This is a genomic window from Gordonia sp. NPDC003376, assembly GCF_053589235.1.
On sequence record NZ_JBSFRM010000005.1, the window covers coordinates 1 to 57,545 of the forward strand.

A 57,545-nucleotide genomic window follows, 5' to 3' on the forward strand; every position below is an offset into this window, starting at 1 on the left:
ACACACGCGTCCACGCTCGGTCGGTATCGTGGTCAAGGGCCTCAACATCATTCATCTGACCGCCGAAACCCGATCGGTGGATTCAGGCTCAACCATCGTGGGGCCGTTGCTGATTGGGTCGGGACCGAGCCGGAAGGGTGAGGACCCGTGTCGAGATCTTCGCGGGTTGTGTGGTCGGCCGTCGGCTCAACCATCCTGGGGCAGTAGCTGATCGAGTGGTGACTACTATGAGTCGGCTCAACCATCACCCCGGCGACGACGCGAATGGGTGAACCCGGATCAAGGCCTGATATCCCCCGACGACGTCTGTGGCACGGTGCAGACCCAACTGCTGGAGTGATGCCGCGGCCAGGCTCGAGGTGTATCCCTGCGAACACAGGATGATCCAGCGGACGTCGTGGTCGACGGCCTCGGACACCCGGGCGTCGCTCGCCGGGTCGCAGCGCCACTCCAGCACGTTGCGTTCCAGGACGAGCGCCGCCGACAGCTCGCCCTCGGCGGCGCGCTGGGCCGTCGGACGGATGTCGACGAGGACCGCGCCGGCGGCGAGCTCGTCGCCCACCTGCTCGGGCTGTAGCCGCTGCAGTCCCTCGCGAGCACGGAAGAGCATGTCGTCGATCGTCATGGGCACCTGCCTGTTGCTCATTCGGGTTCGTCGGTGAGTTCGGTGCGGGTGCGCCGCAGCGAATGCTGGTCGGTGACCTCGTAGAACGACATGGCCGTCAGCGGAGGGGAGTAGGCGTGCACCGACAGCGTCGGGCCGGGCGCGGGATGCGCCGTGGCGAGATCGGGCGCGTTCAGTCCGGTGGGCGGCGGCGTGCTGCCGTGATGCTGGACGTCGTGCACCCAGCCGAGCGGGAATGCGGCTTGATCGCCGGCCGACAGGATGCGCACGGCCAGGTCGTTGCCGGTCCAGCGGTACTCGCGCAACGCGCCGGACAGCACGGTCAGCGCGCCGAGCGAGCCGGCGTGGTCGTGGAGATCGGTGGACCGGTCCGGGGTCCAGCTGATCAGCCAGAGATCGAGGTCGTCGTCGGATTCCAGTCGGGCCGACCATCGTTCCACCGGGTCCCAGGTGGGCGGCAACAGATGGTCGTAGTGGCCGTCGAGAACGTCGGCGACGCCCTGGTCGGTGATCCGCAGCAGGTCGGCGGGGCGCAGTCGGGTGGGCAGGTTGGCGGCCGTGTGTCGCAGGGCAGGGTCGGGGCGCGAGATGGTCGAGGTCATGGGTGGTGTCTCCTCACCGGTCGATGGTTGGCTGGGCGATCGCGGGGATGCAGGCGCATCGACAGTGCGGGATCGACCGGCGTCGCAGTGAGGTCACGCAGCCAGGGTGGCGGTCCGTCGGTGGCCTCGCCAGGGTTGTTGTCACCGTGAACGCAAGGCTCCCGGATGTGATCTGCATCTCTGGGGCAGCGGTCGGCGAGGGGCGGGTGTCGAATCCCGAGGGGCGGGGCGGATACTCTATGGGGTGCGTGTGCGCGGCGTGAACTGCGGGGATGTGTCGGCACGCGCATGACCGGCGCGACCAGCCCTCGCGCCCATTGTGCGTATCCGCTGCGATGCGCCGACCCGAGTGCTTGCAACGAAGGAGATAGTGGTGACGTACATCATCGCGGAGCCCTGCGTGGACGTGATGGACAAGGCATGTGTCGAGGAATGCCCTGTCGATTGCATCTACGAGGGGGGTCGCAGTCTCTACATCCAGCCGGATGAGTGCGTGGACTGCGGGGCCTGCGAACCGGTGTGCCCGGTGGAGGCGATCTTCTACGAGGACGACGTCCCCGACGAATGGGAGCCCTACGTGAGCGCCAACGCCGACTTCTTCGACGATCTCGGATCGCCGGGCGGCGCCGCCAAGGTCGGCAAGACCGATTTCGATCCGGCGTTCATCAAGGGTCTGCCCCCGATGAACGAGGGCGAGGACTGACCGTCCGGTGACTGTTGAGCGCACCGCAGGCCGTCGCCGTCTGAGCTCGGTCCTACCGGATTTCCCCTGGGATACCATCGCCGACGTCAAGGCGCTGGCCGCCTCGCATGCCGACGGCATCGTCGACCTGTCGGTGGGGACTCCGGTGGATCCGGTGGATCCGTTGATCCGCGACGCCCTCGCGGGCGCCTCGGAGTTCCCGGGCTATCCGCTGACCACCGGTACCGCGGAGTTGCGTGCGACCGCTGCCGCGGCCTTGCGCCGCCGCTATGGGGTGAGCGGACTCGGCCCGTCGGGCGTCCTGCCGGTGATCGGCACCAAGGAGGCGATCGCCTCGGTGTGTTCGACGTTCGGCATCGGTGCCGGGGACACCGTGGTGATCCCCGAGGTCGCCTACCCGACCTACGAGGTGGGCGCCCTGCTGGCCGGCGCCACGCCGGTGCGTGCCGACTCCGTGCTGCAGCTCGGTCCGGCGCGTCCGGCGCTGATGTTCGTGAACTCGCCGTCCAATCCGACCGGCAAGGTGCTCGGCGTCGACCACCTGCGCAAGGTGGTCGAGTGGGCTCGCGAACGCGGCACCATCGTCGTCTCCGACGAGTGTTACCTCGGGCTGGCCTGGGATACCGAGGCAATCTCGATCCTCGACCCGCGGGTGTCCGATGGCGACCACACCGGTCTGCTGGCGGTGCACTCGCTGTCGAAGATCTCCAACCTCGCGTCCTATCGCGCCGGGTTCTTCGCCGGCGACGAGGAGCTGGTCAGTGAGCTCCTCGCCGTTCGCAAGCACGCCGGGATGATCGTGCCCTTCCCGATCCAGGGCGCGATGACCGCAGCCCTCGACGACGACGTGCACGTCGATGCGCAGCGTGAACGCTACCGAGCGCGTCGTGAACGGCTGTTGGCGGCGGTGACCGGCGCCGGGTTCACCGTCGACCATTCCGAGGCGGGCCTGTACCTGTGGGCCACCCGTGGGGAGGCCTGTCGCGACACCATCGGGTGGCTGGCCCAGCGCGGCATCCTCGCCGCACCCGGGGACTTCTACGGTCCGGCGGGTGTGCGCCACGTCCGGATGGCGCTGACCGCCACCGACGAACGCATCGACGCCGCTGTCGCACGCCTCGGCGCCTGACCGGTCCTGATCTCCGCCGCGTACACCTCCTGAACCCCTGACGAAGGCCGTCGACCCCGATGGTCGGCTCGCCGAGCCGATCACGGGGCCGACGGCGTTCGTCGGGGGAGGTCAGTTCTTGTGCAGCGCGGCGTTCAGGGCGATACCGTCACCCTTCCACGGCACCACCTCGACGGCGCCGGTCAGGCTGTTGCGACGGAACAGCAGATTCGACTGCCCCGACAGCTCACGTGCCTTGATGCTGGTGCCGTCGGGGCCGGTCACCTTGGTACCGGCGGTCACGTAGAGGCCGGCCTCGATCACGCAGTCGTCGCCGAGCGGGATACCGCACCCGGAGTTGGCGCCGAGCAGGCACCGCTTGCCCAGCACGATGCGCTCCTTGCCGCCGCCGGACAGGGTGCCCATGGTGGATGCGCCACCGCCGATGTCGGAGCCGTCGCCGACCACCACCCCGGCCGAGATACGACCTTCCACCATCGAGTCGCCCAGGGTGCCGGCGTTGAAGTTGATGAACCCCTCGTGCATCACGGTGGTGCCGGAGGCGAGGTGGGCGCCGAGGCGGACACGGTCGGCGTCGCCGATCCGCACGCCGGTCGGGGCGACGTAATCGACCATCCGCGGGAACTTGTCGATGCTGTAGACGGTCACCGCGCCGCGGGCCTTCAGGCCGGCGCGCGTGGTCTCGAAACCGTCGACGGCACACGGGCCGTGGTTGGTCCACACGACGTTGGCGAGCAGCCCGAAGATGCCGTCGAGGTTGATCGTGTTGGGTGCGACCAGCCGATGCGACAGCAGGTGCAGACGCAGGTAGACGTCGTGGGCGTCGACCGGGGCGTCGGACAGGTCGGCGATGGAGGTCTCGACGGCGACCGTCCTGACCCGCCGCACGTCGTCGGCACCGACGAGCTCGCGCAGCGGTGCGGGAGTCGCGTCGGCGGCGAGTTCGGTGGTCCCGGCCGCGGTGTCGGAGCCCAGCTCGGGTTCGGGGTACCAGACGTCGAGGACCACTCCGGTGTCGCCGGGCCCGTCGGTCACGGTGGCAATACCTACTGCATGCGCGCCATTGTTCGTCACGGGCGTCGAGTCTACAGAGGCCGCATGCGATCTCCGCGTGTCCTGTCGCAGCGGTGCGACGGCCCCGCGCCGCGACAACGACTGCCGTGTCCCGGGGTGCGGCTCAGTGCCGGTACATCTCCTTGTAGTGCTGCTCGTTGAGTGGTGTGTTGTCGGGCACCATCGGGAGGTGATGCAGCTTGCGGCCCATCACGGTCATCGTCGCCGCGGAGGTCGCGAATGCGACGACGGTGATGATCCCGAAGGCGATGGCTGCCGCGGTGTGTCCGCCGGCGATGGACACCACCCAGATGGCCAGAGAGGCAAATCCCACCAAGACCAGGAAGAATGCACCGAGGCCGACCGGATGCTCGCCGTGCGACACATGATGGGGCATGAAGTGAGCGGTCATGACGATCATCTCCTAGGTGTGAGATCCGCTACACCTGCGACCATACTCCGTTCACACGGTCGCGAAAGGGGTATGGCAGCACCGGCTGCAGCACGGTGGACGCATCATCCGAACAGTGGAAATGCCTGGTCGGTGCGAGGTCGCTTTCGTAGGGTCGGGGCATGTATCAGCCCGGTCCACCCCCGAACGCACCCGCCGGCCGGCCGTCGTCCCCACCACGCCGGAAGCGTCGCTGGCCGTGGATCGTGGGCGGGGTGGGTGTGGTGCTGGTGGTCGGCATCGTGGTCGGCGGGCTGGTGTTCCAGCCGTGGCTGCTGTTCGTCGACACCGAGATCGACGACGAGATCCCCAGCGCGATCGCCTCGGCGCCCTCGGGTACCGAACCCGTTGCGGTACCGGTCCTGCTGTCGCAAGGCGACTTCATCAGTCATGAACACGACACCAGCGGTGCCGTATCGGTAATCGAGAAGGACGACGGCACAAGGGTTCTCGCCATCAAGAACCTCGACACCACCACCGGGCCCGACGTCCACGTGTGGCTGTCGGCGGGCGAGGTGATCCCGGGCCGGGACGGGTGGCACACCGCAGGTGACGCCGCGCGGGTCGATCTCGGCAAGATCAAGGGCAACCGCGGTGATCAGGTCTATGCGATCCCCGCCGACACCGATCTCGCCGAGTACCCGGCGGTCGTGTTGTGGTGCGTGCGGTTCAACGTGTCCTTCGGTGCGGCGGAACTGCATCCGGCGGCCTGAAGCGGGCATCGGCCCGTGGCGGCGGTCCTCAGGGCTGCAGCAGGGTCTTGACGGCGCGTCGGGAATCCATCGCGGCGTACCCCTCGGCCACCTCCGACAACGGCAGGGTGAGGTCGAAGACCTTCCCGGGGTTGATCTTCCGGTCGAGGATCAGCTCGATCAGGTGGGGCAGAAAGCGCCGGACAGGGGCCGGGCCGCCATGCAGGTGCACCAGTCGGCGGAACAGCTTGTCGCCGGAGATCTCCACACCGTGTGCGACGCCGAGGAAGCCGACGTGCCCACCGGCACGGGTCGCGTCGATCGCCTGGGTCATCGACTCGTCGGTGCCGACCGCCTCGACGACCGAGTGTGCGCCGAGCCCGCCGGTGAGTTCCTTGATCGCCGCCACCCCGTCGGCACCACGCTCGGCGACGACGTCGGTGGCACCGAAGCGGCGCGCCAGTGCGGCCCGCGAGTCGTGGCGGCTCATCGCGATGATCCGTTCGGCGCCGAGCTCTGTGGCGGCCAGGATGGCGAGCAGGCCCACCGCGCCGTCACCGACCACCACGACGGTCTTTCCCGGCCCGACGTTCGCGGCCGTCGCACCGAACCAGCCGGTGCCGAGCACATCCGACGCCGCGAGCAGGTCCGGGACGAGGTCGGCGTCGGGCAGCTCCGGTGTGGCCACCAGGGTGCCGTCGGCCAGTGGGACGCGCAGAAGCTCCGCCTGCGCCCCACGGACGGGTTGCAGGTGCTCACACCCGGACTGGTAACCGGCGCGGCAGATCTCACAGGTGTTGTCGGAGGCGATGAACGATCCCACCACGAACTGGCCGGGGCGCACCGAGGTCACCTCCGATCCCACCTCCTCGACCACGCCGGCGTACTCGTGGCCGATGGCGAACGGTGTGGAGATCTTGTTGACACCGCGGTAGTTCCAGAGATCCGAACCGCAGACACACGTCGCCGACAACCGGATGATCGCATCGGTCGGATGGGTGATCGTCGGATCCGGGACGTTTTCGAGACGGATGTCGCCCGGGGCGTGGATGATGGTTGCGCGCATGCGGTTCGGCCCTTTCGACGGCGGTCAGCCCCCGTGGTCGACCATACGTCCCGGCCCCTGCCCGGTGAGAGCGGCCCACACGGCACGTTGTCGGCTCCGCGCCGCCGGGCGATACGGTGGGACGGTGACCGACGCACCCTCGCTCGACCTGCACGCCGACCCCGTCGAGTTGACCGCGGCGCTGGTCGACATCCCCAGTGAATCCCGCGACGAGATCGCGATCGCCGATGCCGTGGAGGCCGCGCTGCGCGCGCAGACCTCTGGATTCGAGATCGTCCGCCACGGCAACCGGGTGCTCGCCCGCACCGATCGCGGGTTGCCGAGCCGGGTGATCCTGGCCGGGCACCTCGACACCGTGCCGATAGCCGACAACGTGCCGCATCGCCGCACCGTCGACGATGTGGAGGGTGAGGTGCTGCACGGCTGCGGCACCGTCGACATGAAGGCCGGTGACGCGGTGTTCCTGCATCTTGCGGGCACCATCGACGAACCGGCACACGATCTCACGCTGATCTTCTACGACTGCGAGGAGATCGCGGCGGAGTTCAACGGGCTCGGCGCGATCGAACGCGACCTGCCCGACTGGTTGCACGGCGACGTCGCGATCCTCGGCGAGCCCACCGCCGGGCAGATCGAGGCCGGCTGCCAGGGCACCCTGCGGGTCCGGTTGTCGGCGAGCGGTGTCCGGGCGCACTCAGCGCGATCATGGATGGGCGACAACGCGATCCACAAACTGGCACCCGTGCTGGCGATCCTCGCCGCGCACACCCCGCGTCACGTCGACATCGACGGATGCGAGTACCGCGAGGGGTTGTCGGCGGTGGGCGTCGACGGTGGTGTGGCCGGCAACGTGGTGCCCGACGCCGCCGCGGTGACCGTCAACTTCCGGTTCGCCCCCGACCGCAGCATCACCTCGGCGCTGGAATACGTCCGCGAGGTGTTCGCCGGACCGCTGGCCTCCGGTGAGATCACGATGGAACTCACCGACGCCGCCGCCGGGGCGCTGCCCGGGCTGTCACACCCGGCCGCCGCGGAGTTGGTCGCCGCGGCGTCGGGTCGGTTCCGCGCGAAGTACGGCTGGACCGACGTGTCGCGGTTCTCCGCACTCGGCGTGCCCGCGGTCAACCTCGGTCCGGGGGACCCGAGCCTGGCGCACCGCAGGGACGAGCGGGTGCCGGTGTCGCAGATCCGTGAGGTCACCGACCTGCTTCGCGGCTACCTGTCCTGACCCGACCGCCCTGTCTCGATGCACCGCATCGCCCGGGACACGACCCGACACGCGGACACGCGCGGGTGACGCGGTGAGGTGATCGGTGTCCGCCGCGGGCACTAGCGTTGCGGGCATGGACACCCCGCACGCCGAGCAACCCGAACCGATCCCCGACGACGAGAGCGGCACCAGCTACATCGGTCCGATGCGGGTGCGGCGCAGCGAGACCGACACCGCCCGCACCACCGACCGGCGGCTGCTCGAGTGGGTCGATCCCCGCGACGACCAGCGCCGGGCCGAGCGGACGATGCGCGATTCCTGGCGGGTGCTGCGAATCCAGTCGGAGTTCGTCGCCGGGTTCGACGCGATGAGCAATGTCGCCGAGGCGGTCACCGTGTTCGGTTCGGCGCGCATCCGCCCCGACTCGCGGGAGTACGACCTCGCCGTGCGCCTCGGCCGGGCACTGGGTTCGGCGGGGTACGCGGTGATCACCGGTGGCGGACCGGGCGCGATGGAGGCCGCCAACCGCGGGGCCTACGAGACCCAGTCACGCTCGATCGGACTCAACATCGAGCTGCCGTTCGAGCAGCACCTGAACCCGTGGGTCGACGTCGGCATGAACTTCCGCTACTTCTTCGTCCGCAAGACGATGTTCGTGAAGTACGCGCAGGCCTTCGTCTGTCTTCCGGGTGGTTTCGGCACCCTCGACGAGCTGTTCGAGGCGCTGACCCTGGTGCAGACCAAGAAGGTGGTGCGCTTCCCGATCGTGTTGCTCGGCCGGGCGCACTGGGCCGGACTGCTCGACTGGATGCGCGAGACCCTGCTGTCGACGACCATGATCTCCGAGGCCGACCTGGACCTGCTGCACGTCGTGGACGAGCCGGAGGAGGCCGTGGAGATCATCGCGGCCGCGGCCGCCACCCGGGGTCGAGCCGACGCCGGGGCCGATGTCGAACGGGAGCAGCCGTGAGCGCGATCTGTGTGTACTGCGCGTCGGGGCGCAACGTGCCCGAGGAGTACCTCGACCTCGCCACCCGGCTCGGCACCGCGATCGGGGAGGGCGGACACCGCCTGGTGTCCGGAGGCGGCAACGTGTCGATGATGGGTGCGGTGGCGTCGGCGACCCGCGCCGCCGGCGGGCACACCCTCGGCATCATCCCGCGGGCGCTGATGGAACGGGAGGTGGCAGACCTCGACGCCGACGAGCTCGTCGTCACCGAGACCATGCGGGAACGCAAGGGGCTCATGGATTCTCGGGCTGATGCCTTCATCACGCTGCCGGGCGGGATCGGCACCCTCGAGGAACTGTTCGAGACGTGGACCGGCGGCTACCTCGGGATGCACGCCAAGCCGGTGGTGCTGCTCGATCCCGACGGTTTCTACGCGCCGCTGCTGAGTTGGCTGCGTGATCTCGTCGAGCGGGGATTCGTCACCGCGGAGTCGCTCGATCGACTGCAGGTGGCGGCCACGGTGGAGGAGGCGATCCAGTTCACTACCGGCGGGTAAGGAGATCTGCCTACCGGTGGGTAAGGTGGCGGTGACCATCATCACCTCACACACGTTGTCGTCGTCGCGACGGAGAGCGAGAAACGCGATGTCCACCCACGACACCCAGTCGGTCGTCGGAATCACCGACCTGATCAAGGGCGTTCTGAAGATGGCGCCGCAGGCGCCGCTGATGCTGCGGCACGCGCCCGGCCTGATCCGGCGACCGGCCGCTGCGCAACGGACCATCGGATCGATCTTCCAGAAGCACGCGGCATCGCATCCGGACCGGCCGTTCCTCCGGTTCGAGGGCAGGACCACCACCTACGGCGAGGCCAACCGCACCGTCAACCGGTACGCCGCGGTCCTGGCCGCCGACGGTGTCCGCACCGGCGACGTCGTGGCGATCCTGTCGAAGAACTGCCCGACCGACCTGTTCCTGATGCTCGCGACCGTCAAACTCGGTGCGATCGCCGGCATGCTCAACTACAACCAGCGTGGCGACGTCATCGAACACAGCGTCCGCCTGCTCGGTGCGCGGGTGCTGGTGCACGACCCCGAATGCCGGGAGGCCTTCGAGTCGATCCCCGCCGCCGCGCTCCCCGACACCGTGTACGACTTCGCCGCTATCGACGCCGCGGCCACCGGCCGCCCCGAGACCGATCCCGACGTGACCGCAACGTTGCCCGCGTCGACCGAGGCGTTCTACATCTTCACCTCCGGCACCACCGGTATGCCCAAGGCGAGCGTGATGAGCCACAACCGCTGGCTGGCGAGCCTGTCGGGGATCGGTGGCCTGGCCGTGCGGTTGCGCCCCAGCGACACCATGTACGTCCCGCTTCCGCTGTACCACAACAACGCGCTGTCGGTGTCGCTGTCGTCGGTGCTGGCATCCGGGGCGTGTATCGCGATCGGCAGGCAGTTCTCCGCATCACGATTCTGGGACGAGGTGATCCTCAACCGGGCCACCGCGTTCTGTTATATCGGTGAACTGTGCCGCTATCTGCTGGCCCAGCCGGCCAGGTCCACCGACCGCGCCCACAGCGTCCGGCTCGTCGTCGGCAACGGCATGCGCCCGGACATCTGGGACGAGTTCAAGGACCGCTTCGGGATCGACCGGATCGTCGAGTTCTACGGCGCCAGCGAACTCAACCTGGTCTTCATCAACGTCTTCAGTGCCGACCACACCGCCGGATTCTGCCCGTTGCCGTACGCGATCGTCGAGTACGACGAGGAGGGCAGACCCGCCCGCGACGCCACCGGACGACTCACCCGGGTCCGGCGAGGGGGCACCGGACTGCTGCTGACCGGGATCAACGACAGGGTGCCCATCGACGGCTACACCGATCCGGCCGAGACCGAGAAGAAGGTGCTGCGCGACGCCTTCAAGGATGGCGACGCCTGGTTCAACTCCGGTGACCTCGTCCGCGACCAGGGCTTCAGTCACATCGCCTTCGTCGACCGACTCGGAGACACCTTCCGCTGGAAGGGCGAGAACGTGGCCACCACCGAGGTGGAGGCCGGGCTCGACGCCTTCACCGGGATCTCGCAGTCGGTGGTCTTCGGCGTCGCGGTACCCGGCACCGACGGCAAGGCCGGAATGGGGGCGGTCACCGTCCGCGACGGCGCACCCCTCGACGGTGCCGCACTCGCCGCCCATCTGTACGAGGTGTTGCCGTCGTACGCGATCCCGCTCATCATCCGGGTCGTCGACCACCTCGAGGCGACCTCCACCTTCAAGAATCGCAAGGTGGAACTTCGTGAGGAGGCGTACTCCGAGACCGGTGGTGACCCGCTGTACGTGCTCGCCGGTCGCACCGACGGCTACGTGAAGGCCTACGACACCTACGTCGACGACGTCGCGGCGGGACGCGCACCGAAGGGCTGAGCCGCGCCTCCGTAGTCTGGTCGCATGAACGTCGCGGCAGGTCGGGAGTCGGCCCCGAACAGATCGGCCCCGAACAGATCGGCCCCGGACAGATCTGCACCGAACGTGTTCGGGGGCGAGTCGGCGGACACCCGGCCGTCGACGCTGTGTGGTCGGCCGGTGGCCGGTGACCGCGCTCTGGTGATGGCCATCGTCAACCGTACCCCCGACTCCTTCTACGACCGCGGTGCCAGTTTTGCCGATGACGCGGCCCAGGCGCGGATCGCGCAGGTGGTTGCGGAGGGTGCCGACATCGTCGACATCGGCGGGGTGAAGGCCGGACCCGGCGACGAGGTCGACGCGGCCACCGAGGCGGCCCGCGTGGTCCCGATGATCCGCTGGATTCGCGACACCTACCCGGATCTGCTGATCAGCGTCGACACCTGGCGTGCCGACGTCGCCGACCGGGCGTGCGCGGCCGGCGCCGACCTGATCAACGACACCTGGGCGGGAGCTGATCCCGACCTGGTCGGGGTCGCGGCCGCGCGCGGGGCAGGGATCGTCTGCTCACACACCGGTGGGGCGCGGGTGCGTACCCGTCCCCATCGGGTCGCCTACGGCGACTCGGTGGACGCGGTGGTCCACGACGTGCTCGCCGCGGTGACCGCAGCGGCCGCCAAGGCCGAGGCCGCGGGCGTGGACCGTGACTCGATCGTGATCGATCCGACGCACGATTTCGGCAAGAACACTCACCACGGGCTGGCCTTGTTACGTCACGTGAAAGATCTTGTTAAGACCGGCTGGCCAGTGCTGATGGCGCTCAGCAACAAGGATTTCGTGGGGGAGACTCTGGGGGTGGATCTCGAACACCGGGTGGAGGGCACCCTCGCAGCAACCGCTCTGGCCGCGGAGCACGGTGCGCGGATCTTCCGCGTCCACGAGGTTGCCGCCACCCGGCGTGTGGTCGACATGGTCGCCGCGATAGCGGGCACACGGCCTCCAGCCAGAACAGTCAGGGGACTCGCATGACCAAGAAGGTTCGTGGAACCCAAACCCGTCGACAGGCGGCAGTCGTCGCCGGACGCAAGCCGTCCGCAGCCAACAACCGGGACAAGGCCAGCATGTGGCCCACCTCCGCCGACACCTCCGGAAACCGCGGGACGTGGTCGACGACGCACACCTGGGAGCAGCCGGACTGGACCGTCGACGAGCTCGTCGCGGCCAAGGACGGGCGCACCGTGTCCGTGGTCCTGCCCGCGCTCAACGAGGAAGAGACCGTCGCCGACGTGATCGCCACGATCCGTCCCCTGCTCGGCACCCTCGTCGACGAACTGATCGTTCTGGACTCCGGCTCCACCGACGCCACCGCCGAGCGTGCCCGCGCGGCCGGTGCCGAGGTGATCAGCCGCGAGGAGGCCGTCCCCGAGCTCGAACCGATCAAGGGCAAGGGCGAGGTGCTGTGGCGGTCGATCGCCGTCACCACCGGCGACATCATCGCCTTCGTCGACTCGGACCTGATCGACCCGGACCCGATGTTCGTGCCCAAGATGCTCGGCCCGCTGCTGATCAATCCGGAGATCCACCTGGTCAAGGGCTACTACCGTCGTCCGTTGCTCACCGGCGGCACCCAGGAGGCCAACGGCGGCGGCCGCGTCACCGAGCTCGTCGCCCGCCCGCTGCTCGCCTCGCAGAAGCCCGACCTGACGGCCGTGCTGCAGCCGCTCGGCGGCGAGTACGCCGGCACCCGCGAGATGCTGTCGTCGGTGCCGTTCGCGCCCGGCTACGGTGTGGAGATCGGTCTGTTGATCGACACCTACGACATGTTCGGACTCAACGGGATCGGCCAGGTGAACCTCGGCGTCCGTACCCACCGCAACCGTCCGCTCGTCGAGCTCGGCGTGATGAGCCGCCAGATCGTCGGCACCCTGATGCGCCGGTGCGGCATTGCCGACAGCGGCGTGGGTCTGACCCAGTTCACCGCGGAATCCGACGGCACCTTCACCCCGCACACCACCGAGGTGTACCTCGAGGACCGGCCGCCGATGAAGACCGTCAGCAGCTACCGGATCGACGTCGACGACGAGGAGATGGCCAGCTGAGACGCTGAGCGTCGCGGCCCGCACCCACGGTGCGGGCCGCACTAGACTCTGTCCCCATGCAGACCATCTTGCTGTACCTGCTGATCATGGCGGTCGTCGTGGCGGTGGTGTTCGCGCTGGTGTGGTTCGTCTTCGGGCGGGGGGAGGAGTTGCCGCCACTCGACGACGCGACCACCCTCACCCGGCTGCCCCGAAGCAGCATCTACGGGTACGACGTCCGGGCGCTGCGGTTCGCGTCCACCCTGCGCGGGTACAAGCAGAGCGAGGTCGACTGGGCGTTGTCCCGTCTGGCCGACGAGATCGACGATCTGCGTGCCCTTGTCCAGCAACTCCAGGACCGCGACGCGCTCCTCACCGCGACGGCGCCGGCGGGCGGTGTCGACGACACCGCCCAGATGGGACGGCACGAGGCACCGGAGAACTCACCGCAGGCCGGGGTCGACCGTCCCGCCGACGCCGGCTCTGCGCAGGCCGGTGACACCGGGGGTCCGACCGACGGCGGGGACGTGCCGCCGGGCGACACCCGGCCGGACGGGCCGTCCAGGACCGACCGTGACGCGTCAGACGACTGACCCGCGTGTCGGCGGCGGCTCTGCGGCCGCAACGCCACGTATCATTACTGTGGCGGCAACCACCGTGACCGGCCAGGAGGCCGGGGCCAGGTGTGCGTCACAGGGCGCCACCGACCGGTGGGGCCGCGCTGAGCACTCGGCGACTGAGAACTCTGAAGGGAGTTTGAGAATGGCGGCGATGAAGCCACGGACTGGCGATGGGCCCCTCGAAGCGGCCAAGGAGGGACGTGGGATCGTCGTGCGCATTCCGATCGAGGGTGGCGGACGCCTGGTGGTCGAGCTGACCGCCGACGAGGCCGCCGCACTCGGCGAAGAACTGCGCGGGGTCACCGGCTGACGGCGACCCCCCGGGCGTCGGCCCTGGCCGACGTCATCTGTGACCTGCGGTGTCCGGTGTGTACCGAACCGCTGGTCGGAGACCTCGAACACGGTGCCCTGCGGTGTCCGCGGGGCCACACCTTCGACCTCGCCCGGCAGGGCCATGTCGCGTTGCTCGACGGACGCTCCGGCGGCCTTCGTGCCGACACCGCGGACATGGTCGCCGCCCGGCTTCGGGTCCACGAGGCCGGTGTGCTCGACGCCGTCGTCGACGCGCTGGCCGATGCGCTCGACCGTGTTCTTCCCGACGATCCCGGAGACCGCCCCCTGATCCTGGATCTGGGGGGTGGTCCCGGCGTCTATCTGCGTGCCTGCCTGCGGCGCCGATCGTCGGCGCGGGGTCTGGTGATCGACCTCTCCAAGTTCTGTGCCCGGGCGGTGACCCGTGGCGACCCGGCGGCGGCCGCTGTCGTCGCCGACGCCTGGCGTGCGGTGCCCGTCCGATCCGGGGCCGCGGCGGTGGTGCTGTCGGTGTTCGCACCCCGCAACGTCGACGAGATCGCCCGCATGCTCGCCCCCGGCGGACACCTGCTGGTCGTGACGCCCCTGCCGTCGCACCTGACCGAACTCATCGAACCACTCGGCATGCTGTCGGTGACACCGGACAAAACCGAGCGTCTCGACGCGGCCATGGCGCCGGCCTTCGAGCTGATCGATCGGCGAGAGGTCACCGCGGCCGTCGACGTCGACGCCGCCACGATCGCCGATCTCGTCGCCATGGGGCCGTCGGCATTTCACCACGACCGTGCCGAGATCGACGCCGCCGCCAGACGGTTGGCCGAGGCCCACGACGGTCGGGTACCGGTCACCGTCGCCGTCACACTGACCGTGTCGCGCGTGGGGTCCGCAACCGCGGACTGACCCGCACCACACCGCGGGTCGTCGACTAACCGAGAGCCGTCCGGTACACCGCGACGGTCTGTTCGGCGATCGTCGCCCAGGAGAACTCGGCCGCGGCACGGGCCCGGCCCGCGACGCCCATCGCCGAGGCCGTGGCGACGTCACCGGCGACCGCGTTGACCGCCTCGGCCAGCGTACGTTCGAAGCTCGCCGCGTCATCCGGGGTGTAGGGCACCAGCGTGCCGGTCACACCGTCCTGGACGACCTCCGGGATCCCGCCGACCGCCGAAGCCACCACCGCGGTTCCGCACGCCATCGCCTCGAGGTTCACGATCCCCAGCGGCTCGTACACCGACGGGCACACGAACACCGTTGCAGCGGTGAGAATCTCGCGAATTCGGGGCAGGGGGAGCATCTCTCTCACCCAGAACACGCCGGGGCGGGCCGCCGACAGTTCGGCGACCGCAGCCTCCACCTCGGCGCCGATCTCCGGGGTGTCGGGCGCGCCCGCACACAGGATCAACTGCACATCGGGGGAGAAGTGGTGCGCCGCGGCGACCAGATGGGCGACGCCCTTCTGACGCGTGATGCGACCGACGAATGCCACGATCGGCCGATCGGGGTCCACCCCCAGAGAGACGAGTGCGGAGTCCGGACCGTACGGATCGTCCACCGGATACCACTGGGTGGTGTCGATTCCGTTGCGCACCACATGAACCCGGTTCGGATCGAGACGGGGATAGACCTCGCACACGTCGTCACGCATGCCGGAACTGACCGCGATCACCGCGTCGGCGTATTCCACCGCATTGCGTTCGACCCAGCTCGACACCCGGTATCCGCCGCCGAGCTGCTCGGCCTTCCACGGCCGGCGCGGTTCCAGGGAGTGCGCGGTGAGAACGTGCGGGACGCCGTGGAGTTCCTTGGCCAGATGTCCGGCGAGCCCGGTGTACCAGGTGTGCGAGTGCACCAGGTCGGCGCCGGCGGCACCGACCGCCATCCGTAGATCCGTCGACAGCATCGTGATCGCCGGATTGGCGCCGGCCAGACCGGGGTCGGGACCGTACACCCGTGCGTCCGATCGCTCCACACCCATGCACTCGACGTCGACGTCGATCAGGTCGGCGAGATGCCGTACCAACTCGGTGACGTGGACGCCGGCACCACCATAGACCTCGGGTGGGTACTCCCGAGTCATCATCGCCACCCGCATGGCTACAGACGCTAGTGGGCGCGCGGCGAGTTCGCCAGACGGAGTCGGTGTGCGGCGGGTCTCGCGACTCGTCCGGCGCGCCTTGCCCGTTCGTCTGGCCCGGTCGCTGTTTCACGGTTACCGTGAGAGCGTGAGATCTCAGCCGCACGTTCTCGGAATCGTTCTCGCCGGCGGGGAGGGTAAGAGGCTCTACCCGCTGACGATGGATCGTGCGAAACCCGCAGTTCCCTTCGGTGGTGCCTACCGGCTGATCGACTTCGTGCTGTCCAACCTCGTCAATGCCGGGTATGAGCGCATTTGTGTTCTGACACAGTACAAGTCCCATTCACTTGACCGACACATCTCGCAAACCTGGTGGACGTCGGGATTTCATGGCGAGTACATCACCCCGGTACCGGCGCAGCAGCGTCTCGGTCCGCGGTGGTACACCGGCAGCGCCGACGCGATCTTCCAGTCGCTGAACCTGATCTACGACGAAGAGCCCGAGTACATCGTGGTCTTCGGTGCCGACCACGTGTATCGCATGGATCCGGCGCAGATGGTCGAGGCGCACATCGATTCCGGCGCCGACGTCACCGTCGCCGGTATCCGGGTCCCGCGCGCCGAGGCCAGTGCGTTCGGCTGTATCGACGCCGGCGACGACGATCGCATCACCCGGTTCCTGGAGAAGCCGGCCGACCCGCCCGGCACCCCCGACGACCCGAACGTCACGTTCGCGTCGATGGGCAACTATGTGTTCACCACCAAGGCGCTGGTCGACGCGATCCGTGCGGACGCCACCGATGCGGACTCCGACCACGACATGGGCGGCGACATCATCCCGGCGTTCGTGGCGCAGGGCAGCGCGTACGTGTACGACTTCCAGGACAACGAGGTGCCCGGTGCCACCGAGCGCGACAAGGGCTACTGGCGGGACGTCGGAACCCTGGACGCGTTCTACGACGCCCACATGGATCTGGTGTCGGTGCATCCGGTGTTCAACCTCTACAACCGTCGCTGGCCGATCCGCAGCGAGACGCTGCATCTGCCGCCGGCCAAGTTCGTCCAGGGCGGCCACGCCCAGGATTCGGTGGTCGGTGCCGGATGCATCGTGTCGGCCGCGTCGGTGAGTACCTCGGTGCTGTCGGCGAACGTCTACGTCGAGGACGGTGCCATCGTGGAGGGCAGCGTGTTGATGCCGGGCGTGCGGATCGGCAAGGGTGCAGTGGTCCGACACGCGATCCTCGACAAGAACGTCGTCGTCGGCGATGGCGAACAGCTCGGTGTGGACCTCGAGTCCGATCGTCAGCGTTTCGCGGTCAGTGCCGGCGGTGTCGTGACGGTCGGCAAGGGCGTGCAGATCTGACGGGCGAGTCGGAGGTGCGCTGGGTGGTGATCGCCTCGAGGGTGGTTGCGTAGCGGGGTCGGGTGGCGGAGGTTTCGACTCGACTCGTCGCTTCGCTCCTCGTCGGCTCAACCATCGTTTGCTGCTCGGGTGTGGTGTGTGTGGGTTCGGCCATCGTTTGCGGGTTGGGTGTGGTGTGTGTGGGTTCGGCCATCGTTTGCCGGTCGGTGGTCGGCCGTGTTCCGGCTCGACCGGAGGGGTTTGCGGCATGGTGATCGAGGAGGATGTCCCGGGTCGGACGTCCGACCGGGGGTGCTACGTCCGCAACCCGAATTCGATCAGTGCCGGAAGCGTGTCGATGTCGGCGTCGGCGGGCAGTCCGTCGACCGGCCACCACTGCAGATCCACCGATTCGGAACTGCACTCGATGGCCGGGAGCGACCCGTCGGCGGTCGGCGGTGCGACCACGGCGAACTGTACGTCCAGATGCCGGGTCGGCACCCCCAGCGAGCAGGTGATCGGGTGCGTGTGCAGCCGGGCGATGGCGCCGGTCAGCTCGAGGTCGGCGATCCCCGACTCCTCTCGCGCCTCACGGCGAGCCGCGACGGCGATGTCGGTGTCATCGGGCTCGCAGTGCCCGCCGAGTTGTACCCACCGGCCCACCCGCGGATGCAGGGTGAGCAACACGTGGGTACGGCCGGCGTCGAACACGATGGCCGATGCCGTCAGATGTCCCGGCACAGAGGCCCGCATGCACGCATCGGGGGCGGCCGCCAGGAACGCGAGATAAGTGTGCCGCAACGAATCCTGCTCGGCGTTCGGGGCCTCCCACGCGCGGAGCAACTCGACCGCCGAGGCGTGCAACGATTCCGTACTCACCGCTGCACCAGCCACTCGTCGACCGGTGCCGGTGCGCGCAGTGAACCCATCTCGACCGGATGACCGATCGCGATGGCGCCCAACGGCTCCCAGCTGTCCTCCAGATCGAGGGCCTCGCGGACGATGTCGGCGGCGAAGATCGTCGAGCCGATCCAGCAGCTGCCGAGCCCCCGCACCGACAGTGCCACCAGCAGCGCGTTGACCGCACCACCGGCGGCGACGGTGAACATGGTGTGCTCGCAGGCGTTCCGGCGGTCGTCCGGGTAGGTGTGAGCGCCGTCGGCGACCAGGAACGGGATCACCAGTTCCGGTGCGTCGTAGAGGATCTGTCCACGGGCCACCCGCTTGTCGATCGACTCGGTGGTCTTGCCGTCGGCGGCCAGGTCGGTCCGCCACTGCGCGGCCATCGTATCGAGCAGGGTGCGTCGGCGCCGTCCGTCACGCACCCAGACGAACCGCACCGGGTGCGTGTGGTGCGGGGCCGGAGCGGTCAGCGCGTCCGCACAGGCCGCCCGGATGTCGTCGCCGTCGACCGGGCTGTCGGCGAAGGACCGGATGGATCGACGCGTCAGGAGCGCCTCGAGACGCCCCTGCGCGACGGCCTCCTCGGTGCCGAGCCGGAACAGATCCTCGCCGATCGGCCGGATGAGGTCGGTGGCCGACGAGTTGTCGTCGGTGATGGTCAGTCCGCGCACCACCGCGACGGGCACACCGGCCAGCTTGCCCTTCACCAGGTCCGCGGCGGCGGCGATCTCGTCGGCGACGGCGATGTCGGTGACGATCAACGGGTTCCCGTGCGCGTCCACACCACCCTCGTACGGGTGGCTGACGGCGATCCCGGCGGCCCCGATGGCCACATCGGTCTGTCCGGTGCGCCAGGCACGGCCCATCGTGTCGGTGACGATCACGGCGACATCACGCCCCGCCGCGGCGAGTGCGGCGCGCAGTCCCCGGGCGCTGGCATCCGGGTTCTCCGGCAGCAGCGCCAGGCTGTCGCCGGGCACGTTGGAACCGTCGATCCCGGCGGCCGCCTGCACGATGCCGAGCCGGTTCTCGGTGATCAGGGTGCGGTTCTTTCGGGCGACCACCCGGACCGACTCCTGCTCGACAAGCTTGCGCCGCAGCGCATCCCGCGCGTCGGGATCGGTGGGCGAGACCACCATGCGGCCCTCGATCTTGGAGAACACCTTGCTGGTCACCACCACGACGTCGCCGGAGGTCAACCACGGAGCGGCGCGCAGGATCTCGGCGGCGAGATCGCTGGAGGTGTCGAATTCGGGGAGTCCGGTGACCGGCCGGATCTCGATCTCGCCGGGTGCGCGGTGATCGCGGATGCCCGCGGTGCTCATGCGCTCACCTCGGGAGTGTCGACGCCGACGAGGGCGCAGGCGTCGCGCACCATCTGTGCGGTGGTGGCCGGGTCGGACATCAGCAGCGGGGCGGCGCCGATGGCGATACCCTCCACGGCGGCATGATCGCCCTCGGCGATCAGCCACCCGTCGAGGATGCCGTTGGCAGTGCGCGCCCCGTAGTGGGCGGCGATCGCCTCGGCGCTGGTCTGCACACCGATCACCGACAGGCACTCGTCGGCCATGCCGCGCAGCGGACGGTTGTCGATCACCGGTGAGACCCCGACGACACGTGCGGTGGTGGTCCGCAGTGCACTGCGGACACCGGGGACGTTGATGATCGCCCCGATGCTGACCACCGGATTGCTGGGGGCCAGCAGCACGACGTCGGCCTCGGCGATGGCCTCGAGGACGCCGGGCGCGGCGGCGGTCTCGTCCGACCCGACCTGAGCGAAACCGAAGGTCGGGATCTTCGCGCGGTGCCGTACCCACCATTCCTGGAAGTGGATGGCCACCCGATCACCCTCCTCGCCGTCGGGTTTGGCGACCACCACATGGGTTTCGTGTCGATCGTCGGTGGCCGGGATCAGGCGCACGCCCGGTTGCCAGCGGCGGCACAGGGCGGCGGTCACGTCGGAGAGCCGGTAGCCGGCGTCGAGCATCTGGGTGCGGATCAGGTGGGTGGCGAGATCGCGGTCGCCGAGACCGAACCAGTCCGGGTCGGCACCGTAGTTCGCCAGTTCTTCCTTGGCGTTCCACGTCTCGTTGCGTCGTCCCCATCCGCGCTCGGGGTCGATCCCTCCACCCAAGGTGTACATGCAGGTGTCGAGATCCGGGCAGATCCGCACCCCATGCATCCAGGCGTCGTCGCCGACGTTGACGATCGCCGTGATCTCGTGGCCGAGGTCTGCGGTGGCGGCCGGGTCGGGGTCGACCGGCGGCGGAAACGGTGTCGGGCCCAGCAATTCGCGCACACCCAGCAGGAAACGGGCGCCACCGACGCCGCCGACGAGAACGGTCACCTTCACGTCCGCCCACTGTAGTGGCCCGGAGGTGGCGGGGTGGTCTCTGGTCGGGTATACCGGTCCACGTGCATCGGCGATGCGATGCACGCCCAATCCCGGTCCATCCACCGAGGGGTGCGGCAGACCATGTCGCGGTGTGAGATTGCCGACGAATCGCCCCCGAGACGTGTCGCAACGCACGTTTATGTCGGTCGATGGTATTAGGGGAATTCGTCTCTCGGCTTGACCCCGACGGGCGTGACCGTGTGTAATCACATCAGTGTCATTTCCGTTCGAGATCGAGAATCGTTGCACCCGAAGGTGCTTCGACAACATGTTCGAACGGGGTCGCTCCGGATTTCGGGGGTATGGAGTCCGTCCTGCGGGGACACTGGGTTGAAGATCGAACGAGTGCGGATGAGTGGGGTGACGCGGCGGTGGTGCCGTGGCGCGAGACGGTAGACCAAGAACGACTTCCCAGGCAGGAGGCGCCGACGATGGCATTCAGCGACCCGATCGGCAATCCCCTTGAATCACAAGGTCATTCCGACTTCACGTCCGACGACGACCTCTATCGGACCATGGGTCCGGTGGACGAGTCGGCTCTGATCCCGGCGCCGGAGGCGACGCAGGCGGACGCGGACGAGGATCGGCGGCATCTGTCGTTGGTGCCCAACGACTTCGAGGAGCTCTTCGACACCGTCGAAGAGCAGTGGCAGGACCGTGCGCTGTGTGCGCAGACCGATCCCGAGGCGTTCTTCCCGGAGAAGGGCGGCTCGACCCGCGAGGCCAAGCGGATCTGTTCCGGGTGTGAGGTCAAGGCGGAGTGCCTCGAGTACGCGCTGGCCAATGACGAGCGGTTCGGTATCTGGGGCGGACTCTCCGAGCGGGAGCGTCGTCGCCTCAAGCGCGGGATCATTTGATCCACATGGATTTTTCGAAAGTCGGTCGGCACAGCGACTGACGTTTCGATCACACGGATCGTGCTCTGCGACGCCGCGGGGATCGGTGGACACCGACCCGCGGCGTCGTCGCGTCCGCGGTCGCCGGTCGGGTCGCCACGGACCGGGGCTCAGTCGAGTCCACGGTCGATGGTGTCCTCGTCGACGCCCAGGTAGGTCGCGACCTGTTGCACCAGGACCTCGTGGATGAGTTCCACCAATTCGATGTCGCGCCGCGCACGGCTCTCCAGCGGCCGGCGGAACAGCACCACCCGCGCCCGGGTGGGCTGTCCGTGGACGTCGACACCCGCCGGGATCAGTCGCGCCAGTGGTACGGCGCCGTCGGCGGTGACCTCGTCGGGCCACTGGATCGTGTCGGGGTCACGGGGCAGCATCCGCGGGATCTCGTCCACCGCGATGTCGAGCCCGGCGAGTTCGTCATGCCACCGGACATCGATCTCGCCGAACGCGTCGAGGACCACCGCGTCGAACTCGTCGGACCGGCTGCGCCAGGCCGGTACCTGCGGTGGCAGCAGCGGGGCGCGCAGACCGCGTCCGCGGCGGTCACGCCTGCGCCCGCCCTGGCGGCCGGGCGCGCCCGCGCCGCCCGTCGGGCGTCCGGAACCTCCGCCCCGGGATCGTCGGAGCCCATCGATGCGCATGGCGTGAGTGTAGGAGTCCGACGCCCCGATGTCTCGCTCCGCCTACCCCGGCGCGCGTGTCGACGCGGGGGATCGGCACCCGGGGGGATAACCTCGATGGCGTGAAGCTTCCCCGTCAGTGTTGTAGGCCAGGCTGTGCTCGTTCCGCGGTGGCCACGCTGACCTTCGTGTATGCGGAGTCGACCGCTGTGATCGGGCCGCTCGCGAGTTCGGCCGAACCGCATTCGTGGGATCTGTGTGAGGACCACGCCCGCCGGATCACGGTGCCGCGGGGTTGGGAGATGCTGCGGAGTGAGCGGGGTTTCTCCGCACCTCCGGCTGAGGACTACGAACTGACCGCGCTCGCCGAGGCGGTGCGCGAGGTCGGTGCCGGCGGGCGCCGCAGAGTGGGTACTGACAACATCGGCGCGGACCGCAGGGGAGCCGACTGGATCGGCGCGGACCGGCGGGGAACCGAGCGTCCTCGTGCGGATGCCTTCGACGGTTTCGACGACATGACCCCCGGACGGCACCGCGCGCCGCTCCGGCCCGATGTGCCCCCGGCGCCGGGTGAGGGACTGACCGGTCGCCGTAGCGGTGCCAAACCACGACCGGGACGCCGCGGACATCTGCGCGTGTTGCCCGACCCGGTGGACTGACCGCCCTGTCCGAGCACCTCGGAGAGATGGGCGCCGGGGAATTCGTCGCCGGGGAGTCGGGCCCTACGGGATCGGGCCCTACGGGATCGGGCCCTACGGGATCGGGCTCAGTGGTCTCCGGGCGGAGGCCGGGGCCGCTGACTACTGTAGGTGTCATGCGAACAGGAGCACCCGATCTCGACGACGTGGAGGAGCTGATCGCCGCCGATTCCGACGGGCTGCTCCACGCCGTGGCGATGGCCGGCGCGCAGGTGCGTTCGGTGGCCGAGGCGGTCCGGGAGGGCGTCACCGCGCCGCTCGCCGACCTGCGACCCCGTAGCGTCGTCATCGTGTGCCCATCCGCGGGCCCGGCGGCCGCCGCGGCGGCACTGGTCACCTCGTCGGTGGCCACCGGAATCGACGTCCCGATCGTCTGTACTCCCGGACTCCCCGGTTGGATCGGCCCGCTCGACGTGGTGGTCGTCGCCGGTGTCGACGGCGGAGACATGGTCCTGGCCGATGCCGCGGCCCGCGCCCTGCGACGTCGGGCCGAGGTGGTGGTCGCCGCACCGATCGAGGGTCCGTTGCGGGATGCGCTGGGTGGCAACGGGATCGATCTCTCGCCGCGAATCGAGATCGACCCGCGTTTCCGATTCGCCGGTTTCGTCGCGGCCCTGTTGGCGGCACTCACCGCATTGCGCGCGGTCCGATTCACCGGCAGCCCACCCGATCTGGGCGACCTGGCCGATGCGCTCGACACCGAGGCGATGGCCGGCCACCCGTCGCACGACAGTTTCCACAATCAGGCCAAGTCATTGGCCGCGCGGCTCGACGAGAACGCCGTGCTCTGGTCGGGCGACACCCCTGCCACGCTCGTCCTCGCGGCTCGGGCTGCGGCTGTCGTCTTCTCGATCACCGGCCAGGCCGGCGCCACGGTCGATCTGCCCGACCTGCTCCGCGGATGGCACCGACGGTGGTCGGGGGCGACGTCGGCGGCGGATTCGATCTTCCACGACCCCGAGTTGGACGGCCCGCTCGGCGAGGTGCCACCGCGGGTGTTGATGGTGACGACCGCAGCCCGAGAATGGCAGACCCGCAGGCGGATCGCGACGGTCTCGACGGCCGAGACGGTCGTCGCAGGCGGCGACCTGTCGTCCACATCCCCGGTGCCCGACGGTGGTGCGGGATGGGGCGGCGGGATCGAGGATCTCACCGATGTTCCTGCCGACCTCACCTCGATGCTCGTGCTGATGGTGCGCATCGAGATGGCGGCGGTCTACCTTCGTCTGATCGGAGCCGGACAGTAATGAGAGTGCTCGACGGAGTCGTGCGTCCCTACGCCTGGGGGTCGCGCACCGCGATCGCCTCGTTGCGGGGAAAGCCTGTCCCGTCACCGCATCCCGAGGCCGAACTGTGGTTCGGTGCCCATGCCGCGGGTCCGGCCCGGATCGCCGGCGGCGGGGCCGGGGTGACCGATCTGCTGGCGGCGATCGACGCCGACCCGGCGCGCGCGCTGGGTGCGGTGACCACCGCCCGGTTCGATGGGCGATTGCCGTTCCTGCTCAAGGTGCTCGCGGCCGAGGAGCCGTTGTCGTTGCAGGCCCATCCGTCGTCGCAACAGGCCCGTGAGGGATTCGAGAGGGAGAACGCCGCAGGCATGGCCCTCGACGCCCAGCACCGGAACTACCGCGATCCATGGCACAAACCCGAACTGATCGTCGCATTGTCGGAGTTCGATGCACTGGCCGGCTTCCGCGATCCCGCCGACACCATCCGCTTGCTTCGGGAACTGCAAGTGGCAGAACTCGATCCCTATCTGGGCATGCTGGCCGGCCAACCCGATGCGAACGGCCTGCGGGCACTGTTCACCACCTGGTTGACACTGCCCGAGGGCACGATCGCCAGGTTGATGCCGCCGGTCCTCGCTGCGGCCGTGTCGGCGTTGGCGAAGGGGGCCGGTGTCTTCGACGCAGAGCTGCGCACCCTGCTCGAGCTCGGTGAGATGTACCCGAACGACCCGGGTGTCCTTGCGTCCCTGCTGCTCAACCGGGTGCGGTTGAATCCCGGTGAGGGACTGTACCTGTCGGCCGGGAATCTCCACGCCTACCTGAACGGGACCGGTGTGGAGGTCATGGCCAACTCCGACAACGTCTTGCGCGGCGGTCTCACCCCGAAGCACATCGACGTCCCGGAACTGTTGCGGGTCCTCGACTTCACCCCGGTCGCGGCCGCCGATCTGATCCCGAGGATCCACACGGTCGGTGCCGAACGCGTCTACCTGACACCGGCTCCCGAGTTCCGGCTCTCCCGCGTCGAACTCGACGGCACCGGGATGACGGCGCCGTCGTCGATCTCCTTCGACATGCCCGGCCCGCAGATCCTGGCGGTGCTGGCCGGCTCCATCGAGATCCGGCCCGTCGGCGGTGCCCCGATCCGGGTGCCGTGCGGTCAGGCGGCGTGGCTGACCGACGCCGACCCCGACGTCGTGGTGCGGGCGGACTCCGCCCGGGCGGTCTTCTTCCGAACGCTGGTGCCGATCGCCGACTGACCGTCCCGTGTGCGCCGGCCGGCCCGCAGGGGGTCAGCGGGGCCAGTCTGCCGCGGTTGTCGGTCCGCCGACCAACGCCCACTCCTGCGGGGTCGTGACCATCGTGACGTCGACCTTACCGGTCGGCGTGGTGATCGAGATCCGTTGGGGCGAGTGTGAATCCTGCTCCAGGGTCACCGTGGCCGCGGGATACCGGCCGGCTGCCGCCCTGTCCGGGACGATGATCACCATGCCGGCGGACGGCCCGGGCACGGGCGAGCCGACCGGCGCGTGCTCGTCGTACACGTCGACCCGTTGTGTGCGCGCGACCGGCGACCGGTCGGCAAAGGCGAGGCGGTGGGGGTCGGCGACGGAGGCGATCAGGGTGCGCCATCGGCGTTGGTCGGCGGTCCGGATGGCCACCGGGACGCCGATGGCCACCGTGCGGGCGACGGTCTGCATCGCGAACGCCGGTGTGCCGATCACCATCACGGTCCCGACGCCCGGTCCGTTCAGTCGTACCGACACCGCACGGCCGGCCGCATCGGCGCCGACGAGTTGCCCGCAGCCCGCCGCGGGCAGGAGCATCTGCTGCACGAGCCGATGGGCGGCCACTCCCTCGAGACCCGGCAGATGTCGGTCGAGGCGGGCCGGTGATGCGATCGGCAGTCCGGCGGTCAGGGCGTCGAGCTGTCGACCCGGAAGCACGCGGAGCCGGCCCAGGGTGCCGACGGGCCGACCGTCGTCCGGAGTGGTCGGGCAGTCGTGCTGATCGAGTCGTACCAGCACGGTCACCCGAAGCCGGTCCTCGGTGTTCCGGGTCAGGCGGGTCACGATGGTGGCGGTCGGGACCGTCGAGGTCCAGGCGCCCGCGAGCACCGACTCCAGTGTCGCCGGATCGGTGGCGTACATGCGTGGGTGCAGCGTTCCGACGGTGAGGCGATCCCAGTTCTCGACGACGTCGCCGGGCTCGGCGCCGTCGAGGAGTCGTCGTGTGGCGGTGGTTATCTCACCTGCGGTGAGCGGGGTCGCCGACAGTCCGTGCGCCGACAGGCGCCGGGCCACCCGGGTGGTGGTGATGGTGGCGGCACGGAGTGCGCCGACCGCGCCGCCACCGCGTCGGGCGACGGCGTCCGGACAGTCCCGCGGATCGAGTCGCAGGATCACCAGGACACCGCGATGAGCGGTGGCCGGCAGCGGCCCGAGCAACTGCCGGTAGGTCTGGGTGAGTCTGCCGTTCCCGCCGACGGCGTGGGTGGTCGACACGATGTCGACACTTCGCAGAGGGATGTCGAACGGGTCGAGGCACTCGGCGAGCACGTCGAGCGGAATCGCCTGTCCCCGTGTCGCCTCGCCGACCGCTGCGTGTGGTGTCAGGAACACCGGGGCGGTGTCCTGGGGACTGATCCGCAGAACCGTGATCAGCGTGTCGCCCGTCCACCGGGCCCCGATGACCGGACCGATGCCGGACCCGGCCCGTGGTGAACGGCCCGGTGCCGGACGGGTGTCGGTGGGGATGTCGAACGGGGCGGGCACACTCGCGGGCGGTCGATGCAGTCGGGACACGGCGAAGGCGATGCGACGCCCGAACCGGCCGAGCAGCGAACCGCGGTCGGACCACCGGATCAGGGTCAGCGCTGCGAGGGCGGCGATCGCCGGTGCGGCCACACCGATCGGCGACCGCAGCATCACCGCGACCGTCAGCCCTGCGCCGAGCAGCACTTCGATCACGACCAGGGTGGTGAGGCCGGGTGTCGCCCCACGACGACGCGTGGTGGGCCGGAAACGGCCGGTTGCCGCAGGTTCCGGCTCGCGACGGTTGCCGGTGCCACCGGCGTTGGAGTTGCCGTCTGTGATCCGGGTGTCTGTCGAGCGGTTGTCTGTCGAGCGGTCGTCGGTGATGCCGATCGTCACGGTCCCCCCGTATCGTCGTCGCCGGCAGCTCATCCGGGAGACGTCAACGGCCCCCGGATGATGCGGTGTATCGGTTAGGCTACCCCTGCATTCGCGCTGATCACCGACGATCGCGGGGTGTGGGGAATTCTCGTCTGCGGGGGAACCGTGGGGCATCGCGCTGCGTCTGAGGGTGTGCCGGTGTTTGTTCGGTGCCGGCCGTTCGCGCCGGAAGAGGGGGAGGGGATGGGGTGGCACGTCAGCTGACGACGCGTGCGCAGGTCAACGGGTATCGATTCCTGTTGCGGCGGCTCGAGCATGCCCTGGTGCGCCGGGACGTCCGGATGCTGCACGATCCGATGCGCGGTCAGGCGCGCGGGCTGATGATCGGTGCGGTTCTGGCCCTGCTGGTGGTGGCCGGTTGTGGCATCTGGGGGCTCGTGCGTCCGCAGGGCTCGGTCGGCGACTCGACGATCCTGGTGGGCAAGGGCAGCGGCGGCCTCTACCTCCTGCTCGACGGCACCCTGCATCCGGCGATGAATCTCGCGTCGGCACGGTTGGTGACCGGCTCGGCCGCCCAACCGGATTCGGTGAGTGATTCCAAACTCGCGAAGTATCCGCGGGGGCCGTTGCTCGGCATCCCGGGAGCACCTGGGGCGCTACCGGGTTCGGCGCACCCCGGGGAATCGGTGTGGACCGTCTGCGACCGGTCCGGGGGTGAATCCGCCACCGCGCCGGTGGAGTTGACGGTGATCGGCGAGCGTCCGGAGACCGGCGAGGGGGTCGCCACCGCCGATCCCGATGACGCGGTCCTCGTGACCGACGGCGCCGCAACCTTTCTGGTGTACACCGTGATGCGCGGCGACCACCGGGTGCCGGTGCGCGCCGCGGTCGACACCGACGACGTCGCGGTGATGCGGGCGCTGGGGCTCGAGGACCACGACGCCCGAGCGATCAGCCGCGGACTGCTCAACACCTTTCCCGAGGTCGATCCGCTCGCGGTACCGGTCATCGACCGGGTCGGGACGCCGTCGGCGCTACCGGTGCCCGGGGTCCGGGTGGGATCGGTGATCCGTACCGTCGGGATCGACGACGCCACAACGTTCTTCGTGGTTCTCCCCGGCGGTGTGCAGCAGGTCGGGGAGGTGGCCGCCGAGATGCTGCGCCTGGCCGGACGCGACGACGCCGAGCGTGTGGTCACCGTGGCCCCGGCGGATCTCACCTCGGTGCCGCACACCCAGGCCCTGCCGGTCGGTGAGTTCCCCCTCCGCCCACCGCATCTGGTGGGTGGGGAGGAGTCGTCCTCGGTCTGCTCCGTGTGGTCGCGGCCGGCGTCCGATCGCCCGGCCGAGACCGCACTGCTCGTCGGCACCGGATTGCCGCTGGCATCCGGTGCCCGGCCGGTACGGGTCAGTGGTGCCGACGGTGCCGGCCCGGGGATCGATCAGGTGTATCTGCGACCGGGTTCGGGGGAGTATCTGCAGGTGACCGGCGACGAGGCCGACAGCCCACGCACGGAATCCCTGTTCTACCTGAGTGATTCGGGCGTACGATTCGGCATCCCGGACACCGGGACGGCGCAGGTTCTCGGCCTCGGCGACTCGCCGCACGCCGCGCCGTGGTCGGTGGTGTCGCTGTTGGTGGCCGGGCCCACCCTGAGCCGCCACGCCGCACTGGTGTCGCACGACGGGGTCGGTGCCGACCCCGACGGACAGATGATCGCGCCACCCGACGAGTGAGGTGTCGGGTGGCGCGATGTGCTCGACCGGGTGTGGTCGGTCGTGGTCTGCTCAGGAGGTCAGCGGGCCGCCCTGGATGTTGCCGACGATCCCGCGGATGATGTTGGTGCCGTCCTCGCCCTTCAGTTCGGCATACCAGGCGGCGGTCTTCTCGGGATCCTTGCCGTGGGTGACGTCGCAGCGCTTGCGGGCACGCAGCACGAGCTCCCCGGCGCGCTCGGTACGGGCGGCCTCGTAGGCCGCCAGTGCCGCGTGGACGTCGTCGGGGTTGTCCTTGACCGCGAACTGCAGTGCGACCGCGTCTTCCATGGCCGAGCATCCGCCCTGACCGATGTCGGGGGTGGTGTTGTGGGCGGCGTCGCCGAGGACGGCCACCCGGCCCTTGACCCAGGTGTGGAACGGGTCGAGGTCGAGGATCTCGACCCGGTTGGTGGTTGACGGGTCGAGGGTGGCGATCAGTTTCTGTACCCCGGGCGCCCAGTCGGCGAACTCTTCGGTGAGAACCTCACGCGCGGTTCCCCGTTCGAATGGTTCGCCCTCGGGCATGGGGACGTCGAAGAAGAAGTAGAAGCGGTCACCGGCGATCGGCATCACCGACACCCGGCGGTGGTCGCCGATGTAGGTGGTCCATTCGGTGGCAGGACCGATCGCCGGGTCGATCGAGACCAGGCCGTTGAAGTTGACGTAACCGGCGTAGCGCCGGGTGACCGGTCCGCCCAGGACGTATTCGCGGGTGAGCGACTTCGCGCCGTCGGCACCGATCAGCAGGTCGGCGGTGTCGGTGGTCCCGTCGGCGAATTCGACTGTCGCATAATCGGGTCCGTCGGTCACCGACACCATCTTCTTGCCGAAGTGGATGTCGTCGATGCCGTACGCGTTCATCAGCATCAACTGCAGTTCGGCGCGGGCCACCGGATACGGGCGCTGGCCGACCTCGTCGATGAGCGGCTGCATCGAGAAGCGGCACAAGGCGTCTCCGGTGTGCGCGTCGACGTAGCTCATGGTGTCGACGATTCCGCCGAGCGCGGCGACCTCTTTCTCGAGACCGAGGTGGTTGAGACACTTGACGCCGTTCGACCAGACCGAGATCGCGGCACCGACGGGCTTGTTCTCGGTCACCTGTTCATAGACCTCGACGTCGACGCCGATCTGTTTGAGTGCGATTGCCGCGGAGAGTCCGCCCATCCCGGCACCCACGATGACAGCCTTCACGTATACATTCCTTCCCGCTGAGTTCAACTCAGGCTAGGACGGATCGGGACATCGTGCGCGTCGAAGAAGGGCTCGAGACGGTGATGGCGCACACGGTGGGCACCGCGGGTGACGGATTCAGCGGTCGGCGGCGCCCGCTGCGAGGGTGCGGACCATCCGCTCCCACTGGTCTCCGATGACGGCGATGTCCATACCGACCACGTTGATCAGGTGGGAGACCGCCGACGCGCCGATCGGCGCCTGGATGGCGATTGCCGCGGCCTCGATCTGATCGGCAAAACCCATCTGCCGCAACAGGATCTGGACGTGCACAGTGGAAGCGCGCCAGACCGGGTGGGTCATGAACTCGCCGCTGTCGGCGCCCGCCTCGAGCAGGATGTCGAGGTGATCGGCGGTGAGTTTGAGGCGTTCGCGGCCGTACGCGACGAGGCGTTCGAGCGGCGGTGCGCCGGGTCCGAGGGGTTCGGGGCCGGAGAGGAAGGCCTGCTGCAACTCCGACTCGGAGTGGTCGAGCAGGGCGTGCATCAGACCACTGCGACTGCCGAACCGGCGGAACACCGTGCCCTTGCCGACTCCGGCGGCGTGGGCCACTGCGTCCATGGTGACCGCGGCGGCCCCGTGGGTGTCGATGAGCTGTTTGGCGGCGGCGAGCAGGAGCCGACGGTTGCGCGCGGCGTCGGCTCGTTCGCCATCACCGTTTCCACCGATCCACAGGGGGATCGCATTGCGCTGTTCGTCGGACACGTGACTTACCTAACTCTGAGCCGGGGCGGGAAATATTCGGACCGTGGTCCGGTTGATTTTATCAGTTCGTTCATCGACAACAGGAGAAACATCGTGACCGATTCGACCGTGGATATCGTGGCTCTCGTGGGCAGCCTTCGTCAGGCTTCGATCAACCGCCGCCTCGCGCAGGCCGCTGCCGACAACGCACCCGAGGGCGTGACGGTGACGCTGGTCGAGGGTCTGGAGAAGCTCCCCTTCTACAGCGAGGACATCGATCCGGGTCCGGCGGCCGCCGCCGAACTACGTGAGCGCGTCGGTGCCGCCGACGCCGTCCTGATCTTCACGCCCGAGTACAACGGCTCCACCCCGGCCGTCCTGAAGAACGCCATCGACTGGCTCTCGCGTCCGTACGGAACCGGTGCGATCAAGGACAAGCCGGTGGGCGTGGTGAGCGCGGCACTGGGGCAGTACGCGGGCACCTGGTCGCGCGAGGACACCCGCAAGTCGGTGGGTATCGCCGGCGGCCGCGTGGTGGAGGACATCGATTTCGGTCTGCGGACCGCCGAGATCGCCGACGGTGTGCTGCCCGGCGACGTCGTCGACGGCGTCCGTTCCGCGGTGTCGGTGCTGGCCTCGCAGGTGGCCGTCGGAGTGTGATGACATCTCGGTCACCGTGGGTGTGACCGAGCCCTCACGAACTGACATCCCGGCGTTTCTCGGTGTGGTTGTGGACGACACGCCGAGACACGCCGGGATTTGTGATTCTGTACCCCTGGCGACCTGCGAGTTTCATGAATGTGATTCACAAGTTCTAGTGGTTTGGGCAAACGTCGGCCACTAGGTGTAGTGTTCTGGACACCGGCAGGACCGAGGGGAGCGAGAGCCCGCCGAGTCGGTGAAGTGCAGTCCGGGGAGTGATCCGGATCACGTTCTTCACGCTGGAAAACCGGTCACCGACGCCGTCGACGACCGAGAAGCAGACAGCGACGTCTGCTCGGATGGGGACATCCGAGCGACCCGATATCCGACACCAGGCAAGACCCGACACCGGACAAGACCCGACACCAGGCAAGCCAGTACAGACCGCCAATGCGGCACCGTTGATCATCCCGCGACCACAGGAGCGTTACCGATGGCCATCACCGTCTACACCAAGCCCGCATGCGTGCAGTGCAATGCCACCTACAAGGCCCTCGACAAGGCCGGTCTGTCCTACGAGGTCGTCGACATCAGCATGGACGACGACGCCCGCGACTACGTGATGGCGCTCGGCTACCTGCAGGCGCCGGTCGTCGTCTCCGGTGATGACCACTGGTCCGGGTTCCGTCCGGATCGCATCAAGGCCCTCGCCACCGCTGCTGCCTGAGGGACTGCCCCGGCCGGCGTCGAGATGGCCGATCGGCCCGGACGGGAAGTCGGGACCGATCCCGCAGGCGCCGAGGACGACGACCCGTATCCGCGACACGAGAACAGCTGATTTCGGCAGGTGATTGAGATGGCGACGGCACCACTGGTCGTCTACTTCTCCTCGGTGTCGGAGAACACGCACCGGTTCGTCGAGAAGCTCGGTCTCCGATCGAGCCGCATCCCGCTGATCGACCGCGAGGGGATCTTCGAGGTCGACGAGCCCTATGTCCTGATCTGCCCGACCTACGGCGGCGGCAAGTCGTCGTCGGCGGTCGGTGGAGGCTTTGTGCCGAAGCAGGTCATCAAGTTCCTGAACAACCGGCACAACCGCGGGCTGATCCGTGCCGTGATCGCGGCGGGAAACACCAACTTCGGCGAGGAGTACTGTCTCGCCGGCGACATCGTGTCCCGCAAGTGCGGGGTGCCCTACCTCTATCGATTCGAGTTGATGGGTACCGACCACGACGTCACCCGGGTCCGGGATGGTCTCGCCGAGTTCGCCGGCAGTCCTGCGTTCGCCGATCCAGACTCGGCCAGGTTCGACGTCTCTGTCGGACCCCGCGCGTAACGTCGGCCATCGAGATCGGCCGGCACGTCGTCCGTCCGCCAAGTATCCAGAAACAAGCACAGGAGAAGCCTTCGTGTCGCCCACCGCCTCCGTCTCCGACGTGACCACCGATTCGACCACCTCGGCCAGCAAGTCGGGCGTGCACGTGAGTCCGGCGGGCCACGATCCGAGCGATCTCGACTACCACGCACTCAATGCGATGCTGAACCTGTACGACCGGGACGGCAACATCCAGTTCGAGAAGGACCGCGAGGCGGCCCGGCAGTACTTCCTGCAGCACGTCAACCAGAACACGGTGTTCTTCCACGACCTCGACGAGAAGCTCGACTATCTCGTCGAGGAGAACTACTACGAGCCCGAGGTGCTCGCCAGGTACGACCGTGAATTCGTCAAGCTGCTCTTCGGGCATGCCTACGCCAAGAAGTTCCGGTTCCCGACCTTCCTCGGCGCATTCAAGTACTACACCAGCTATACGCTCAAGACCTTCGACGGCAAGCGTTACCTCGAGCGGTTCGAGGACCGGGTCTGCATGGTGGCGCTGACGCTGGCCGACGGCGACACCGCACTCGCCCGCAACCTCGTCGACGAGATCATGTCGGGCCGGTTCCAGCCGGCCACCCCCACCTTCCTCAACTCGGGCAAGAAGCAGCGCGGCGAGCCGGTCAGCTGCTTCCTGCTGCGCATCGAGGACAACATGGAGTCGATCGGCCGGTCGATCAACTCGGCACTGCAGCTGTCCAAGCGCGGTGGCGGAGTTGCCTTGCTGCTCAGCAACATCCGTGAGCACGGTGCTCCGATCAAGAAGATCGAGAACCAGAGTTCGGGTGTCATCCCGATCATGAAGCTGCTCGAGGACTCGTTCTCCTACGCCAACCAGCTCGGTGCGCGTCAGGGTGCCGGGGCGGTGTACCTGCACGCCCACCATCCCGACATCTACCGCTTCCTCGACACCAAGCGCGAGAACGCGGACGAGAAGATCCGCATCAAGACGCTCAGTCTCGGAGTGGTGATCCCGGACATCACCTTCGCGCTGGCCAAGGCCAACGACGACATGTACCTGTTCTCCCCGTATGACGTCGAGCGCGTCTACGGTGTGCCGTTCGCCGACATCAACGTGACCGAGAAGTATCACGAGATGGTGGAGGACAAGCGGATTCGCAAGACCAAGATCAAGGCCCGCGAGTTCTTCCAGACCCTCGCCGAGCTGCAGTTCGAGTCGGGCTACCCGTACATCATGTACGAGGACACGGTGAACCGGGCCAACCCGATCGCCGGCAAGATCACCCACTCCAACCTGTGCTCGGAGATCCTGCAGGTCTCCACCGCGTCGGAGTTCAACGATGACCTGTCCTACTCCCATGTGGGCAAGGACATCTCGTGCAACCTGGGTTCGCTCAACATCGCCAAGACGATGGACTCGCCCGACATGGGCCAGACCATCGAGACCGCCATCCGCGGCCTGACCGCGGTGAGCGACCAGACCGACATCACCTCGGTGCCGTCCATCGAGCGGGGTAACAACGAGTCCCACGCCATCGGCCTCGGTCAGATGAACCTGCACGGATATCTTGCGCGCGAACGGATTCACTACGGCAGCGACGAGGGTGTCGACTTCACCAACATCTACTTCTACACGGTGCTCTACCACTGCCTGCGGGCATCGAACACCATCGCGCGCGAGCGGGGCACCGCCTTCGCCGGGTTCGCCGACTCGACGTACGCCTCCGGCGAGTTCTTCGACCGCTACACCGATCAGGAGTGGGCGCCGGCCACCGAACGGGTGCGAGAGCTGTTCACGCAGGCCGGGATCCACATCCCGACCCAGGACGACTGGCGTGCGCTGAAGGCCGACGTGCAGCGTGACGGCATCTACAACCAGAACCTGCAGGCCGTGCCGCCGACCGGTTCGATCAGCTACATCAACCACTCGACGAGCTCGATCCATCCTGTCGCCGCGAAGATCGAGATCCGCAAGGAAGGCAAGATCGGTCGCGTCTACTACCCGGCGCCCTACATGACCAACGACAACCTGGACTACTACCAGGACGCGTACGAGATCGGGTACGAGAAGGTCATCGACACCTACGCGGCGGCCACCCAGCACGTCGACCAGGGTCTGAGCCTGACGCTGTTCTTCAAGGACACCGCCACCACCCGCGACGTCAACAAGGCGCAGATCTACGCATGGCGCAAGGGCATCAAGACGCTCTACTACATCCGTCTACGGCAGATGGCGCTCGAGGGCACCGAGGTCGAGGGCTGCGTGTCCTGCATGCTGTGAGCCGGCGACAGGCATGCGATTCTCTCAGACCGACAACACTTTCCGAATCAGCGAGCGAGTAGGGGAAGACCGATGACATCCACCGAGAGCCATAGTCCGGCCGACGGTGCGCCGATCAAGCTGGTCAGCCGGGTCTCGGCGATCAACTGGAACCGCGTCCCCGACGAGAAGGACGCCGAGGTCTGGGATCGCCTGACCGGCAACTTCTGGCTGCCGGAGAAGGTGCCGGTGTCCAACGACATCCCGTCCTGGGGCACCCTGACCGAGTACGAGAAGCAGCTCACCATGCGGGTCTTCACCGGCCTGACGCTGCTCGACACCATCCAGGGCACCGTCGGTGCGGTGTCGCTGATCCCCGATGCGGTCACCCCGCACGAGGAGGCGGTGCTCACCAACATCGCGTTCATGGAGTCGGTGCACGCCAAGAGCTACAGCTCGATCTTCTCCACCCTGTGCTCCACCAAGGAGATCGACGAGGCATTCCGCTGGTCGGAGGAGAACGAGAACCTCCAGCGCAAGGCGCACATCGTCATGGACTACTACCGTGGCGACGACCCGCTCAAGCGCAAGGTGGCATCGACGCTGCTCGAGTCGTTCCTGTTCTACTCGGGCTTCTATCTGCCGATGTACTGGTCGAGTCGCGCCAAGCTCACCAACACTGCCGACCTGATCCGCCTGATCATCCGAGACGAGGCGGTCCACGGCTACTACATCGGGTACAAGTATCAGCGCGGACTCGAGACCCAGTCGGCGGAGCGTCGCCAGGAACTCAAGGACTACACCTTTGAGTTGCTCTTCGAGCTCTACGACAACGAGTCCGACTACACCGAGGCTCTCTACGACGAGGTCGGTCTGACCGAGGACGTCAAGAAGTTCTTGCGCTACAACGCCAACAAGGCGCTGATGAACCTGGGTTACGAGGCGATGTTCCCGAAGGACGAGACCGACGTGAACCCGGCGATCCTCTCGGCGCTCTCGCCCAACGCCGACGAGAACCATGACTTCTTCTCCGGGTCGGGCAGTTCGTACGTGATCGGCAAGGCCGTCAACACCGAAGACGAGGACTGGGACTTCTAGTCACCACAACGTGAATGCGGCCGGCGGGGTGATCCCGCCGGTCGCATTTCGTCCTGTCGGTCGTCGGTGCACACATCCGCGCGTCGTGCGGGGCCGCGTCGAACAGCAGCTGGTTGCGTCGTCGAATTCGGCTCGCCGAGATTTCGACACGCTTCGTCGCTGCGCTCCTCATCGGCTCAATCACCAATCGCTGGTCGTTGCGGTTGTGGGCGCGATTGTCGATCGCTGGTCGTTGGGTTGTGGGCGCGATTGTCGATCGCTGGTCGTGCATGTCGTCGGGTCATCGGCAACGGTGCCGGACTCACTCCTCGATGATCCGGTCGTAGAGATCGGTGAGATCGTCGATGGCCTCGGCGATGTCGCCGGGGGCGATGCCCGACGCCCGCAGGGCGGCGCGCAGGGCGGTGCCGTCGAGGTCGGTCAGGGGATTCATCCGTGGTGGCGACGGCACCGACGGTGCCTTCGCACCGGTGCCGTAGAAGTCGACGCGTGGCGGTGCACCGGACGGCTCGTCGGACTCGGTGTCCCCGAGGTCGGCCGGGGCGTCCGGTCGCGTCGGCGACAGCTCCTCGACAGCGTCGAGCAACTCCGACAGCGACGTCCCCATAACGGTCAGCAGGGTGGTGGGGGAGCGGTCGATCTCGGCGGCCACCTCGAACATCGTCGACAGCACATGGATGCAGCGACCCGAATCGTCCGGGCATGTGCAGTCGCCGGCGACGTCGGCGGACTCGGTCGGCAGGACCAGCTCGCCCAGCGTGCGCGGCTGCTCGCCCCGGGCCAACGACATCACCTCGGTCACACCGTCACGAGCGGAGAGCAACGTCACCACGGTCGGGGTGTCGACGGTCCGGAACGACACGATGACGTCGAACGGGTCGAGCTGACTGCCCTGCACCGAGGACGTCACGCTTCCTGGCCGCACCGACAGCTGATGAACGTGACGATCCCGGAAGTATCTGCGGGCCTTGGTGATCCGTGTGCTGTCGACGGCCGGAGCGCCACCGTTCCCGGCATGCCGACCCTCGACCACGTCGATCAGCGCACGTGACCACGGCGTCACCGCATATCCTCGCACCGGTACCGTGCCACGGCGGGCGCTCACTCGCTCACCGCTTCCTCACGCAGCCGGAACAGGTCGAACAGCTCCTCGTCGCCGAGGTCACCCATCCAGTTCTCCCCGGTCGACACCGTCAGTCGCGACAGCTCCCGCTTCTTGGCGATCAGGTCGTCCACCCGCTCCTCGAGGGTTCCCACGCACACGAAGCGCCGCACATGCACCCGCTGCGTCTGCCCGATCCGATAGGCACGGTCGGTGGCCTGGTCCTCGACCGCCGGATTCCACCACCGGTCCACGTGCACCACATGATTGGCGGCGGTCAGGTTGAGTCCGGTGCCGCCGGCCTTGAGGGTGGCCAGCAGGATGGGCGGACGGTCACCACCCTCGCCGTGCTGGAAGCGCCGCACCAGCGCATCTCGCTCGTCACGCGCCACACCACCGTGCAGCAGTGGGATCTCGGTGTCGAGCAGCTCGGTCAGCCACTCCGACAACATCTCCCCGAACACCGCGAACTGGGTGAAGATCAACGCCTGATCACCCTCGGCGACCAGGGTGGTGACGATGTCCTCGAGCAACTCGAGCTTGCCGGACCGATGCCGTCCACGGCGGGTCACCGGGGTCCCGTCGGCGAGGTAGTGCGCCGGATGATTGCAGATCTGCTTGAGGCGGGTGAGCGCGGCGAGGACGGTCCGGCGACGCAGTGCGCGTTGCTGCCGGTCGCGCAATGCCTCCATCAGGTCGTCGATCACCGCCCGGTACAGCGCCGCCTGCTCCACGGTCAGGTTGGCGCGAACGGTGATCTCGTTCTTCTCCGGCAGGTCGGTGATGATGGTCGGATCGGTCTTCTCCCGCCGCAGGATGAACGGACGGGTCAACCCGGCCAGCCGTCGGATCGTGGCCGGATCGCGGTCACGTTCGATCGGTTCGGCGAACCGGTTACGGAATGTCGAGGCCGAACCGAGCAGGCCCGGATTCACCAGATCGATCACCGCCCGCAGATCCTCCAGCCGGTTCTCCACCGGGGTGCCGGTCAGGGCGATCCGGTGCTCGGCCGGAATCGTCCGGAGAGCCCGTGCCGCAGATGTTCTCACGTTCTTGACATGCTGTGCCTCGTCGACGACGACGCGTCGCCACGGGTGCGCCGCCAGCGCATCGCGATCCCGCGTGGCCAGGGCGAAGGTGGTCAGCACCACGTCATGGGTGTCGTGGACCTCGCGGAACCGTTCGCCCTTCGCGCGATCGGCGCCGTGGTGTATCGCCACCCGCAACGACGGCGCGAAGCGTGCGATCTCGGCGGCCCAGTTGCCCACCACCGACATCGGGCACACGATCAGCGTCGGCAGGTGTGCGGGCCGCGCGTCGGCCTCGGATCGTGGGTCGCCGTCGAGTGCCGCCTCATGGCACAGCAGGGCGATCACCTGCACCGTCTTGCCCAGACCCATGTCGTCGGCGAGCACCCCGCCGATCCCCAGCCCGGACAGATGGGCCAGCCATTCCAGCCCACGCTGCTGATAGGGCCGCAGCGAGGCGTCGAGCAGTCGGGGCGAGGGGATCGGAACCGGGCGCAGCGCACCGGATTCGGCGATCTCGTCGAGCCAGGTGAGGCCCTGCACCGAGGTGACCGGAACCGGCGGCTTCTCACTCTCGTGGGTGATCATGCCGAACAGCTCACCCATGTCGACCTCATGTCCGGTCCCCGACAGGGCGCGCTGTGCGGTGACGAACGACGCGGCCCGGGTCAGGGCGGCTCCCTCGGCGCGCACCCAGACGCCCCGGATGCGGACCAGATCGCCCTTCTGTCGGGACAGTTCGTCGAGGTCGGCCTCGCCGAGGGTCAGGGCGTCGGGGCCGTCACCGAGTGCCAGCCGCCACTCGAACTCGCGGATCTCCCGCAGTCCCACCATGCGGGCCGGCGCGCCGCCGCCCGGGACCGGCCGGGCCCGCACCCCGAGCGTGGGTCGTATCTCGGCGATGGTGCGCGGCAACAGAACCGGGAACCCGGCGTCGGCGAGCGCACCCGCCCCGGTGGCGAACAGTGACTCGGCCATCGCGGTGGGCAGGAGGAAGTCGAGGGTCGCGCGATCCGGGTCGGCGCGGGCGAGGTCGGGGAAGGCGCGCACGGCCGCCGCCAGATCGGTGGTGATCTCGTCGAGATCGTCGGCGTCGAGGCGTTGGGGCGCAACCGGTTCGACATGCCCGTCCGCCGAGCGTCGACACACCTGCAGACGCCAGCGCAGCACATCCGGATCGACAGGACCGGAAGCTCTTGTCGTGGAGATGAAGTCATCGTCGTCGTCGAACCGGGGATCGGGTGCGTCGGGGTCGTCCGGCTCGTGTAACCGGAACACCAGGGCCGAGTCGGCGGCGGGGACACTCGCCGCCCAGGCCGACCACGCTGCGAGCGCCGCGGCGACGGTGGCCTCGGCGGGCACCGTCCCGTCGGCGACCAGTGCCCGCAGCAGTGGTGCGGTGACGCCGATCGGTCCGAGGGCGGCCGGCGACGCGGCGATCCGGGACCGGCACTCGTGGTCGGTCAGCTCCACCGCGAAGTCCATCAGTGCTGCGGCTCCGCCGTTCTCGCCGAGCGCGGCGGGCGCGCCACCGGTGATCACCGCCGACCACGCCCGCCACGCCGAGGTCGATGCCGGTTGCCATCGCATCACGGTCTCGCCGGCCACCTCGGCCAGGGCGGGCACCACCGACCCCGCCGCGGTGAAGCGCCGGACCCCGTCGAGCAGATGCCGATACCAGGTGATGTCCCCCGGCACCGACAGGGAGCGGGTCGCATCGAGGAACGACACCGCCGACGCGGTGCCGAGGGTGAGGGTCGCGACGAAGCGTCGTCGGCCGTCGGCGTCGATCACACCGACCTGACGGCGAAAGCGTTTGCCCGACAGCAACGACCGCAACGGCTCGGGGATCTCGTCGGGCCATGGTTCGGTGTCCGGCCCGGGTCCACGCCCGGGGGTGGCGGCAACCCACACCGCCAGCCCGATCCCCGGGCGCCACAGCGCATGCAGGCCGACCTGCGTCGTCGGGAGCGGTGTCGGCATGGCACCCAGATTAGCGACCGGTCCGGACACGACTCCGGGACATCACGCGGGGGGAGCTCGCATGCGGGGCCCGGTTGGGTGAGACTGTCGGGATGACGATCACCGATCCGCTCGTTCCGCCGCCGCCGACCCACGGTGAGGCGCTCGCCGCCGGGCCCACCGAGTACCCCGATGAGGGACGCTCGACGGGGCGCGCCGCCCGCAAGATCGTGCCACGTACCGCGCTCGGTGACTGGAACCCGGACACCCGTGGGCATGATGCGTTGCAGACCATCCTGGCGCAGAACGACATTCGTGACGAGCGGCTGTTACCGATCCGGCACGGCCGGATGTCGGCGTCGCCGTGGACCTACTATCGGGGGGCGGCCGCGGTGATGGCGGCCGACCTCGCGTCGCGTCCGAACACCGGCATCACCGTGCAGATGTGTGGTGACGCGCACGTCCTCAACTTCGGTCTCTGGAACACCCCCGAACGCACTCTCGCCTTCGACCTGCGCGACTTCGACGAGACACTGCCGGGCCCGTTCGAATGGGACCTGCTGCGCTTCCTGGCGAGCCTGGTGGTGCTCGCCCGCGACAACGGTGTCGATGCCGGGACCGCGACCGAGGCCGTGCGTGCGGGGTTCCGCGGCTACCGCACCTGGATTCGTACCTATGCCGGCTGGCCGATCCTGGACGTCTGGGGGGAGAAGATCGCCGTCGACGATCTCGTCACCTATCTCTCCACCCCCGACAACGAGGACCGCATCGACACCTACCTGGAGAAACGTGCGCAGAAGCGGACCAGCCGCGGGGCGTCGAAGAAGCTGACCCACCTCGTCGACGGTCGCCGCCAGATCATCGAGGCGCCGCCGTACCGGGTGCATGCACTGAGCGACTACGGCGAACTGCTCGACGACGTGATCGTGGCCTACTACTCCTCGATTCCGGAGAACGTCGCCGCCCTGCTACGACGCTTCGACCTGGTCGACGCGGTGCAGCAGGTGGTGGGCGTGGGCAGCGTGGGGATGCGCGTGTTCCTCAACCTCGTCGAGGAGCATGCCGGCGGCGATCCGCTCTTCTTCCAGGTCAAGCAGGCCGGTCCGTCGGTGTACGAGCAGTTCCTGGCACCCAGCGGGTACGAGAACCACGGGCAGCGCGTGGTCAACGGGCAGCAGCTCATCCAGAGCGCCTCCGACCGCTTCCTGGGCTGGACGCGGATCGGCGATCTCGACTTCTATGTCCGGCAGTTCCGCGACGGCAAGCTCATCCCCAACGGCCCCCTGGTGGCCGGCATCCTGGCCGAGTTCGCCACCGCCTGCGGCCACGTGCTGGCGCGGGCCCACGCCCGCAGTGGTGACGCCCGCGCGATCGCCGACTACCTCGGCAAGTCCGCCAAGGCCGAGGAGTCGGTGGTGCGTTTTGCGCAGGCCTACGCCGATCAGACCGAGCGTGATCATGCGCAGCTGGCGGCCGCGGTGGCCGACGGGTCGATCCCGTCGGCACCGGGCTGGCCGTGATCGCGGGACGGGCCCGCGGGGGCACGGCCTAGTCGGTGACCTCGTTCAGCCTGCCGGTGGCCACGTCGAAGACGAAGCCGCGCAGCGAACTGGTCTTGGTGATGAACGGGCTGGTGCGGATCCGGGTCAGCGACTGCCGGACGTCCTCGTCGACGTCGGGGAACGCCTCGGCCGCCCAGGCCGGCTTCTGCCCGGTCTCGTTCTGGATCTCCCGCTTGAAGGCATCGTCGGTGAAGGTGAGCATGCCGCAGTCGGTGTGGTGGATCAGGATGATCTCGGTGGTGCCGAGCAGGCGCTGACTGATCGCCAGCGATCGGATCTCGTCGTCGGTGACGACGCCGCCCGCATTGCGGATGACGTGCGCCTCACCGTCGGCGAGACCGAGGATGCGGTAGACGTCGAGGCGTGCGTCCATGCAGGCGACGACGGCGACGTGGCGGCTCGGCGGCAGGGGGAGGGGACCGGTGAAGGTCTTGGCGTAGTCGGCGTTGTTGGCCAGGTATTCGTCGGTGACGGTCATGGGTCCACCGTGCCGAGCCGGGCGGTGTCCGGTGAGGGTTGGATTCGCCGGGACCACAATGCTGGCATTCCCGGCGGATTCATGCACGTCGGGCCATGGGTCCGGTCATCGGTGGTGAGGCCGGCGCCCGGACTCAGGAGTTGCCGTTCAACGATCCCTTGATGTCGTTGAGCACCAGCCATGCCGCGGCGAGCCCGTCGCCGCCGTACCAGACCTCGTCGTTCACCGACAGCACGCGCTTCCAGGTGGGTGCGCCCATGTCGAGCCAGCGGTCGCTGAGCAGCACCTGCTCGCCGTGCTCGAGTCCGCCGGCGCCCTCGAAGCTCACGTAGATGAGGTCGGCGTCGGCGTCGGTGAAGGTCGCGTCGGTCACGGTGAAGCCCTTCGCGCCACGCTGCGATGCCGGACGCTGTACCCCGACCTGCGCCAGGATCTGGCCGGCGAAGCTGCCGGTTCCGGCGATCTTCTCCGCGTCGGCGGTGAACCGCACCAACGACACCTGGGTGTGTGCGGCATCCATCCGGCGACCGGTCTTGGCGGCCTCGGTGTCGAACTCGCCGAGCAGGCGCCGGGCCTCGTCGGAACGCCCGACCGCGTCGGCGACCGACTGGAACCGTGCCCGCCAGTCGCCGGCCGGGATGGTCACCGACCGGGTGCCGGTGAACGCACCGGCCGATCCGACGGTCTGCGCGGTGGTCAACACCAGATCGGGCGCCGCGGTGCGCACCGCGGCGGCGTCGGGGGAGGCGCCGATCGTGGGTACCGCGGTCAGCTGCGGTCCGAGGTAGGCAGGGACCGATCCGGGCGCCGCGGTGACAGCCGTGACACGCGGGCCGAGGCCCAGGGCGCACAGATCGTCGAGCAGGGCCGGATCGGTGACGACGATCCGGGTGGCATCCGAGCGTGGATCGTTCACCGCGGTCGGTGCCAGGCAGGTCCGCGCGTAGTCGCGGTCGGCGGAGACGATGTTGACCTCGGCCACCCGGGTGGTCGAGGTGGAGATGGTCTTGCCGTCCGGGGTGGTCAGCGCGGTCTGCTCGTCGGAGCACGCGGTCAGCGCAAGCAGGGCGGCGCATGCCGCGCCCGCGGCCACGAGCACCGAACGCCGACGACCTGTCCTGCCGCCGCGTCGCATACCCGTTGCCTGCTGCATCTCGCCACCGTCCTGCACACCGACAACCTAGCAGGGGAGCCATCGGTGACCGTGGTGCCTCGGCGTGCCGGTGCGACACGTCGTCGAGCAACACCCGACAGGCCGTTCCGGCACGGCGTGGCGCACCCGATCACCGGCCCTGACCTGGCCGAACGAGACGACCGGGAAATTGAGTACGACAGATCGTAGGACCCGTTCGGACGGGGCGGGGGGAAGGGTTTAGGATCGGTAACCAGCGCTCGGTTGTTTCATGTGCCGACCCGGGAATACGCGTCCCGATCCGGTCGGGCAAGAGGAGGATCTGTGACTGCGGTAGACCAGCCAGCCACGCAAGTGGCACCAGTGCGACCATTCCCGGAGCGCTATCAGCCCAAGGGATCGTTCATCTACAAGCTGATCACCACGACCGATCACAAGCTGATCGGCATGATGTACATCGTCGCGTGCTTTGCGTTCTTCTTGATCGGTGGCCTGATGGCGCTGCTGATGCGCGCCGAGCTCGCCCATCCGGGAATGCAGTTCCTGTCGACGGAGCAGTTCAACCAGCTGTTCACCATGCACGGCACGGTGATGCTGCTGATGTACGCGACCCCGATCGTGATCGGTTTCGCCAACTTCGTGCTGCCCCTGCAGATCGGTGCGCCGGACGTGGCGTTCCCGCGCCTCAACGCCTTCGGCTTCTGGTTGTTCGTGTTCGGTTCGACCGTCGCCCTGGGTGGCTTCATCACCCCCGGTGGCGCCGCCGACTTCGGCTGGACCGCCTACACCCCGCTGACCGACGCGATCCACTCGCCCGGTGTCGGCGGTGACCTCTGGATCATGGGCCTCGGTGTCTCGGGTCTCGGCACCATCCTCGGTGGCGTCAACATGGTCACCACGGTGGTCTGCCTGCGTGCACCGGGTATGACGATGTTCCGCATGCCGATCTTCACCTGGAACATCCTGGTGACGACCATCCTGATCCTGCTGATCTTCCCGCTGCTGACCGCGGCGCTGCTCGGCCTCGAGGTCGACCGTCAGTTCGGTGCGCACCTCTACGACCCGGCCAACGGTGGCGTCATCCTGTGGCAGCACTTGTTCTGGTTCTTCGGTCACCCTGAGGTCTACGTCATCGCGCTGCCGTTCTTCGGCATCGTCTCGGAGATCTTCCCGGTGTTCGCGCGCAAGCCGATCTTCGGTTACTCCGGCCTGGTCTACGCGACCCTGGCGATCGCCGCCCTGTCGGTGGCCGTGTGGGCACACCACATGTACGTGACCGGTGCCGTCCTGCTTCCGTTCTTCTCCTTCATGACCTTCTTGATCGCGGTCCCGACCGGTGTGAAGTTCTTCAACTGGATCGGAACGATGTGGAGAGGTCATATGACCTTCGAGTCGCCGATGCTGTTCTCGGTGGGCTTCATCGTCACCTTCCTGTTCGGTGGCCTGACCGGTGTGCTGCTCGCCAGCCCGCCGCTGGACTTCCACCTGTCCGACAGCTACTTTGTCGTCGCCCACTTCCACTACGTGCTCTTCGGCACCATCGTGTTCGCGACCTACGCCGGCATCTACTTCTGGTTCCCCAAGATGACCGGACGCATGCTCGACGAGCGCCTCGGCAAGTGGCACTTCTGGCTGACCTTCATCGGCTTCCACACCACCTTCCTGGTGCAGCACTGGCTGGGTAACGAGGGCATGCCGCGTCGTTACGCCGACTACCTGCCGTCGGACGGGTTCACCACGCTGAACATCGTCTCCACCACCGGTGCGTTCATCCTCGGCCTGTCGACCCTGCCGTTCCTGTGGAACGTCTTCAAGAGCTACCGCTACGGCGAGGTCGTGACCGTCGACGATCCGTGGGGCTTCGGCAACTCGCTCGAGTGGGCCACCAGCTGCCCGCCGCCGCGCCACAACTTCACCGAGCTGCCCCGAATCCGTTCGGAGCGTCCGGCGTTCGAGCTGCACTATCCGCACATGATCGAGCGGATGCATGCGGAGGCACACGTGGGCCCAGGCCACAACGGTGATGACCACGCGCCGGTTGCGGCCGGAGCGGGCCGTCACGACGCAGACGCCTGAGTCGCGGCTGAACATTGGTGGCACATTCCCCGGAATCCCACACCACGTCTGCACCCGGATCGGCATCGTCCGCTCCGGGTGCAGTCGTGAAGACCACCCTCCTGATCACCGTCACCGGACCGGACAAGCCCGGTGTGACGTCGGTGCTGATGGGCGCACTCGCCGGACAGCAGGTCAGCCTGCTCGACGTCGAGCAGGTGGTGATCCACGATCAACTCACACTCGGCGTGCTCGTCGCTGCGACCGGTGACCCCGAACGGGTCCAGGACGTGATCGAACAGGCGATGTCGTCGATCGGGATGGCCGTCACCGTCGAGGTGGACGCCCGGACCGACGGGCACCGTCCGTCCAGCCACGCCGTGGTGATCCTCGGCAGTCCGGTGACCGCCCGCGCGTTCAGCGCGGTTGCTGCCGAACTGGCCGGTCAGGGCGGCAACATCGACTCCATCCGCGGCGTCGCCGACTACCCGCTGACCGGTCTCGAACTGATGGTCAGCGTCGCCGGACGTGACAACGCCGCCGCCGACGCCGCCCTGCGCAAGGGGTTGGCCGAGGTGGCCTCACATCACGCGATCGACATCGCCGTCGAGCACGGTGGCCTGGCGCGGCGTGCCAAACGGCTCATCGTCTTCGACGTCGACTCCACGCTCATCCAGGGTGAGGTCATCGAGATGCTCGCCGCCCATGCCGGCCGCGAAGCCGAGGTGGCCGCGGTCACCGAGGCCGCGATGCGGGGCGAGTTGGACTTTGCGCAGTCGTTGCATCAGCGGGTCGCAGCCCTCGCCGGTCTCGACGCCGCCGTGCTCGACGAGGTCGCCGGCTCGTTGCAGCTGACCCCCGGTGCCCGCACCACGATCCGCACCCTGCACCGCCTCGGCTACCACTGTGGTGTGGTCTCGGGCGGATTCCGTCAGGTCATCGACGGGCTGGCACACGAGCTCGAACTGGACTTCGTTCGCGCCAACACCCTCGAGGTGATCGACGGAAGGCTCACCGGCAAGGTGATCGGAGAGATCATCGACCGTCCCGGCAAGGCGAGCGCACTGCGCATGTTCGCCGACGAGGTGGGGGTGCCGATGGAGCAGACCATCGCCGTCGGTGACGGCGCCAACGACATCGACATGCTGTCGGTGGCCGGACTCGGCATCGCCTTCAACGCCAAACCTGCGCTGCGCGAGGTGGCCGACGCCGCCCTGAACTATCCGTTCCTCGACGCGGTGCTGTTCATCCTGGGCGTGACCCGCGACGAGATCGAGGCTGCCGACGCGGCCGACGGTGTGCTGCGTCGCGTACCACTGGAATGAGCGTTCCCGACGAGTTCGACGACACCGCGTCGGTCCCTGATGCGTCGGTCCCTGATGCGGTGGTCCCTGGTGCCGCGGGACCTGATGCGTTCGCGGGGGATTCGTCCGGTCGGGATCCGTTCGAGGACGACTACCACCGTCTGACCCGGTACGTCGGCGGGGCCGACGATCCGGAGGATCCGGCCGACGTCCTCGCGATGCAGATGGTGCTGCGGATCGAGAAGTCCGCTCCACCGGATCGGACCGACCTGCTCACCGCTGCCGCCCGCGCCGTCGCCCTGCTGTGCCTGGACGACCGCGCCGGCGGTGACGGACCGTGGGCGGCGCCGATGGATGCCTGGTGCGATGCCCGCATCCGCAAGATCTCGCGACGTGCGCGCGCGGGTCAGTGGGCTGCAGCGCAAGAGGTCTGGGGCATCACCGCGCAGTCGGGTGACGCGCAGGCCAGGGCCTTGGTGCCGGGCCGCGTCGGCGATGTGGACAAGCGGATCTCGCGTTTGCAGATCGGCGGCACCGACGTCGACGGCGAGTTGCCCACGGCGCCGGATGGTCCCGGCATCTGTCTGTGGGTCAGTCCGACCCTGGAGATGACGGTCGGCAAACTGGCCGCCCAGGTCGGTCACGCGTCGATGCTCGCGGTACGGCTGCTCGACGACGCCGCCGTCCGCCGGTGGCGCGACGGGGGTTGTCCGCTGTATGTCTGTCATGCCGATGACGCAGGCTGGCAGCGGCTGCTGGCCGCCGACGCGACGGGGCGGGCGATCGCCGTGCGAGACGCGGGATTCACCGAGATTGCACCCGGATCGGTCACCGTGATCGCCGAGATCGTCCCGGCGAGTGAGGAATTCCCATGAGCACAGCAGCGGACCTGCCCGCGTGGGCACAGGGGATCGGACTGACCGCCCATCCCGAGGGAGGCTGGTACCGGGAGACCTGGCGCAGTGACATCACCGTGCCCGCCGAGGCCCTGCCCGGTTACGACGCGCCGCGGGCCGCAGGCACCGCGATCCTGTTCCTTCTGCTACCCGGCGAGGAATCGGCGTGGCACACCGTGCGCGGCGCCGAACTGTGGCTGCATCATCGCGGCGCTCCGGTCGAACTCGACCTCGGTGGTGGCGACGACACCCCTGCATCGGATCCGCAGACCGTGCACGTGGGGCCGCGGGTGGAGGACGGGCAGCAACCGCAGGCGCTGGTCCCGCCCGGTACCTGGCAGCGTGCCCGATGTGGCGGTGACGAGGCCTCTTTGGTCAGTTGTATCGTCGTTCCGGGTTTCGACTTCGCCGACTTCCGGCTCGCCTGAACCGAATTCGCGTACCCCGCTCCTCCGGGTGTGGCGGCGAGCAACGCTCGAGCGGGTCCGGTGATCGCGTTCGATGGTCGAGCCGGGACCGAGCCCGAAGGGCGGGGACCCGTGTGGAGGCCTGGTGTGTGGCGATGTCCACTGCCATCTCGACGTCGACCGGGCGATGTCGACGGGCGTACCCCACGGCCGTCGACACCCCTGTCGGTTGCGTTGGGGCGCAACCACATCCCTGCTGACGGCGCGGTCGTCAACCCTGGACGGTGGAGATCTCCTGCCGACCGGTCGGTTCGGCGGGCGCAGGTGCCGGTGCCAGATGTTCCAGCGTCCGCAGCCACACGTCCCGATCCGGGGCGAGCGATGCCACGATCACCTCGTCGGCGTCGGCATGCCCGGCGAACCAGTCGAGATAACTGCGCACCTCTTCGGGCGTGCCCACCCCGCAGTAGGTGAGCATCTCGTCGATCTGACGGCCCTGCGGCATCGACAGCACGGCGTCGGCCTCCTCATCGGTGAACGTCCGTCCGCCGCGCCCGAACAGCGCGGTGACCCGTGCACGTTTGGCCTGTTGTAGTTGCGCGCGTGCGACATCGCCGTCCTCGTCGACGATGACTCCGGCGCCGGCGATCACATATGGTTCGGCCAGTTGCTCGGACGGCTGGAACTTCTCCCGGTAGATCGCGACCGCCTGGTTGAGCGCGGCCGGTGCGAAGTGTGAGGCGAAGGCATAGGGCAACCCCAACGCCGCTGCGAGCTGCGCGCCGAACAGCGATGAGCCGAGAATGTACAGCGGGATGTCGGTGCCGCGTCCGGGGGTGGCGTTGACGCCGGTGACGCGGGTCGAATCACCGAGAAATCCTTGCAGTTCCAGGACGTCGTTGGGGAAGCGGTCGGCCGAGGAGATGTCGCGGCGGAGGGCGGCGAAGGTCTGCTGGTCACTGCCGGGCGCACGGCCGAGACCCAGATCGATCCGTCCGGGATGCAACTCGGCGAGAGTGCCGAACTGTTCGGCGATGGTGAGTGGCGCGTGGTTGGGCAGCATCACACCGCCGGCGCCGAGCCGAATGCGGGAGGTGTGTGCGGCGACGTGGGCGATCAGAACCGCCGGCGCCGACGACGCGATGGTCGACATGTTGTGGTGCTCGGCGTACCAGATCCGGTGATAACCCCAGTCCTCGGCGTGCATCGCCATATCGGTGGACGCCGACAACGATTCGGCGACGGTCTGGGACCGGCCCACCTGGGCGAGGTCGAGGATCGACAGTGGAAAGGCCATGTAGTCCTCAAGGTCGGTGATGGCCCCGATATTCCGCGCAGGCCGGTCGGTGATCTTTCGCACGTCGCGTGAGGTGGGGTCGAAGACGTTGTCGGCGTGGTCGTTTGGCAGCCTTGCCGTTTGACATGATGAACTCTCTCGTGACCGGCATTCGTCGCCGTGTCCCGGTACCCCCGACTGCGCCGGGTAGGGCACGATAGAACGCGTGAGCGCCAGTGATTCCGAACCCGCCGACACCGACCGATCCACCTCCGATCCCGACCTGCTCATCGACTTCCGCGACGTCGCACTGGTCCGGGGCGGTAACAACCTCGTCGGGCCGGTCGACTGGCAGGTCGAACTGGATGAGCGGTGGGTGATCATCGGGCCCAACGGTGCGGGCAAGACCTCGCTGCTGCGGATGGCCGCCGCCGAGGTGCACCCGTCGTCGGGCGTGGCGTTCGTGCTCAACGAGCAGCTCGGCCGGGTGGAGTTGCGGGAGCTGTCCACCCGCATCGGTGTGGCGAGCCCCGCGCTGGTCGACCGCATCCCCGACAGCGAGATCGTCGCCGACGTGGTGATCTCGGCCGGGTACTCGGTGATCGGCCGCTGGCGTGAGACCTACGACGAGATGGACCGCGCCCAGGCGTTGGAGTCGCTGGAGTCGATGGGTGCCGAGCACCTCGCCGATCGCGCCTTCGGCACGCTGTCGGAGGGCGAGCGCAAGCGCGTCGTCATCGCACGTGCCCTGATGACCGACCCCGAACTGCTGCTGCTCGACGAGCCCGCCGCCGGTCTCGACCTCGGTGGTCGTGAGGAGCTCGTCGAACGGCTGTCGGTGCTGGCCGCCGATCCCGACTCGCCGGCGATCGTGCTGATCACCCACCACGTGGAGGAGATCCCGGCCGGATTCACCCACGCGATGCTGCTGTCGGAGGGTGGGGTGGTGGCGCAAGGGCTACTCGGCAAGGTCCTGACGTCGAAGAACCTCTCGGAGGCGTTCCGGCAGCAGATCACGCTCTCGAAGGTAGACGGTCGGTTCTTCGCCCGCCGGAGCCGACGTGCGGGCGGGCACCGGCGAGCCGCCGAGTAGAGGTACCGGCGAGCCGCCGAGTAGAGGTACCGGCGAGCCGCCGAGTAGAGGTACCGGTGAGCCGCCGAGTGGGTCCCGGTCACGCCGCAGGACAACCCCGGGTGCCCTCGGTGGTACGACCCGCCGATAGTGTCGGTCTGTGCCCCGGGACACACTCGGTCCCGCGGTGTCGGCAGGAGGTCCTTCATGAGTGCACAACCGGCTCCGCTGCGCGATGCGGCGACCGTCGTCCTGGTCCGCGATTCCGACCGTGGGATCGAGGTGTTCTTGCAGCGGCGCGTCAAGCAGATGGCGTTCGCCGGCGGGATGACGGTGTTCCCGGGCGGAGGCGTCGATCCTCGTGACGCCGACGCCGACCTCGCCTGGACCGGCCCCGATCCGGCGTGGTGGGCCGAGCAGTTCGCCACCACCACCGAACTCGCCCAGGCGCTGGTGTGTGCTGCGGTGCGTGAGACCTTCGAGGAGTGCGGGGTGCTCCTCGCGTCGTCGGGGGAGCGGTTCCCCGACCCGGCGTCGCTGCGCACCGAACGGGCCGCGCTGGTCGACAAGAGCCTGTCGTTCGCGGAGTTCCTGCGTGGACAAGGGCTTTCACTGCGCGCTGACCTGTTGCGCCCGTTGTCGCACTGGATCACCCCGGTCAACGAGTCCCGGCGTTACGACACCCGTTTCTTCCTTGCGCGGGTCCCGGCCGGGCAGGACCCCGACGGCGCGACCTCCGAGGCCGACGTCGCCCGGTGGGCCGGAGCGCAGGACGCGCTCGACGCGTGGTCGGCGGGGCGGCACTTCCTGCTGCCACCGACCTGGGCGCAGCTGACCGAGGTGGCCGCGCATCCGACGGTCGCATCGTTGATGGCCGTCGAGCACGACATCCACCCGATCCAGCCGGATGTGGGGTCGGGCACACAGCTCACCTCGCTCTCGTTCGAGCGGTCGGCCGACTACTTCGCCGGCATGGCCGACAACGTGCCCGAGAATCTGGGTCTCTGACCTTCTGTGGTGCCGAGCTGGGGAGGGCTCAGCGATCGAGGTCGACGACGTCGGGTTCGCCCGGGTGCGCCTCGGAGGTGAGGTCGTCGTTGTCGGCCCACTCCAGCAGGGTGTCGATACGGTGGGCGACGTCGTCGATCTCGGCGTGCAGGTCGCCGAGGTCGGCGAAGCGGGCGGGCATCGTCGCGATGGTGAAGTCGTCGGGTTCGACGTCGTCGATCTCGTCCCAGGTGACCGGCGCCGACACCGTGCCACGCGGGTTGCCACGCACTGAATACGCCGCGGCCATCGTGTGGTCGCGGGTGTTCTGGTTGTAGTCGACGAACACCGCGGCCGGATCACGGTCCTTGCGCCACCAGGCTGTGGTGACGTCGTCGGGTGAGCGGCGTTCGACCTCACGGGCGAACGCCAGCGCGGCCCGACGGACCTCGGCGAAGCCCCACTCGGGTGCGATCCGCACGTAGATGTGTAACCCCCGGCCGCCGGAGGTCTTGGGGAAGCCGCGCATCCCCAGGTCGTCGAGCACCTCGTGGACCACCTGTGCCACCCGGCGGATGCGGGGGAAGTCGCAGTCGGGCATCGGGTCGAGGTCGATGCGCCACTCGTCGGGGGATTCCGGGTCGGCGCGCCGCGAGTTCCACGGATGGAACTCCACCGTCGACATCTGTACCGCCCAGATCACGCTGCCCAGTTCGGTGACGCACAGTTCGTCGGCGGTCCGGCCGAACCGTGGAAACCACAGCTCGGTGGTCTCCACCCAGTCCGGGGCGCCCGCCGGGATGCGTTTCTGGTGCACCTTCTTGCCGTCGACGCCCTTGGGGAAGCGATGCAGCATGCAGGGACGTTCGCGAAGCGCGCGCACGATGCCGTCACCCACCGACAGGTAGTAGTTCGCCAGGTCGAGTTTGGTCTCCCCGCGTTCGGAGAAGTACATACGGTCCGGACTCGACAATCGGACGGTCCGCTCACCGACCGTGAGCATCACCGGATCGCCGGCGGACGAGGACTCCGGGGCCGGGCTCATGGGTGCCACTGTAGGCGTCCGGAGTGAGCCGCGGAGGCCGGTGGCACCTACTTACCCGACAGTCACCCGCCACGCCGGGGACGGTAGCCTTCCCCCCATGGCTGAGTTCGTGACCCTCGAGACTTCCGACGACCATCCCGGCGTGGGCACCATCCTGCTCAACCGGCCGCCGATGAACGCGCTGAACCGGCAGGTGCAGGACGAGCTGGCGGCCGCGGCCGCCGAGGCCACCGACCGCGACGACATCAAGGCGGTCATCGTCTACGGCGGGCCCAAGGTGCTGGCCGCCGGCGCCGACATCAAAGAGATGAACGACATGACCTACGCGGAGATGTCGAAGGTGGCCGGTCGCCTGCAGCGCGCACTGGGCTCGATCTCCGAGATCCCCAAGCCGACCGTTGCCGCGATCACCGGATACGCGCTCGGCGGTGGCCTCGAGGTGGTCCTCGGTGCCGATCGCCGTATCGCCGGTGACAACGCGAAACTCGGTGTGCCCGAAGCGCTCCTCGGCGTGATTCCGGGTGGCGGGGGCACCCAGCGGCTGGCACGTCTGGTCGGACCGTCGAAGGCCAAGGACATGATCTTCACCGGCCGCTTCGTCGGTGCCGCCGAGGCACTCGAGATCGGTCTGGTCGACGAGGTCGTCGCCCCCGACGAGGTGTACAACGCCGCACTGAAGTGGGCCGGACAGTTCCGCAACGCCGCCTCGGTGGCGCTCGCCGCCGCCAAGAAGGCCGTCGACCAGGGTCTGGGTGTCGACCTCGACACCGGTCTGAAGATCGAAGAGCAGTTGTTCGCCGCACTGTTCGCCACCGACGACCGGGCCATCGGCATGAAGTCGTTCGTCGAGAACGGGCCGGGCAAGGCCGTCTTCACCGGCCGCTGATCGCGAGCGGGGATTCGGGATGGATCGGCCCGCGCAGCGCGGACTACCGGTAGGTTCGTTCGGAGCGCGGAGCGCGGGGCCGAGACGGCGCCGGGGCCGGGGAGGGCCCCACCGACGCAAACGCCGTGACACGGCCAGAGAGGAACATCAGACGATGACGACGACCGAGAACGAGTCGGCCGGGACCCCGATCGACGATCCGGCACCCAACCCGCATGCCACCGAGGAGCAGGTGCAGGCGGCGCTGAAGGACACCAAGCTCGCGCAGGTGCTCTACCACGACTGGGAGGCCGAGACCTACGACGAGAAGTGGTCGATCAGCTTCGACGAGCGCTGCATCGACTACGCCCGCGGCCGTTTCGACGCCGTGGCCGCCGACGTCGAGCTGCCCTATGAGCGAGCCATGGAACTGGGCTGCGGAACCGGTTTCTTCCTGCTCAACCTGATGCAGTCGGGCGTCGCGAAGAAGGGGTCGGTCACCGACCTCTCGCCGGGCATGGTCAAGGTGGCGTTGCGCAATGCCGAGAACCTCGGCCTCGACGTCGACGGCCGGGTGGCCGACGCCGAGAAGATCCCCTACGACGACAACACCTTCGATCTGGTGGTTGGCCATGCTGTGCTGCACCACATCCCAGATGTGGAGCAGTCGCTGCGCGAGGTGCTGCGTGTGCTCAAGCCGGGCGGTCGCTTCGTGTTCGCCGGGGAGCCTTCGACGATCGGTGACTTCTATGCCCGGTGGATGAGTCGTGCCACCTGGTATCTGACCACCAACATCACCAGGTTCGGACCGCTCAAGGGGTGGCGCCGCCCGCAGGAAGAACTCGACGAGTCCTCGCGTGCGGCGGCCCTCGAGGCGGTCGTCGACATCCACACCTTCGATCCCGACGAGCTCGCCGGGATCGCGCGCTCGGCGGGTGCGGCCGAGGTGTCCACCGCCACCGAGGAACTCGCCGCGGCAATGCTCGGCTGGCCGGTCCGCACCTTCGAGGCCGCGGTGCCGCCGGAGAGATTGGGTTGGGGCTGGGCCGGATTCGCCTTCGGCGGCTGGAAGCGGATGACCTGGCTCGACGAGAACGTGCTGCGCAAGGTCGTGCCGCCGAAGTTCTTCTACAACGTCGTGGTCACGGGTACCAAGCCCGAGTAACCGATCAGCGCACCGAGAGTGCGCCCGGGCCAACAGTACTGCCCACCGTCGACGATCGACGGTGGGCAGTTCGGTATCGGGTCACCGGACGGCTGTGGAGGTCTCCGGCGGGTTCATCCCGGGTAGAACGGACCCGACCGACAGAACTGCCCACCGCCGGCGATCGGCGATGGGCAGCCCCTCGCAGTGGAGGTCGGTCAGCTCTCCACGGGGTTGAAGCTCGAGGTGGCGACCGGAACCCCGAGGACCGAGTTGATGGCCTTGAAGCCGTCGCCGGAGCGAATCAGGGTGAGGCGGCTGACCGGTGGGATGTCGGCGTAGGCGCCGGTCGAGGTGTGGACCAGGGTCAACGGGGTGCCGGCGGTACCGATCAGCTGGTCGCCGCGGACCTCGTACGGCGAGCACTTCTGCTCCACCGAACTGCCGTAACGGGTTTCGACGCACAGGTTGTACGTTCCGTCGGGCACTGCGGCCGATGCCACGCCACCACCGACGGCGAGCCCGGCTACCGCGGTTGCGCCGACGGCGGTGGACAGGAGAAGCAGTCGTTTGATCATGCGCAGCATGTTTCCTTAGCCTTACCTAATATGTCAATCTCTGCTGTCGGGCTCTGTGATCGGTCACATCGGACTCGCGCCTCGGGGGTCGTCGGCCGGCAGCCGTCTGCGTGGACCGACGCCGGAGCCCGTTCACCGTGCATTCCCCGGCGACGAGAGTCGTTGTGCGCGAGATGCGGACCCGACCTCCCCCAGGGCCGGTCAGACCGCGATGTCCTCGTCGTGGATCAGGTTGCCCGGCAGCTTCGCGAGTACGGCGGCCATGTTGTACTGCGCCATCGGCGCCTGGTTCTCGACGTCACGGGTGTAGGTGGCGTGACCGGTACTGCCGACCCGGACGATGCCGGTCCGGTCGGTGCCCGCACGCGTGGTCAGTCGGATCAATCGGGGGCTCGACGCCGGATCGCTGCCGAAGATGCCGAGGGTGGCTATCGGGTCGTCGTCGTTGCGCAACAGATACGACTTCCCGCCGGCGAGGTTGAAATCCTCCGGGCCGTAGTCGATGTCGTAGCCGCGGTCGCCGCCGAGTCCGGGTGAGCCGAAGAAGATGGCGTCGTGCACCAGACCGTGGGTCATCCGCAGGGCCTCGGCGGTCACCAGGGAACCGTAGGAATGGCCGAGCGCCACCAGGTGCGGATCGCGATCCGACGCCGCGACGATCCCCACATAGAACCGCGACAGGATCGGGGCGGTGTCGCGGGCCTTGCCCGCCGTGGCCACATGCAGAGCACCCCGCGCCGTCGACACCTTGCCGCCGGGTCCGGTGAAATTCGGTGTGTCATAACCGATCCACGCGATCGCGGCCACCGTCTCGCCTTCACGTCCGGCGAGTCGCAACTGACGCGACGCCTCCTCGCGCAGGAGACGGGCCTCGCCCCCCATGCCCTGATAGGGCAACTCGCCGGTCAGTGACGGGTCGACGGTGGTGCCCAGGCCAGGGGTGGAGATCCCGATGTGGTCGGCGGTGTCGGGATTTCCGACGGCGACCGCCGCGTGGCCCCGCTCACCGCTGTACATGTCGAACGAGATCAGCAGCCGTGGATGTGCGGGCTCACTGCGCCGTAGCTCTCGCTCGATCGCGCTGACGTCGGCGATCTTGCGGTCCACGTACCACTTTCGTGCATCGTCGCTGGTGAACGTGCCTCCGAATCGGTTCCCCGCCAACCTCGCGGTGAGCTCGTCGCTGCGCCGCTGCAGGTCGGCCTTGACCCGGGCGATCGTCGCCCGGTTGGCGGCGTCTCGATCGGCCGCGCGGATCCCGTCGCTGTTGCCGATCCATTCCGGATGGTCGGTCAGCAGTTGGTCGCGGCGGGTGTCGGGCAACTGGGACCACCACACGCTGCGTACCTCGGCCGATCCGGCCAGCTCGTCGGGCCGGACGTCGTCACCGGTCACCTCGTCGGCGCTCATCCCTCGATTATCGCCGCTGGGCCGGCGCTTCGGGGTGAGGTCGACGCGCGGCGAGGGGAGTGTGCGAAGCTGAACTCCCAGCCGTGAATCCCTGCCACCGGAGTGCCGCACCACCATGTCCTACTGCTTCACCGTCGAGGACGTCGCCTTCCTGCGGTCCGCGGCGGGAGAAGTGGCCCTCGCAGAGGTGGCGCGGCTCGCGCTGACGCCGGCATCGATGCTCACCGATGTCGGCGACGTGCGCAGACATCATCCCGACCACGATGCGGCGTTGATCGAGACCGTCCGGTGCCGGCGCCGCGCGGCAGGCAAGCTCCGTCACGCACCGCGGCTGCTCGCCTCCGACGACGCGGTCCAGCAGGCCACCGCGACCGTGGTCGCTGCGCATCGTGCCGCCGATCTGGCCACCCGCTTCCCCGGCGCGGTGGTGCACGATGTGACCTGTTCGATCGGTGCCGAACTCGTCGAACTCGCCGCGGCACCGGGCCTCGGTGGCGTGATCGGCAGTGACCTCGATCGCGTGCGGCTGGCGATGGCCCGACACAACACCTCGGCACCCGACACCGTCGGGAACACCGGACGTCCGCCCACCCTGCTCGTCGCCGACGCCCTCACGCCCACCTCGACCGCCGACGTCGTGGTGGCCGACCCCGCACGTCGGGCCGGAGGATCGCGGGTGTTCCGGCTCGACCAACTCACCCCGCCGCTGACGGATGTGCTGATGGTCTACGCGGGCCGCCCGCTGGTGGTGAAATGCGCACCCGGACTGGACTACCGGCAGCTCCGCGAGCAGTTCGGCGTGGTCGGTGAGGTGCAGGTGACCTCCTTGGACTCCGGCGTGCGGGAGGCGTGTCTGTGGGTGGGGCCGGGTGTCGGCGACGGTCAGCGCGCCACGATCCTGCGGACCACATCCGACGGCGTGGTGTGGACCGAGGAGATCAGCTCCACCGAGTCCGACGACGCCGATGCGGCCGGCGACCCCGGCCGGTGGCTCATCGATCCGGACGGCGCGGTGGTGCGTGCCGGGCTGGTCCGCCACTACGCACACCGT

At 68.4% G+C, this 57,545-nt stretch carries 54 protein-coding genes (1 of these 54 running past the window's edge); 33 read left to right on the plus strand and 21 right to left on the minus strand.

Features of this window, described 5'->3' with window-relative positions:
• Positions 1-244: 244 nt before the first annotated feature.
• Together ACWDUA_RS07260 and ACWDUA_RS07265 are read right to left on the minus strand one after the other, a co-directional pair.
• Positions 245-646: a rhodanese-like domain-containing protein gene (locus ACWDUA_RS07260; RefSeq protein WP_449750344.1), complete on the minus strand. Its 402-nt coding sequence runs from the start codon at positions 644-646 to the stop codon at positions 245-247.
• Positions 643-1,227, minus strand: a complete 585-nt coding sequence (locus ACWDUA_RS07265) for a cysteine dioxygenase (RefSeq protein ID WP_449750345.1) — start codon at positions 1,225-1,227, stop codon at positions 643-645. Before ACWDUA_RS07265 ends, ACWDUA_RS07260 begins: the two co-directional genes overlap by 4 nt.
• Positions 1,228-1,597: 370 nt before the next feature.
• Between ACWDUA_RS07265 and fdxA the strand changes: the two genes are divergently transcribed.
• The gene (gene fdxA / locus ACWDUA_RS07270) at positions 1,598-1,930 is read left to right on the plus strand and encodes a ferredoxin (RefSeq protein WP_449750346.1); all 333 of its coding nucleotides are present in this window, start codon (positions 1,598-1,600) and stop codon (positions 1,928-1,930) included.
• 7 nt (positions 1,931-1,937) lie between these two features.
• Positions 1,938-3,059 carry a succinyldiaminopimelate transaminase gene (dapC, locus tag ACWDUA_RS07275; RefSeq protein WP_449750347.1) on the plus strand — a complete coding sequence of 374 codons (1,122 nt, stop codon included), beginning with the start codon at positions 1,938-1,940 and terminating at the stop codon, positions 3,057-3,059.
• A 111-nt stretch (positions 3,060-3,170) separates the two neighbouring features.
• Here dapC and dapD read toward each other — a convergent pair whose 3' ends face one another.
• Both dapD and ACWDUA_RS07285 read right to left on the minus strand, forming a co-directional pair.
• A complete protein-coding gene (dapD, locus tag ACWDUA_RS07280; RefSeq protein WP_449750348.1) occupies positions 3,171-4,133 on the minus strand; it encodes a 2,3,4,5-tetrahydropyridine-2,6-dicarboxylate N-succinyltransferase in 963 nt (320 codons plus the stop codon).
• A 103-nt stretch (positions 4,134-4,236) separates the two neighbouring features.
• Positions 4,237-4,524 (minus strand): hypothetical protein, encoded by a 288-nt coding sequence (locus ACWDUA_RS07285; protein WP_449750349.1) that lies wholly within the window; start codon positions 4,522-4,524, stop codon positions 4,237-4,239.
• 242 nt (positions 4,525-4,766) lie between these two features.
• Here ACWDUA_RS07285 and ACWDUA_RS07290 point away from each other — a divergent pair, with 242 nt between their 5' ends.
• Positions 4,767-5,276 (plus strand): DM13 domain-containing protein, encoded by a 510-nt coding sequence (locus ACWDUA_RS07290; protein WP_449750532.1) that lies wholly within the window; start codon positions 4,767-4,769, stop codon positions 5,274-5,276.
• A gap of 28 nt (positions 5,277-5,304) precedes the next feature.
• Here the strand turns inward: ACWDUA_RS07290 and ACWDUA_RS07295 are convergent, their stop codons facing one another.
• The gene (locus ACWDUA_RS07295) at positions 5,305-6,321 is read right to left on the minus strand and encodes a zinc-dependent alcohol dehydrogenase family protein (RefSeq protein ID WP_449750350.1); all 1,017 of its coding nucleotides are present in this window, start codon (positions 6,319-6,321) and stop codon (positions 5,305-5,307) included.
• A gap of 124 nt (positions 6,322-6,445) precedes the next feature.
• On the opposite strand from ACWDUA_RS07295, the gene dapE reads away from it, so the two are divergent.
• The 9 genes from dapE to ACWDUA_RS07340 all read left to right on the plus strand — a co-directional run bounded on the left by dapE (position 6,446) and on the right by ACWDUA_RS07340 (position 14,793).
• On the plus strand, positions 6,446-7,549 hold the full coding sequence (gene dapE, locus ACWDUA_RS07300; RefSeq protein ID WP_449750351.1) for a succinyl-diaminopimelate desuccinylase: 1,104 nt from the start codon (positions 6,446-6,448) through the stop codon (positions 7,547-7,549).
• Positions 7,550-7,664: 115 nt separating this feature from the next.
• A complete protein-coding gene (locus ACWDUA_RS07305; protein WP_449750352.1) occupies positions 7,665-8,501 on the plus strand; it encodes an LOG family protein in 837 nt (278 codons plus the stop codon).
• Positions 8,498-9,037: an LOG family protein gene (locus ACWDUA_RS07310; protein ID WP_449750353.1), complete on the plus strand. Its 540-nt coding sequence runs from the start codon at positions 8,498-8,500 to the stop codon at positions 9,035-9,037. Before ACWDUA_RS07305 ends, ACWDUA_RS07310 begins: the two co-directional genes overlap by 4 nt.
• An 88-nt stretch (positions 9,038-9,125) precedes the next feature.
• Positions 9,126-10,904, plus strand: a complete 1,779-nt coding sequence (locus ACWDUA_RS07315) for a long-chain-acyl-CoA synthetase (protein WP_449750354.1) — start codon at positions 9,126-9,128, stop codon at positions 10,902-10,904.
• A 183-nt stretch (positions 10,905-11,087) separates the two neighbouring features.
• Complete coding sequence (folP, locus tag ACWDUA_RS07320; protein ID WP_449750533.1) at positions 11,088-11,912, plus strand: dihydropteroate synthase; 825 nt, start codon at positions 11,088-11,090, stop codon at positions 11,910-11,912.
• Complete coding sequence (locus tag ACWDUA_RS07325) at positions 11,909-12,982, plus strand: glucosyl-3-phosphoglycerate synthase (RefSeq protein WP_449750355.1); 1,074 nt, start codon at positions 11,909-11,911, stop codon at positions 12,980-12,982. The genes folP and ACWDUA_RS07325 overlap by 4 nt, the downstream gene beginning before the upstream one ends.
• A 56-nt stretch (positions 12,983-13,038) precedes the next feature.
• Positions 13,039-13,554: a DivIVA domain-containing protein gene (locus tag ACWDUA_RS07330; RefSeq protein WP_449750356.1), complete on the plus strand. Its 516-nt coding sequence runs from the start codon at positions 13,039-13,041 to the stop codon at positions 13,552-13,554.
• A 169-nt stretch (positions 13,555-13,723) separates the two neighbouring features.
• The gene (locus tag ACWDUA_RS07335; RefSeq protein ID WP_004019232.1) at positions 13,724-13,891 is read left to right on the plus strand and encodes a DUF3117 domain-containing protein; all 168 of its coding nucleotides are present in this window, start codon (positions 13,724-13,726) and stop codon (positions 13,889-13,891) included.
• Positions 13,892-13,947: 56 nt separating this feature from the next.
• Entirely contained in the window at positions 13,948-14,793 is an 846-nt protein-coding gene (locus tag ACWDUA_RS07340) for a methyltransferase domain-containing protein (RefSeq protein ID WP_449750357.1), read from the plus strand.
• A 25-nt stretch (positions 14,794-14,818) separates the two neighbouring features.
• Here ACWDUA_RS07340 and glgA read toward each other — a convergent pair whose 3' ends face one another.
• The gene (gene glgA, locus ACWDUA_RS07345; protein WP_449750358.1) at positions 14,819-15,985 is read right to left on the minus strand and encodes a glycogen synthase; all 1,167 of its coding nucleotides are present in this window, start codon (positions 15,983-15,985) and stop codon (positions 14,819-14,821) included.
• Positions 15,986-16,115: 130 nt separating this feature from the next.
• On the opposite strand from glgA, the gene glgC reads away from it, so the two are divergent.
• Positions 16,116-17,330 (plus strand): glucose-1-phosphate adenylyltransferase, encoded by a 1,215-nt coding sequence (glgC, locus tag ACWDUA_RS07350; RefSeq protein ID WP_449750359.1) that lies wholly within the window; start codon positions 16,116-16,118, stop codon positions 17,328-17,330.
• Between the two features lie 294 nt (positions 17,331-17,624).
• Here glgC and ACWDUA_RS07355 read toward each other — a convergent pair whose 3' ends face one another.
• From ACWDUA_RS07355 to cofD, 3 genes are read right to left on the minus strand one after another with little or no spacing between them, the layout of a single operon-like run.
• A complete protein-coding gene (locus ACWDUA_RS07355; protein ID WP_449750360.1) occupies positions 17,625-18,188 on the minus strand; it encodes an NUDIX hydrolase in 564 nt (187 codons plus the stop codon).
• Entirely contained in the window at positions 18,185-19,537 is a 1,353-nt protein-coding gene (locus tag ACWDUA_RS07360) for a coenzyme F420-0:L-glutamate ligase (RefSeq protein ID WP_449750361.1), read from the minus strand. The genes ACWDUA_RS07355 and ACWDUA_RS07360 overlap by 4 nt, the downstream gene beginning before the upstream one ends.
• Entirely contained in the window at positions 19,534-20,565 is a 1,032-nt protein-coding gene (gene cofD / locus ACWDUA_RS07365) for a 2-phospho-L-lactate transferase (RefSeq protein WP_449750362.1), read from the minus strand. The genes ACWDUA_RS07360 and cofD overlap by 4 nt, the downstream gene beginning before the upstream one ends.
• Positions 20,566-21,038: 473 nt before the next feature.
• On the opposite strand from cofD, the gene ACWDUA_RS07370 reads away from it, so the two are divergent.
• Entirely contained in the window at positions 21,039-21,464 is a 426-nt protein-coding gene (locus tag ACWDUA_RS07370) for a WhiB family transcriptional regulator (protein ID WP_449750363.1), read from the plus strand.
• A 149-nt stretch (positions 21,465-21,613) separates the two neighbouring features.
• Here ACWDUA_RS07370 and ACWDUA_RS07375 read toward each other — a convergent pair whose 3' ends face one another.
• Entirely contained in the window at positions 21,614-22,144 is a 531-nt protein-coding gene (locus ACWDUA_RS07375; RefSeq protein WP_449750364.1) for a metallopeptidase family protein, read from the minus strand.
• Positions 22,145-22,245: 101 nt separating this feature from the next.
• On the opposite strand from ACWDUA_RS07375, the gene ACWDUA_RS07380 reads away from it, so the two are divergent.
• The 3 genes from ACWDUA_RS07380 to manA all read left to right on the plus strand — a co-directional run bounded on the left by ACWDUA_RS07380 (position 22,246) and on the right by manA (position 25,309).
• Positions 22,246-22,782 (plus strand): DUF3499 domain-containing protein, encoded by a 537-nt coding sequence (locus ACWDUA_RS07380; RefSeq protein WP_449750365.1) that lies wholly within the window; start codon positions 22,246-22,248, stop codon positions 22,780-22,782.
• Positions 22,783-22,937: 155 nt separating this feature from the next.
• Complete coding sequence (locus tag ACWDUA_RS07385; protein WP_449750366.1) at positions 22,938-24,068, plus strand: hypothetical protein; 1,131 nt, start codon at positions 22,938-22,940, stop codon at positions 24,066-24,068.
• A complete protein-coding gene (manA, locus tag ACWDUA_RS07390; RefSeq protein ID WP_449750367.1) occupies positions 24,068-25,309 on the plus strand; it encodes a mannose-6-phosphate isomerase, class I in 1,242 nt (413 codons plus the stop codon). The genes ACWDUA_RS07385 and manA overlap by 1 nt, the downstream gene beginning before the upstream one ends.
• Positions 25,310-25,342: 33 nt before the next feature.
• On the opposite strand, the gene eccE is transcribed toward manA, so the two are convergent.
• Complete coding sequence (eccE, locus tag ACWDUA_RS07395; protein ID WP_449750368.1) at positions 25,343-27,202, minus strand: type VII secretion protein EccE; 1,860 nt, start codon at positions 27,200-27,202, stop codon at positions 25,343-25,345.
• A 230-nt stretch (positions 27,203-27,432) separates the two neighbouring features.
• On the opposite strand from eccE, the gene eccB reads away from it, so the two are divergent.
• Positions 27,433-28,920, plus strand: a complete 1,488-nt coding sequence (gene eccB, locus ACWDUA_RS07400; RefSeq protein WP_449750369.1) for a type VII secretion protein EccB — start codon at positions 27,433-27,435, stop codon at positions 28,918-28,920.
• A 51-nt stretch (positions 28,921-28,971) separates the two neighbouring features.
• Here the strand turns inward: eccB and hpxO are convergent, their stop codons facing one another.
• Positions 28,972-30,132 carry an FAD-dependent urate hydroxylase HpxO gene (gene hpxO, locus ACWDUA_RS07405; protein WP_449750370.1) on the minus strand — a complete coding sequence of 387 codons (1,161 nt, stop codon included), beginning with the start codon at positions 30,130-30,132 and terminating at the stop codon, positions 28,972-28,974.
• A 117-nt stretch (positions 30,133-30,249) separates the two neighbouring features.
• On the minus strand, positions 30,250-30,876 hold the full coding sequence (locus ACWDUA_RS07410; protein WP_449750371.1) for a TetR/AcrR family transcriptional regulator: 627 nt from the start codon (positions 30,874-30,876) through the stop codon (positions 30,250-30,252).
• A gap of 93 nt (positions 30,877-30,969) precedes the next feature.
• On the opposite strand from ACWDUA_RS07410, the gene ACWDUA_RS07415 reads away from it, so the two are divergent.
• The 5 genes from ACWDUA_RS07415 (at position 30,970) to nrdF (ending at position 36,191) form a co-directional block, all read left to right on the plus strand.
• Complete coding sequence (locus ACWDUA_RS07415) at positions 30,970-31,515, plus strand: NAD(P)H-dependent oxidoreductase (protein WP_449750372.1); 546 nt, start codon at positions 30,970-30,972, stop codon at positions 31,513-31,515.
• 475 nt (positions 31,516-31,990) lie between these two features.
• Positions 31,991-32,224 (plus strand): glutaredoxin-like protein NrdH, encoded by a 234-nt coding sequence (gene nrdH / locus ACWDUA_RS07420; protein WP_020791814.1) that lies wholly within the window; start codon positions 31,991-31,993, stop codon positions 32,222-32,224.
• Between the two features lie 129 nt (positions 32,225-32,353).
• Positions 32,354-32,833 carry a class Ib ribonucleoside-diphosphate reductase assembly flavoprotein NrdI gene (gene nrdI / locus ACWDUA_RS07425; protein ID WP_449750373.1) on the plus strand — a complete coding sequence of 160 codons (480 nt, stop codon included), beginning with the start codon at positions 32,354-32,356 and terminating at the stop codon, positions 32,831-32,833.
• A 73-nt stretch (positions 32,834-32,906) separates the two neighbouring features.
• Positions 32,907-35,114: a class 1b ribonucleoside-diphosphate reductase subunit alpha gene (nrdE, locus tag ACWDUA_RS07430; RefSeq protein WP_449750374.1), complete on the plus strand. Its 2,208-nt coding sequence runs from the start codon at positions 32,907-32,909 to the stop codon at positions 35,112-35,114.
• Between the two features lie 72 nt (positions 35,115-35,186).
• Positions 35,187-36,191 carry a class 1b ribonucleoside-diphosphate reductase subunit beta gene (gene nrdF, locus ACWDUA_RS07435; RefSeq protein WP_449750375.1) on the plus strand — a complete coding sequence of 335 codons (1,005 nt, stop codon included), beginning with the start codon at positions 35,187-35,189 and terminating at the stop codon, positions 36,189-36,191.
• Positions 36,192-36,492: 301 nt separating this feature from the next.
• Here nrdF and ACWDUA_RS07440 read toward each other — a convergent pair whose 3' ends face one another.
• Together ACWDUA_RS07440 and ACWDUA_RS07445 are read right to left on the minus strand one after the other, a co-directional pair.
• Positions 36,493-37,296 carry a hypothetical protein gene (locus ACWDUA_RS07440; protein WP_449750376.1) on the minus strand — a complete coding sequence of 268 codons (804 nt, stop codon included), beginning with the start codon at positions 37,294-37,296 and terminating at the stop codon, positions 36,493-36,495.
• Positions 37,293-40,304: a DEAD/DEAH box helicase gene (locus ACWDUA_RS07445; RefSeq protein ID WP_449750377.1), complete on the minus strand. Its 3,012-nt coding sequence runs from the start codon at positions 40,302-40,304 to the stop codon at positions 37,293-37,295. Before ACWDUA_RS07445 ends, ACWDUA_RS07440 begins: the two co-directional genes overlap by 4 nt.
• Positions 40,305-40,396: 92 nt before the next feature.
• On the opposite strand from ACWDUA_RS07445, the gene ACWDUA_RS07450 reads away from it, so the two are divergent.
• Entirely contained in the window at positions 40,397-41,803 is a 1,407-nt protein-coding gene (locus tag ACWDUA_RS07450) for a DUF2252 domain-containing protein (RefSeq protein WP_449750378.1), read from the plus strand.
• Between the two features lie 28 nt (positions 41,804-41,831).
• Here the strand turns inward: ACWDUA_RS07450 and ACWDUA_RS07455 are convergent, their stop codons facing one another.
• On the minus strand, positions 41,832-42,323 hold the full coding sequence (locus ACWDUA_RS07455; RefSeq protein ID WP_449750379.1) for a beta-class carbonic anhydrase: 492 nt from the start codon (positions 42,321-42,323) through the stop codon (positions 41,832-41,834).
• A 133-nt stretch (positions 42,324-42,456) separates the two neighbouring features.
• Positions 42,457-43,476, minus strand: a complete 1,020-nt coding sequence (locus ACWDUA_RS07460) for an ABC transporter substrate-binding protein (RefSeq protein WP_449750380.1) — start codon at positions 43,474-43,476, stop codon at positions 42,457-42,459.
• 303 nt (positions 43,477-43,779) lie between these two features.
• On the opposite strand from ACWDUA_RS07460, the gene ctaD reads away from it, so the two are divergent.
• From ctaD to ACWDUA_RS07480, 4 genes are all read left to right on the plus strand, one after another.
• Positions 43,780-45,531, plus strand: coding sequence for an aa3-type cytochrome oxidase subunit I (ctaD, locus tag ACWDUA_RS07465; protein WP_449750381.1), 1,752 nt, complete (start codon positions 43,780-43,782; stop codon positions 45,529-45,531).
• Positions 45,532-45,617: 86 nt separating this feature from the next.
• Positions 45,618-46,835, plus strand: coding sequence for a phosphoserine phosphatase SerB (gene serB / locus ACWDUA_RS07470; RefSeq protein WP_449750382.1), 1,218 nt, complete (start codon positions 45,618-45,620; stop codon positions 46,833-46,835).
• Complete coding sequence (locus tag ACWDUA_RS07475) at positions 46,832-47,689, plus strand: aminoacyl-tRNA hydrolase (RefSeq protein ID WP_449750383.1); 858 nt, start codon at positions 46,832-46,834, stop codon at positions 47,687-47,689. The genes serB and ACWDUA_RS07475 overlap by 4 nt, the downstream gene beginning before the upstream one ends.
• Positions 47,686-48,138, plus strand: coding sequence for a cupin domain-containing protein (locus ACWDUA_RS07480; RefSeq protein WP_449750384.1), 453 nt, complete (start codon positions 47,686-47,688; stop codon positions 48,136-48,138). The genes ACWDUA_RS07475 and ACWDUA_RS07480 overlap by 4 nt, the downstream gene beginning before the upstream one ends.
• A 250-nt stretch (positions 48,139-48,388) precedes the next feature.
• Here the strand turns inward: ACWDUA_RS07480 and ACWDUA_RS07485 are convergent, their stop codons facing one another.
• Positions 48,389-49,414, minus strand: a complete 1,026-nt coding sequence (locus ACWDUA_RS07485; protein ID WP_449750385.1) for an LLM class flavin-dependent oxidoreductase — start codon at positions 49,412-49,414, stop codon at positions 48,389-48,391.
• Between the two features lie 196 nt (positions 49,415-49,610).
• Here ACWDUA_RS07485 and ACWDUA_RS07490 point away from each other — a divergent pair, with 196 nt between their 5' ends.
• Both ACWDUA_RS07490 and ACWDUA_RS07495 read left to right on the plus strand, forming a co-directional pair.
• Positions 49,611-50,486, plus strand: coding sequence for an ABC transporter ATP-binding protein (locus tag ACWDUA_RS07490; RefSeq protein ID WP_449750534.1), 876 nt, complete (start codon positions 49,611-49,613; stop codon positions 50,484-50,486).
• Between the two features lie 186 nt (positions 50,487-50,672).
• Positions 50,673-51,473, plus strand: coding sequence for an NUDIX hydrolase (locus ACWDUA_RS07495; protein ID WP_449750386.1), 801 nt, complete (start codon positions 50,673-50,675; stop codon positions 51,471-51,473).
• Positions 51,474-51,501: 28 nt separating this feature from the next.
• On the opposite strand, the gene ligD is transcribed toward ACWDUA_RS07495, so the two are convergent.
• A complete protein-coding gene (ligD, locus tag ACWDUA_RS07500; protein ID WP_449750387.1) occupies positions 51,502-52,497 on the minus strand; it encodes a non-homologous end-joining DNA ligase in 996 nt (331 codons plus the stop codon).
• A 97-nt stretch (positions 52,498-52,594) separates the two neighbouring features.
• Between ligD and ACWDUA_RS07505 the strand changes: the two genes are divergently transcribed.
• Positions 52,595-53,383 (plus strand): enoyl-CoA hydratase/isomerase family protein, encoded by a 789-nt coding sequence (locus ACWDUA_RS07505; RefSeq protein ID WP_449750388.1) that lies wholly within the window; start codon positions 52,595-52,597, stop codon positions 53,381-53,383.
• Between the two features lie 154 nt (positions 53,384-53,537).
• Positions 53,538-54,527, plus strand: a complete 990-nt coding sequence (locus ACWDUA_RS07510) for a class I SAM-dependent methyltransferase (RefSeq protein ID WP_449750389.1) — start codon at positions 53,538-53,540, stop codon at positions 54,525-54,527.
• Between the two features lie 197 nt (positions 54,528-54,724).
• Here the strand turns inward: ACWDUA_RS07510 and ACWDUA_RS07515 are convergent, their stop codons facing one another.
• Entirely contained in the window at positions 54,725-55,093 is a 369-nt protein-coding gene (locus ACWDUA_RS07515; protein WP_449750390.1) for a hypothetical protein, read from the minus strand.
• Positions 55,094-55,285: 192 nt separating this feature from the next.
• A complete protein-coding gene (locus ACWDUA_RS07520) occupies positions 55,286-56,494 on the minus strand; it encodes an alpha/beta hydrolase (protein ID WP_449750391.1) in 1,209 nt (402 codons plus the stop codon).
• Between the two features lie 115 nt (positions 56,495-56,609).
• On the opposite strand from ACWDUA_RS07520, the gene ACWDUA_RS07525 reads away from it, so the two are divergent.
• Positions 56,610-57,545: the 5' portion of a THUMP-like domain-containing protein gene (locus ACWDUA_RS07525; RefSeq protein WP_449750392.1), read on the plus strand. The gene runs 333 nt beyond the window's last position; 936 of the gene's 1,269 nt are visible here — the first part of the coding sequence; the start codon lies at positions 56,610-56,612; its stop codon lies beyond the right edge, outside the window.

Coding starts and splice junctions, on each gene's coding strand:
- ACWDUA_RS07260 (WP_449750344.1), bottom strand. CDS start 646: ATGAGCAACAGGCAGGTGCCCATGACGATCGACGACATGCTCTTCCGT.
- ACWDUA_RS07265 (WP_449750345.1), bottom strand. CDS start 1,227: ATGACCTCGACCATCTCGCGCCCCGACCCTGCCCTGCGACACACGGCC.
- ACWDUA_RS07285 (WP_449750349.1), bottom strand. CDS start 4,524: ATGACCGCTCACTTCATGCCCCATCATGTGTCGCACGGCGAGCATCCG.
- ACWDUA_RS07295 (WP_449750350.1), bottom strand. CDS start 6,321: ATGCGCGCAACCATCATCCACGCCCCGGGCGACATCCGTCTCGAAAAC.
- ACWDUA_RS07305 (WP_449750352.1), top strand. CDS start 7,665: ATGGACACCCCGCACGCCGAGCAACCCGAACCGATCCCCGACGACGAG.
- ACWDUA_RS07315 (WP_449750354.1), top strand. CDS start 9,126: ATGTCCACCCACGACACCCAGTCGGTCGTCGGAATCACCGACCTGATC.
- folP (WP_449750533.1), top strand. CDS start 11,088: ATGGCCATCGTCAACCGTACCCCCGACTCCTTCTACGACCGCGGTGCC.
- ACWDUA_RS07325 (WP_449750355.1), top strand. CDS start 11,909: ATGACCAAGAAGGTTCGTGGAACCCAAACCCGTCGACAGGCGGCAGTC.
- ACWDUA_RS07330 (WP_449750356.1), top strand. CDS start 13,039: ATGCAGACCATCTTGCTGTACCTGCTGATCATGGCGGTCGTCGTGGCG.
- ACWDUA_RS07335 (WP_004019232.1), top strand. CDS start 13,724: ATGGCGGCGATGAAGCCACGGACTGGCGATGGGCCCCTCGAAGCGGCC.
- glgA (WP_449750358.1), bottom strand. CDS start 15,985: ATGCGGGTGGCGATGATGACTCGGGAGTACCCACCCGAGGTCTATGGT.
- ACWDUA_RS07360 (WP_449750361.1), bottom strand. CDS start 19,537: ATGAGCACCGCGGGCATCCGCGATCACCGCGCACCCGGCGAGATCGAG.
- ACWDUA_RS07370 (WP_449750363.1), top strand. CDS start 21,039: ATGGCATTCAGCGACCCGATCGGCAATCCCCTTGAATCACAAGGTCAT.
- ACWDUA_RS07375 (WP_449750364.1), bottom strand. CDS start 22,144: ATGCGCATCGATGGGCTCCGACGATCCCGGGGCGGAGGTTCCGGACGC.
- ACWDUA_RS07385 (WP_449750366.1), top strand. CDS start 22,938: ATGCGAACAGGAGCACCCGATCTCGACGACGTGGAGGAGCTGATCGCC.
- manA (WP_449750367.1), top strand. CDS start 24,068: ATGAGAGTGCTCGACGGAGTCGTGCGTCCCTACGCCTGGGGGTCGCGC.
- nrdH (WP_020791814.1), top strand. CDS start 31,991: ATGGCCATCACCGTCTACACCAAGCCCGCATGCGTGCAGTGCAATGCC.
- nrdI (WP_449750373.1), top strand. CDS start 32,354: ATGGCGACGGCACCACTGGTCGTCTACTTCTCCTCGGTGTCGGAGAAC.
- nrdF (WP_449750375.1), top strand. CDS start 35,187: ATGACATCCACCGAGAGCCATAGTCCGGCCGACGGTGCGCCGATCAAG.
- ACWDUA_RS07445 (WP_449750377.1), bottom strand. CDS start 40,304: ATGCCGACACCGCTCCCGACGACGCAGGTCGGCCTGCATGCGCTGTGG.
- ACWDUA_RS07450 (WP_449750378.1), top strand. CDS start 40,397: ATGACGATCACCGATCCGCTCGTTCCGCCGCCGCCGACCCACGGTGAG.
- ACWDUA_RS07455 (WP_449750379.1), bottom strand. CDS start 42,323: ATGACCGTCACCGACGAATACCTGGCCAACAACGCCGACTACGCCAAG.
- ACWDUA_RS07460 (WP_449750380.1), bottom strand. CDS start 43,476: ATGCAGCAGGCAACGGGTATGCGACGCGGCGGCAGGACAGGTCGTCGG.
- ACWDUA_RS07475 (WP_449750383.1), top strand. CDS start 46,832: ATGAGCGTTCCCGACGAGTTCGACGACACCGCGTCGGTCCCTGATGCG.
- ACWDUA_RS07480 (WP_449750384.1), top strand. CDS start 47,686: ATGAGCACAGCAGCGGACCTGCCCGCGTGGGCACAGGGGATCGGACTG.
- ACWDUA_RS07485 (WP_449750385.1), bottom strand. CDS start 49,414: ATGGCCTTTCCACTGTCGATCCTCGACCTCGCCCAGGTGGGCCGGTCC.
- ACWDUA_RS07495 (WP_449750386.1), top strand. CDS start 50,673: ATGAGTGCACAACCGGCTCCGCTGCGCGATGCGGCGACCGTCGTCCTG.
- ligD (WP_449750387.1), bottom strand. CDS start 52,497: ATGAGCCCGGCCCCGGAGTCCTCGTCCGCCGGCGATCCGGTGATGCTC.
- ACWDUA_RS07505 (WP_449750388.1), top strand. CDS start 52,595: ATGGCTGAGTTCGTGACCCTCGAGACTTCCGACGACCATCCCGGCGTG.
- ACWDUA_RS07510 (WP_449750389.1), top strand. CDS start 53,538: ATGACGACGACCGAGAACGAGTCGGCCGGGACCCCGATCGACGATCCG.
- ACWDUA_RS07515 (WP_449750390.1), bottom strand. CDS start 55,093: ATGCTGCGCATGATCAAACGACTGCTTCTCCTGTCCACCGCCGTCGGC.
- ACWDUA_RS07520 (WP_449750391.1), bottom strand. CDS start 56,494: ATGAGCGCCGACGAGGTGACCGGTGACGACGTCCGGCCCGACGAGCTG.